General features: G+C 72.7%; 49 protein-coding genes (1 of these 49 running past the window's edge). 19 read left to right on the top strand and 30 right to left on the bottom strand.

The window, feature by feature from the left end:
• From AC0B9F_RS14065 to AC0B9F_RS14050, 4 genes are all read right to left on the bottom strand, one after another.
• On the bottom strand, positions 1–133 hold the beginning of the coding sequence (locus AC0B9F_RS14065) for a GntP family permease (RefSeq protein ID WP_472002249.1). The gene continues 1346 nt to the left of window position 1, outside the view; only the first 133 of its 1479 coding nucleotides appear in the window; the start codon lies at positions 131–133; its stop codon lies off the left edge, out of view.
• 209 nt (positions 134–342) lie between these two features.
• Positions 343–753 carry a RidA family protein gene (locus AC0B9F_RS14060; RefSeq protein WP_472002247.1) on the bottom strand — a complete coding sequence of 137 codons (411 nt, stop codon included), beginning with the start codon at positions 751–753 and terminating at the stop codon, positions 343–345.
• Positions 750–1511, bottom strand: coding sequence for an IclR family transcriptional regulator (locus AC0B9F_RS14055; RefSeq protein ID WP_472002245.1), 762 nt, complete (start codon positions 1509–1511; stop codon positions 750–752). Before AC0B9F_RS14055 ends, AC0B9F_RS14060 begins: the two co-directional genes overlap by 4 nt.
• On the bottom strand, positions 1508–2560 hold the full coding sequence (locus AC0B9F_RS14050; protein ID WP_472002243.1) for a sugar kinase: 1053 nt from the start codon (positions 2558–2560) through the stop codon (positions 1508–1510). Before AC0B9F_RS14050 ends, AC0B9F_RS14055 begins: the two co-directional genes overlap by 4 nt.
• 131 nt (positions 2561–2691) lie before the next feature.
• Between AC0B9F_RS14050 and AC0B9F_RS14045 the strand changes: the two genes are divergently transcribed.
• Complete coding sequence (locus tag AC0B9F_RS14045; RefSeq protein ID WP_472002241.1) at positions 2692–3957, top strand: amino acid deaminase; 1266 nt, start codon at positions 2692–2694, stop codon at positions 3955–3957.
• A 10-nt stretch (positions 3958–3967) separates the two neighbouring features.
• A complete protein-coding gene (locus AC0B9F_RS14040; protein WP_472002239.1) occupies positions 3968–5578 on the top strand; it encodes an N-acyl-D-amino-acid deacylase family protein in 1611 nt (536 codons plus the stop codon).
• A gap of 31 nt (positions 5579–5609) precedes the next feature.
• Here the strand turns inward: AC0B9F_RS14040 and AC0B9F_RS14035 are convergent, their stop codons facing one another.
• Both AC0B9F_RS14035 and AC0B9F_RS14030 read right to left on the bottom strand, forming a co-directional pair.
• Positions 5610–6503: a S1 family peptidase gene (locus AC0B9F_RS14035; RefSeq protein ID WP_472002237.1), complete on the bottom strand. Its 894-nt coding sequence runs from the start codon at positions 6501–6503 to the stop codon at positions 5610–5612.
• 744 nt (positions 6504–7247) lie between these two features.
• Entirely contained in the window at positions 7248–8882 is a 1635-nt protein-coding gene (locus tag AC0B9F_RS14030; RefSeq protein WP_472002235.1) for a DNA polymerase III subunit gamma/tau domain-containing protein, read from the bottom strand.
• A 126-nt stretch (positions 8883–9008) separates the two neighbouring features.
• Here AC0B9F_RS14030 and AC0B9F_RS14025 point away from each other — a divergent pair, with 126 nt between their 5' ends.
• Positions 9009–10220: a pyridoxal phosphate-dependent aminotransferase gene (locus AC0B9F_RS14025; protein WP_472002233.1), complete on the top strand. Its 1212-nt coding sequence runs from the start codon at positions 9009–9011 to the stop codon at positions 10218–10220.
• A gap of 100 nt (positions 10221–10320) precedes the next feature.
• Positions 10321–10740: an SCO4983 family protein gene (locus AC0B9F_RS14020; RefSeq protein ID WP_472002231.1), complete on the top strand. Its 420-nt coding sequence runs from the start codon at positions 10321–10323 to the stop codon at positions 10738–10740.
• Positions 10741–11395: 655 nt separating this feature from the next.
• Here the strand turns inward: AC0B9F_RS14020 and AC0B9F_RS14015 are convergent.
• Positions 11396–13216 carry a phosphoenolpyruvate carboxykinase (GTP) gene (locus tag AC0B9F_RS14015; RefSeq protein WP_472002229.1) on the bottom strand — a complete coding sequence of 607 codons (1821 nt, stop codon included), beginning with the start codon at positions 13214–13216 and terminating at the stop codon, positions 11396–11398.
• A gap of 289 nt (positions 13217–13505) precedes the next feature.
• Between AC0B9F_RS14015 and trhA the strand changes: the two genes are divergently transcribed.
• The 3 genes from trhA (at position 13506) to AC0B9F_RS14000 (ending at position 15757) form a co-directional block, all read left to right on the top strand.
• Positions 13506–14255, top strand: a complete 750-nt coding sequence (trhA, locus tag AC0B9F_RS14010) for a PAQR family membrane homeostasis protein TrhA (protein WP_472002227.1) — start codon at positions 13506–13508, stop codon at positions 14253–14255.
• A gap of 81 nt (positions 14256–14336) precedes the next feature.
• Entirely contained in the window at positions 14337–14966 is a 630-nt protein-coding gene (locus AC0B9F_RS14005; protein WP_472002225.1) for a TetR/AcrR family transcriptional regulator, read from the top strand.
• Positions 14967–15028: 62 nt separating this feature from the next.
• Positions 15029–15757, top strand: a complete 729-nt coding sequence (locus tag AC0B9F_RS14000) for a Mut7-C RNAse domain-containing protein (RefSeq protein WP_472002223.1) — start codon at positions 15029–15031, stop codon at positions 15755–15757.
• Here the strand turns inward: AC0B9F_RS14000 and AC0B9F_RS13995 are convergent.
• From AC0B9F_RS13995 to AC0B9F_RS13985, 3 genes are all read right to left on the bottom strand, one after another.
• Positions 15744–16919: a glycosyltransferase gene (locus AC0B9F_RS13995; protein ID WP_472002222.1), complete on the bottom strand. Its 1176-nt coding sequence runs from the start codon at positions 16917–16919 to the stop codon at positions 15744–15746. The genes AC0B9F_RS14000 and AC0B9F_RS13995 overlap by 14 nt on opposite strands.
• Before the next feature lie 1577 nt (positions 16920–18496).
• Positions 18497–20527 (bottom strand): thioredoxin domain-containing protein, encoded by a 2031-nt coding sequence (locus AC0B9F_RS13990; protein WP_472002220.1) that lies wholly within the window; start codon positions 20525–20527, stop codon positions 18497–18499.
• Positions 20508–21098 (bottom strand): helix-turn-helix domain-containing protein, encoded by a 591-nt coding sequence (locus AC0B9F_RS13985; protein ID WP_472002218.1) that lies wholly within the window; start codon positions 21096–21098, stop codon positions 20508–20510. Before AC0B9F_RS13985 ends, AC0B9F_RS13990 begins: the two co-directional genes overlap by 20 nt.
• A 179-nt stretch (positions 21099–21277) precedes the next feature.
• Here AC0B9F_RS13985 and AC0B9F_RS13980 point away from each other — a divergent pair, with 179 nt between their 5' ends.
• On the top strand, positions 21278–21685 hold the full coding sequence (locus AC0B9F_RS13980) for a hypothetical protein (RefSeq protein WP_472002216.1): 408 nt from the start codon (positions 21278–21280) through the stop codon (positions 21683–21685).
• Between the two features lie 32 nt (positions 21686–21717).
• Positions 21718–24924: a tetratricopeptide repeat protein gene (locus AC0B9F_RS13975; protein WP_472002214.1), complete on the top strand. Its 3207-nt coding sequence runs from the start codon at positions 21718–21720 to the stop codon at positions 24922–24924.
• Between the two features lie 158 nt (positions 24925–25082).
• Here the strand turns inward: AC0B9F_RS13975 and AC0B9F_RS13970 are convergent, their stop codons facing one another.
• Together AC0B9F_RS13970 and mca are read right to left on the bottom strand one after the other, a co-directional pair.
• Positions 25083–25340, bottom strand: coding sequence for a hypothetical protein (locus AC0B9F_RS13970; protein ID WP_472002212.1), 258 nt, complete (start codon positions 25338–25340; stop codon positions 25083–25085).
• Positions 25333–26193 (bottom strand): mycothiol conjugate amidase Mca, encoded by an 861-nt coding sequence (gene mca, locus AC0B9F_RS13965; RefSeq protein ID WP_472002951.1) that lies wholly within the window; start codon positions 26191–26193, stop codon positions 25333–25335. The genes AC0B9F_RS13970 and mca overlap by 8 nt, the downstream gene beginning before the upstream one ends.
• A 249-nt stretch (positions 26194–26442) precedes the next feature.
• Here mca and AC0B9F_RS13960 point away from each other — a divergent pair, with 249 nt between their 5' ends.
• Positions 26443–26841 (top strand): DUF4307 domain-containing protein, encoded by a 399-nt coding sequence (locus tag AC0B9F_RS13960; protein WP_472002210.1) that lies wholly within the window; start codon positions 26443–26445, stop codon positions 26839–26841.
• A gap of 239 nt (positions 26842–27080) precedes the next feature.
• Positions 27081–27578 (top strand): transcription elongation factor GreA, encoded by a 498-nt coding sequence (gene greA, locus AC0B9F_RS13955; RefSeq protein ID WP_472002208.1) that lies wholly within the window; start codon positions 27081–27083, stop codon positions 27576–27578.
• Between the two features lie 69 nt (positions 27579–27647).
• On the opposite strand, the gene AC0B9F_RS13950 is transcribed toward greA, so the two are convergent.
• From AC0B9F_RS13950 to ilvA, 3 genes are all read right to left on the bottom strand, one after another.
• Entirely contained in the window at positions 27648–28505 is an 858-nt protein-coding gene (locus AC0B9F_RS13950; protein ID WP_472002206.1) for an ABC transporter permease, read from the bottom strand.
• Positions 28502–29479, bottom strand: coding sequence for an ATP-binding cassette domain-containing protein (locus AC0B9F_RS13945; RefSeq protein WP_472002204.1), 978 nt, complete (start codon positions 29477–29479; stop codon positions 28502–28504). The genes AC0B9F_RS13950 and AC0B9F_RS13945 overlap by 4 nt, the downstream gene beginning before the upstream one ends.
• A gap of 247 nt (positions 29480–29726) precedes the next feature.
• Positions 29727–30956 (bottom strand): threonine ammonia-lyase, encoded by a 1230-nt coding sequence (gene ilvA / locus AC0B9F_RS13940; protein ID WP_472002202.1) that lies wholly within the window; start codon positions 30954–30956, stop codon positions 29727–29729.
• 162 nt (positions 30957–31118) lie between these two features.
• Here ilvA and AC0B9F_RS13935 point away from each other — a divergent pair, with 162 nt between their 5' ends.
• The 3 genes from AC0B9F_RS13935 (at position 31119) to AC0B9F_RS13925 (ending at position 32610) form a co-directional block, all read left to right on the top strand.
• Complete coding sequence (locus AC0B9F_RS13935) at positions 31119–31625, top strand: MarR family winged helix-turn-helix transcriptional regulator (RefSeq protein WP_472002201.1); 507 nt, start codon at positions 31119–31121, stop codon at positions 31623–31625.
• A 201-nt stretch (positions 31626–31826) separates the two neighbouring features.
• Positions 31827–32381: a sigma factor-like helix-turn-helix DNA-binding protein gene (locus tag AC0B9F_RS13930; RefSeq protein ID WP_472002199.1), complete on the top strand. Its 555-nt coding sequence runs from the start codon at positions 31827–31829 to the stop codon at positions 32379–32381.
• Positions 32362–32610 carry a hypothetical protein gene (locus AC0B9F_RS13925; RefSeq protein WP_472002197.1) on the top strand — a complete coding sequence of 83 codons (249 nt, stop codon included), beginning with the start codon at positions 32362–32364 and terminating at the stop codon, positions 32608–32610. Before AC0B9F_RS13930 ends, AC0B9F_RS13925 begins: the two co-directional genes overlap by 20 nt.
• Positions 32611–32711: 101 nt before the next feature.
• Here AC0B9F_RS13925 and AC0B9F_RS13920 read toward each other — a convergent pair whose 3' ends face one another.
• Complete coding sequence (locus AC0B9F_RS13920; RefSeq protein ID WP_472002196.1) at positions 32712–33866, bottom strand: cystathionine gamma-synthase; 1155 nt, start codon at positions 33864–33866, stop codon at positions 32712–32714.
• 130 nt (positions 33867–33996) lie between these two features.
• Here AC0B9F_RS13920 and AC0B9F_RS13915 point away from each other — a divergent pair, with 130 nt between their 5' ends.
• Positions 33997–35115, top strand: coding sequence for a hypothetical protein (locus tag AC0B9F_RS13915; RefSeq protein WP_472002194.1), 1119 nt, complete (start codon positions 33997–33999; stop codon positions 35113–35115).
• Positions 35116–35170: 55 nt separating this feature from the next.
• Here AC0B9F_RS13915 and msrA read toward each other — a convergent pair whose 3' ends face one another.
• A complete protein-coding gene (gene msrA, locus AC0B9F_RS13910) occupies positions 35171–35683 on the bottom strand; it encodes a peptide-methionine (S)-S-oxide reductase MsrA (protein ID WP_472002193.1) in 513 nt (170 codons plus the stop codon).
• 77 nt (positions 35684–35760) lie between these two features.
• Positions 35761–36492 carry a helix-turn-helix domain-containing protein gene (locus AC0B9F_RS13905; protein WP_472002191.1) on the bottom strand — a complete coding sequence of 244 codons (732 nt, stop codon included), beginning with the start codon at positions 36490–36492 and terminating at the stop codon, positions 35761–35763.
• Positions 36493–36632: 140 nt separating this feature from the next.
• Here AC0B9F_RS13905 and AC0B9F_RS13900 point away from each other — a divergent pair, with 140 nt between their 5' ends.
• Entirely contained in the window at positions 36633–37418 is a 786-nt protein-coding gene (locus tag AC0B9F_RS13900) for an SDR family NAD(P)-dependent oxidoreductase (RefSeq protein WP_472002189.1), read from the top strand.
• A gap of 74 nt (positions 37419–37492) precedes the next feature.
• On the opposite strand, the gene AC0B9F_RS13895 is transcribed toward AC0B9F_RS13900, so the two are convergent.
• Positions 37493–38539, bottom strand: coding sequence for an NAD(P)-dependent alcohol dehydrogenase (locus AC0B9F_RS13895; RefSeq protein WP_472002187.1), 1047 nt, complete (start codon positions 38537–38539; stop codon positions 37493–37495).
• A gap of 175 nt (positions 38540–38714) precedes the next feature.
• Here AC0B9F_RS13895 and AC0B9F_RS13890 point away from each other — a divergent pair, with 175 nt between their 5' ends.
• Positions 38715–39692, top strand: coding sequence for an MmyB family transcriptional regulator (locus AC0B9F_RS13890; RefSeq protein ID WP_472002185.1), 978 nt, complete (start codon positions 38715–38717; stop codon positions 39690–39692).
• 87 nt (positions 39693–39779) lie between these two features.
• On the opposite strand, the gene AC0B9F_RS13885 is transcribed toward AC0B9F_RS13890, so the two are convergent.
• The 6 genes from AC0B9F_RS13885 to AC0B9F_RS13860 form a co-directional block, all read right to left on the bottom strand.
• Entirely contained in the window at positions 39780–43103 is a 3324-nt protein-coding gene (locus AC0B9F_RS13885) for a S8 family peptidase (RefSeq protein WP_472002183.1), read from the bottom strand.
• Between the two features lie 131 nt (positions 43104–43234).
• A complete protein-coding gene (locus tag AC0B9F_RS13880) occupies positions 43235–43918 on the bottom strand; it encodes an ABC transporter ATP-binding protein (protein WP_472002181.1) in 684 nt (227 codons plus the stop codon).
• Between the two features lie 76 nt (positions 43919–43994).
• On the bottom strand, positions 43995–45419 hold the full coding sequence (locus AC0B9F_RS13875; protein ID WP_472002179.1) for an ABC transporter permease: 1425 nt from the start codon (positions 45417–45419) through the stop codon (positions 43995–43997).
• Between the two features lie 75 nt (positions 45420–45494).
• Positions 45495–45977, bottom strand: coding sequence for a GNAT family N-acetyltransferase (locus AC0B9F_RS13870; protein WP_472002177.1), 483 nt, complete (start codon positions 45975–45977; stop codon positions 45495–45497).
• 84 nt (positions 45978–46061) lie between these two features.
• On the bottom strand, positions 46062–47309 hold the full coding sequence (locus AC0B9F_RS13865; protein WP_472002175.1) for a L,D-transpeptidase: 1248 nt from the start codon (positions 47307–47309) through the stop codon (positions 46062–46064).
• Between the two features lie 226 nt (positions 47310–47535).
• Entirely contained in the window at positions 47536–47883 is a 348-nt protein-coding gene (locus tag AC0B9F_RS13860; protein WP_472002174.1) for a hypothetical protein, read from the bottom strand.
• A gap of 134 nt (positions 47884–48017) precedes the next feature.
• Between AC0B9F_RS13860 and AC0B9F_RS13855 the strand changes: the two genes are divergently transcribed.
• Complete coding sequence (locus tag AC0B9F_RS13855) at positions 48018–48332, top strand: LAETG motif-containing sortase-dependent surface protein (RefSeq protein ID WP_472002172.1); 315 nt, start codon at positions 48018–48020, stop codon at positions 48330–48332.
• Positions 48333–48459: 127 nt separating this feature from the next.
• Here the strand turns inward: AC0B9F_RS13855 and hutH are convergent, their stop codons facing one another.
• The 3 genes from hutH to AC0B9F_RS13840 form a co-directional block, all read right to left on the bottom strand.
• The gene (gene hutH, locus AC0B9F_RS13850) at positions 48460–49998 is read right to left on the bottom strand and encodes a histidine ammonia-lyase (RefSeq protein ID WP_472002949.1); all 1539 of its coding nucleotides are present in this window, start codon (positions 49996–49998) and stop codon (positions 48460–48462) included.
• Between the two features lie 141 nt (positions 49999–50139).
• Positions 50140–51282 carry a GGDEF domain-containing protein gene (locus AC0B9F_RS13845; protein WP_472002170.1) on the bottom strand — a complete coding sequence of 381 codons (1143 nt, stop codon included), beginning with the start codon at positions 51280–51282 and terminating at the stop codon, positions 50140–50142.
• A gap of 132 nt (positions 51283–51414) precedes the next feature.
• Positions 51415–52224 (bottom strand): enoyl-CoA hydratase/isomerase family protein, encoded by an 810-nt coding sequence (locus AC0B9F_RS13840; protein WP_472002168.1) that lies wholly within the window; start codon positions 52222–52224, stop codon positions 51415–51417.
• A 207-nt stretch (positions 52225–52431) separates the two neighbouring features.
• Here AC0B9F_RS13840 and AC0B9F_RS13835 point away from each other — a divergent pair, with 207 nt between their 5' ends.
• A complete protein-coding gene (locus AC0B9F_RS13835) occupies positions 52432–53091 on the top strand; it encodes a hypothetical protein (RefSeq protein ID WP_472002167.1) in 660 nt (219 codons plus the stop codon).
• A 90-nt stretch (positions 53092–53181) separates the two neighbouring features.
• Here the strand turns inward: AC0B9F_RS13835 and AC0B9F_RS13830 are convergent, their stop codons facing one another.
• Entirely contained in the window at positions 53182–54285 is a 1104-nt protein-coding gene (locus tag AC0B9F_RS13830) for an adenylate/guanylate cyclase domain-containing protein (RefSeq protein WP_472002165.1), read from the bottom strand.
• A gap of 279 nt (positions 54286–54564) precedes the next feature.
• The gene (locus tag AC0B9F_RS13825; RefSeq protein ID WP_472002163.1) at positions 54565–55425 is read right to left on the bottom strand and encodes a biotin--[acetyl-CoA-carboxylase] ligase; all 861 of its coding nucleotides are present in this window, start codon (positions 55423–55425) and stop codon (positions 54565–54567) included.
• Positions 55426–55661 lie beyond the last annotated feature (236 nt).

Genomic DNA, 55661 nt, shown 5'->3' with positions numbered 1-55661 from the left:
TCAGGAAGAGCAGCAGGGCGATGCCGACGGCGGCGACCGTGAGCAGGCCGGGCGTGCCGCCGATCAGCAGGAGAAGGCCGCCGGTGTGGGGTGGCGTCGCGGCGGGGGCGGAGGCGGCGAGGGCGAGGGACATGCGGGCTGGTCCTCTACGGGGAGGGGGGCGGGGGACGCGGTAAGTGCATGGTGCTTTCGGGCAGGGGGCATCGCGGCGCGGCGCCCGTGGGGGCGCCGTACCGGGTGCGGACGTACGGGTGGTGAGGGGGCGTCAGCGCCCCCGCGGACGGCGGCTCAGCCGAGGACGGCGGCTCAGCCCAGGACGGCGGCTCAGCCCAGGACGGCGGCTCAGCCGAGGACGGCGAGCGCGTCGATCTCGATGAGGAGCCCGGCGGGGAGGCCGACGTACACCGTGGTGCGCGCGGCGGGCGGCTGGGTGAGGCCCTGCTCCCCGAAGTAGGCGTTGTAGATCTCGTTCATCTCGGCGAAGTGGTCCACGTCGGTGAGGTAGACGCGGATCATCATCACGTCGTCCCAGCTCGCGCCGCCCTCTTCGAGGATCGCCTCGACGTTGGCGAGGGTCTGCAGGGTCTGCTCCCGCAGCGTGGGGCCGGCCGGCGTCGGGGCCTTGCCCTCTTCGGCGGGGAGGAAGCCGACCTGCCCGGCGACCTGGAGGATGTTGCCCTTCTTCACGCCGTGCGAGAACTTCGCCGGCGGGGTGGTGTGGGTCTTCGGCGTCAGCGCGATCTTGTCCGTCATTCGGGGTCCTTTACTGGCGTTCTTCCGGAGTACTCGCCGCTGATGGCGTCCGCGGTACGGCGCACCAGCGGGAGCAGGGTGAGGAGTTCCTCGGCGGTCACGACGACGTTCGGCGCGGACACCGACATCGCGGCGACCACCCGGCCGTCGGCGCCGCGGATGGGCGCGGCGACGCAGTTGATGGACTCCTCGTGGCCACCGAGGTCGGTGGCCCAGCCCTGTTCGCGCACCGTGGCCAGCTCCTTGAGGAAGGCGTCGGCGTTCGGGGTCGAACGGGCCGTGTACAGGGGGTAGTCGAGCTTCTCGGCGACAGCGCGGCGTTCGTGCTCGGGCAGGTCGGCGAGGAGCAGTTTCGCGACGGCGGCGACCGTGATGGCGACGGGCTTGCCGATCCGCGAGTACATGCGCACCGGGTAGCGGCTGTCCACCTTGTCGATGTAGAGGACCTCGTTCTCCTCGTACACGGCGAGGTGGACGGTGTGGCCGCAGCTCTCGTTGAGGCGCGCCAAGTGGGGGTGGGCGATCTCGCGGATGTCGAGGTTCTCCATCGCCTCCTGGGCGAGGGCGAAGAGGCGGGCACCGAGCCGGTAGCGCTGGTCGGACTGGCGGTAGACCAGGCCGTGCTCGTGCAGGGTGCGCAGCAGGCGCAGGGCGGTGGACTTGTGGACGCCGAGGCGGTCGGCGACCTGTCCGAGGTCGGCGGGGCCCTCGGCGAGCAGCGGCAGGATGCTCAGGGCGCGGTCGACGGTCTGGCTCATGGGGCGGGTACCTCCTCTTCGGCCTGCTCGGCCTGCGTCCAGCCGGGGCCGAGTCGAAGTGTCCCCCATGTCCCGTCGTCGACGGCGGCGAGCCGGTCGGCGTGTGCGCGGGCGGGGGGTGCGGTGAGGTCGCCGGGGGTGGTGAGGGCGGCGGCGGCCCAGAGGTGGGCGTGGCGGAGGCGGTCCTTGGCGGCGAGGCCGCGGAGGGTGGCGTGCAGGAAGCCCGCGGCGAAGGCGTCGCCGGCGCCGGTCGTCGCCACGACGCCCACCCGCAGAGCGGGGACGAAGGTGACCGGTGTGCGGGGGCAGAAGACCGTCGCGCCCCGCTCCCCCTGCTTCACGACCAGCGTCCGCGGCTCCGGCAGCAGCGCGCGGATCGCCTGCGGGCCGCCGGTGACGCCCCAGGCCGCTTCCGCCTCGTCCTCCCCCACGAAAACGACGTCCGCCGTGCGGGCGAGTTCCAGCAGCAGGCCGGGGCCACCGGAGGAGACCCACAACCCCGCCCGGTAATTGACGTCGAACGACACCAGGGGCCGTTCCGCGCCCGGCGCCGTCAGTTCGCGCATCAGCTCGCGGCAGCCGTCCGACAGCGCCGCCGTGATCCCCGACAGGTGCAGCACGCGGCAGGAGCGGGCCGCCGCGAGGTCGGTCCCGGACACGGACATCGCGGAGGCCGCCGAGCCCGCCCGGTAGTACGCCACCTCGTGCGCGTCGGTGCCGCGCTCCCCGGCGGTGCGGAAGTACACGCCCGTCGGGCGGGCCGGGTCGCGCTGTACGGAGCTGACGTCGACGCCGTACGCGCCGATGGCCTCGATCAGGTGGTCGCCGAAGCCGTCGGCGCCGACGCGGCTGATCCACCGCGTGCGGTGGCCGGCGGCGGCCAGCATGCAGGCGACGTTGGACTCGGCGCCGCCGATGGACCGGTGGAAGGACGGGACGTCGGCGAGGCGGCCGGGCCGGGTGGGCAGGAACGTGACCATGGACTCGCCGAGCGCGACGACATCGACGGTGTCGACGTCGGGGGCATGGCGGGGTGCGGTCCTGGTCACGATGGTCGTAGCTCCTCCGTCGGGGGGCCGGCTGTCGTTGACCCCGCGTTGGCCGAGATGTTAGACAGCGGTGAGCGACATACGCAACGAGCGTTGCAATACATGCAACGCAACTGATCAGGGAGGCTCTCATGAGCAGCGACGCTCTCGCCCGCCTGGCCGACGAACGGGTCGACCACCGTTTCAAGGGCCTCCCGCCGGACGCGGACGGTCTGAGCGTCGGCGAGCTGACCGCCCAGCGCCGCAACCTGTTCACCGGCGGCTTCGCCACGCCCGTGCTCGCGCTGTCCGCCGAGCGCCTGGAGCACAACCTGAAGCTGATGGAGACGTACGCGGCCCGGCACGGACTCGCCTTCGCGCCGCACGGCAAGACCTCCATGGCGCCGCGGCTGTTCCAGCGGCAGATCGAGCACGGCGCGTGGGGCATCACCCTCGCCGTGCCGCACCAGGTGCGGGTCGCGCGGGCCTTCGGGTTCCGGCGGGTGTTCCTCGCCAACGAGCTGGTCGACCCGGCCGCCCTGCGCTGGATCGCGGACCGGCAGGACGAGGACCCGGACTTCCGCGTGATCTGTTACGTCGACTCCGTGCGCGGGGTCGAGCTGATGGACGCGGCGCTCGCGGGCGCAACGCGCCCCCTGGACGTCGTCGTGGAGCTGGCCGCCGGGGACGGCGCCCGTACCGGCGTGCGCACGGGCGCCGAGTGCGCGGCCGTCGCGGACGCGGTGGCGGCCGTGCGCACGCTGCGGCTCGTCGGGGTCGCCGGGTACGAGGGCGAGGTGCCGCAGGCGACGCACGAGCGGGTGACCGCGTGGCTGCGGCGGCTGGTGGCGCTCGCCGCCGAGTTCGACAAGGCGGGGCGGTTCGCGGGCCTGGACGAGATCGTCGTGAGCGCGGGCGGCAGCGCCTGGTTCGACGCGGTCGCCGAGGTGTTCGCCGAGATCCCCGCCCTGTCCGCGCCGGTCCTGAAGCTGCTGCGCTCCGGCGCCTACGTCTCGCACGACGACGGCCACTACCGCCGCCTCACCCCGTTCAACCGGGTGCCCGAGGAGGGCGCGCTGGAGCCGGCGTTCCGGCTGTGGGCGCAGGTCGTCTCCCGCCCCACGCCCGAGCAGGCGTTCCTCAACGCGGGCAAGCGGGACGCGGCGTACGACCTGGACCTGCCCGTGGCCCAGGTGGTACGCCGGGACGGTGACGAACGCCCGGCGACCGGGATCGAGGTGACCGCGCTGTCCGACCAGCACGCCTGGCTGCGCACCGCCCCGGGGGCGGAGCTGGAGGTCGGGGACTGGGTGGGCCTGGGGCTCTCGCACCCGTGCACGTCGTTCGACAAGTGGCCGCTGATCCCGGTGGCCGAGGCGGACGGCACGGTGGTCGACTACCTCCGCACGTTCTTCTAGGGAGGCCGGCGTGGAAGACCTCGTCATCCGGGACGCGGACGTCGTCGACGGCTCCGGCGCCGACTCCTACCGCGCCGACGTCGTGATCGACGGCGGCCGGATCGTGTCCATCGTCAAGGAGGCGGCCGCCGCCGGCTGCCAGCGCCCGCGGGCCATGCGTGAGCTGGACGCCGAGGGACTCGTCCTGTCCCCGGGCTTCATCGACATGCACGCCCACAGTGACCTGGCGCTGCTGCGCGACCCCGGCCACAGCGCCAAGGCCGCGCAGGGCGTGACGCTGGAGGTGCTGGGCCAGGACGGCCTGTCGTACGCGCCGGTCGACGACCGCACCCTGGGCGAGGTCCGCCGCGCCGTCGCCGGCTGGAACGGCCCCGGTGACGACATCGACTTCGACTGGCGCTCGGTCGGCGAGTACCTGGACCGGCTGGACCGCGGGATCGCCGTCAACGCGGCCTATCTGATCCCGCAGGGGACGGTGCGGGCCCTGGTGGTCGGCTGGGAGGACCGGGAGGCGACGCCGCGGGAGCTGGAGCGGATGCGGCAGCTGGTCGCCGAGGGTCTGGAACAGGGCGCGGTCGGGATGTCGTCGGGGCTGACGTACACGCCGGGCATGTACGCGAAGGACGCCGAACTGACCCAACTGTGCCGGGTGGTGGCCCGTTACGGCGGCTACTACTGCCCGCACCACCGCTCCTACGGCGCGGGCGCGCTCGAGGCGTACGCGGAGATGGTGGAGCTGACCCGGGAGGCGGGCTGCGCGCTGCACCTCGCGCACGCCACCATGAACTTCGGCGTGAACGAGGGGCGCGCGCCCGAGCTGCTGGCGCTGCTGGACGACGCGCTGGCCGCGGGCGCGGACATCACGCTGGACACCTACCCGTACACCCCGGGCTGCACCACTCTCGCAGCGCTGCTGCCGGGCTGGGCGAGCGAGGGCGGCCCGGAGGCGGTCCTGGAGCGGCTCGCGGACGACGACACGGCCGAGCGGATCCGCCGCCACCTGGAGGTGGAGGGCTCGGACGGCTGCCACCGGGTGCCGGTGGAGTGGGAGACGATCGAGATCTCCGGGGTGGGCGATCCGTCGCTGGCCGCCTACGTGGGCAGCACGGTCCGCGACGCGGCCGCCCGGCGCGGCGAGGAGCCGTGGACGGTGGCCCGCCGGCTGCTGACGGCCGACCGGCTCGGTACGACGATCCTCCAGCACGTCGGCCACGAGGAGAACGTGCGGGCCATCATGCGGCACCGCGTCCACACCGGCGGCTCGGACGGCATCCTGCAGGGCACCAAGCCGCATCCGCGGGCCTACGGCACCTTCCCGCACTATCTCGGCCACTACGTCCGTGAGCTGGGCGTTCTGTCGCTGGAGGAATGCGTCGCCCACCTCACCGGCCGGCCGGCGGCCCGGCTGCGTCTGCCGGACCGGGGCCTGGTCCGCGAGGGTCACCGGGCCGACCTCGTCCTCTTCGACCCGGCGACGGTGGCGGCGGGTTCGACGTACGACGAGCCGCGCCGGCTGCCGACGGGCATCCCGTACGTGCTGGTCGACGGCCGGTTCGTGATCGAGGACGGGAGTCGCACGGATGTGCTGGCGGGGCGGGCGGTGCGCAGGACCGCGACCTGAGCGCGCACCGGCCGCCCCGTGCGGATGCGTTCTACGGCTTGGGCAGGACGCAGCCGCTGCGGCTGAGGTCCAGCTTGTTGCCGATGCCGAAGCAGGCGGGGATCTGGTAGGTCTCCTCGGCGTAGTTGATGCCCTGGCGGACGGTGACGTTGCCGTTCTGGTCGACCTCGCACGGGTTGTTCTCCGTGCAGCGCTGGCCGTCCTCGTTGCCGGTGTTGTTGACGGCGACGACCTTGCCGGTGGCGGTGTCGATCACGGGCGAGCCGGAGGTGCCGCCGATGGTGTTGCAGGTGGAGGTGTAACGGACCGAGTCCTTCCAGGTCCAGTCGCCCTCCTTCAGCCGGTACACGAACCCGTCGATGTTGCAGGAGTACGTCCGCTTCCAGTAGCCGGAGACGACCTTGATGGCGGTGCCGGCGACCGGGTGGGTGTCCTGGACGGTGAGCGCGCTGATGCCGTACGTGCTCTTGATCTGTGCGTAGGTGCGGGTCAGCTGATAGATCGTCACGTCCGTGTCGGTCATCGTGGAGTAGGCGACCTTGCTCGCGCGCAGCGTGCCGACGCCCCGGCCCGAGGAGTTCAGCAGGGTGAAGGAGCGCGAGGAAGGCTGGTCGACGATGACCTCGCCGGCCGCGGGGAAGCCGGTCTCCAGGCAATGGCCGTTGCTCAGCACGAGCGCCGGGTCGTTGTCCTGGGAGGCCGGGAAGCGGATGACGGAGCCGGAGCAGTTGCTGAGCGCGACGGTGCCGGCGAAGTCGACGGCCTTCAGCGTCGGTGTGGGTGTGGGTGCGCTCCGCTCCGGTGCGGGTGCGCTCCGCTCGGCCGCGGGTGCGGGTGCGCTCCGCTCGGGCGCGGCGACCGCGGGTGCCGCGCCGGCTGCGGTGACGGCCAGGGCGAACAGCGCGGCGACGAGAGGCTTTCTCATGTGGGGGTCCCCTCTTTGCGACGGGGGCGACCGGAGGGTTTCCGGCCGCCCACTCTCTTGTCATGCGCATTGTGATCGCCGGGGTGCGGGGGGAACAAGGTGCGGGTTTGAGCCATAGGGGTTTCCCTGCGTGGCCCTGCGGGGCTTTGGCGGGGGGGGTCGTTCGGTTGGGTGCCGGGTGCGGGTCTGGGGGTGGCTGAGCGCGCAGTTCCCCGCGCCCCCTTGGGGAGTTGCCGGGGGCGTCGGCGTGGGGGCTCGGCGGCGGGCTACGGAAGGGGGCGGGTTCGGTTGTGTGCCGGGTGCGGGTTGGTCGGTGGCTGAGCGCGCAGTTCCCCGCGCCCCTTGGGGAGTTGCCTTGGGCGTCGGCATGGGCGTCGGCGTGGGGGCTCGGCGGGGCTACGGAAGGGGGTGGGTTCGGTTGTGAGCCGGGTGCGGGTTGGTCGGGGGCTGAGCGCGCAGTTCCCCGCGCCCCTTGGGGAGTTGCTGTGGGCGTCGGCGTGGGGGCTCGGCGGGGCTACGGAGGGGGCTCGTTCGGTTGTGTGCCGGGTGCGGGTCTGGGGGTGGCTGGGCGCGCAGTTCCCCGCGCCCCTTGCCGGGTTGTTGTGGGCGTCGGCGTGGGGGCTCGGCGGGGCTACGGAAGGGGTCGCCTCGACCGCCTGCCGGGTGCGGGTTTGTGGGGGGCTGGGCGCGCAGTTCCCCGCGCCCCTTGCCGGGGTTGTTGTGGCCGGGGGTGGGAGGGCTGGGCTATCTGGGGTGCCTTGGGCCGCCTGGGCGGTGGCTGGGCTTGGCGGTGGGCGTGGGGGAAGACGAGACGGTGGGGGTCGGGGACGTCGTCGTGAGGGTGGGCGTCGGGCTCGTGGGCTCCGGGGGCGGTGAGTTGGTCCTGCTCGGCGCGGTCACCGGTGTCTTCGAGGTCGGCGACGCGGTCGTCGGGGCGCTCGTGGTGGCGGGCGCCGGGGCCTGGGAAGCCGCATCCGTCGCCTCGGCTGCCGCGGGCGGTGCGACCTCGCTCGCGCCTCCGGCGTCCTCCGTGCTGTGCGTGGCCTGCGTGTCGTGCGGAGAGTCGGTGGTCGCCGTCGTCGGGGTGGGGTCCTGGCGGCTCCCGGTCCCGTCGGACGGCGAGCCCGAGAAGGAGAACGCGGCGAGCAACACCGCGGCGCACACTGCGGTGACCGCGCCGGCGGCGACCGCGATACGGCGCCGCCCGCCCCGCCCGCGCTGCTCCCGCAGGGCGGCGGCACGGCTGCCCTCACGGGCGGACGCCGGGCCGGTGTGCGGGTGGACATCCACCCAGGGATGGGAATCCACGCCCGGGTGAGCGTCGGGTCCGGTGTGCGGGTGGGCATCGACGTGTGGGTGAGCGTCCGATCCGTCATCGGCGGGAGCCGCCCAGCCCGCGTCCCGCGCCTCGAAGCCGGGGCCCGCCGGCCATGCGCCCGGCACCGCGACGGTGGCGTCCTGCCACCCGGCCTCAGGCGCCACGACGGTGGCGTCCTGCCAGCCGGCACCTGGCACCGCGACGGAGGTTTCGGCACCCTGCCAGCCCGAATCCGACGCCGTGACGGTGGCGTCCTGCCAGCCGACCCCCGGCACCACAACGGTGGCGTGCTGCCAGCCGGCACCCGGCGCCATGACGGTGGCGTCGGGATCCTCCCACCCGGCCTCCGGCGCCGCGGCCGCGGCGTGCTGCCACCCGGCGCCCGGCAATGCGGCGGTGGCGTCGGCGCCCTGCCAGCCCGAATCCGACGCCGTGACGGTGGCGTCCTGCCACCCGGCACCCGACGCCATGACGGTGCCGTCGGGATCCTCCCACCCGGCCTCCGGCGCCGCGGCCGCGGCGTGCTGCCACCCGGCGCCCGGCACCGCGGCGGTGGCGTCGGCGCCCTGCCAGCCCGAATCCGACGCCGTGACGGTGGCGTGCTGCCACCCGGCTCCCGGCGCCATGACGGTGGCGTCGGCGTCCTCCCAGCCGGCGCCCGGCGTCGCGGCGGTGGTGTGCTGCCGGCCGGCCTGCGGCGTGGTGCCGGCCCGGTGCTGCCGGACGGCCTGCGGCGTGGTGCCGGCCCGGTGCTGCCGGACGGCCTGCGGCGTGGTGCCGGCCCGGTGCTGCCGGACGGCCTGCGGCGTGGTGCCGGTCGGTTGCTGTCGGCCGGTCTCGTCGTCGCCGTAGGGGGCGACGGGCACTCCCCCGCCGGCGGAGCCCTCCCGCAGCGGCGGCAGTGGTGCCGTCTCGTCGTAGGCGGTCTGCCAGCCGTGGGCGGCGGCCGGGTCCGCGTACGCGTCGTAGGCGGGGGTGGGTGCGGCGTTCGGGTGATACACGTTCGGCGGCCCCTGCGGCGCGTCGTGCGCCCCGCTTCCGTACTGACCCTGGCTGGACATGGGCGCGAATTGTAGGGACGCAAGTGGCTCCTGGGACAGTCGACGGCGATATCCGGTCAAATCGCCGCGTCTCACGTGGCGGAAAACACCACCCATGGCGCGTTATGCGGCCGTAAGCTCCTTGACATGCAGGTGATCCAGTCGACCAAGCTCGCCAACGTCTGTTACGAGATCCGGGGCCCGGTACTCGAGGAGGCGATGCGGCTCGAGGCGGCCGGACACCGCATTCTCAAGCTGAACACGGGCAACCCGGCGGCGTTCGGCTTCGAGTGCCCGCCCGAGATCCTCGAGGACATCCTCCGCAACGTCTCCACCGCCCACGGGTACGGCGACGCCAAGGGCCTGCTCGCCGCCCGCCGCGCGGTCGTGATGCACAACCAGACCCTCGGCATCGAGACGGACGTCGAGCACGTCTTCATCGGCAACGGCGTCTCCGAGCTGATCGTCATGGCGATGCAGGGGCTGCTCGACGACGGCGACGAGGTGCTCGTCCCCGCGCCGGACTACCCGTTGTGGACCGCCGCGGTGTCCCTGTCCGGCGGCACCGCCGTCCACTACCGCTGCGACGAGCAGTCCGACTGGATGCCCGATCTCGCCGACGTCGAGCGCAAGGTCACCGACCGCACCAAGGCGATCGTCATCATCAACCCCAACAACCCCACGGGCGCCGTCTACGACGAGTCCGTGCTCAAGGGGCTCACCGACATCGCCCGCCGGCACAACCTGCTGGTCTGCTCCGACGAGATCTACGACAAGATCCTCTACGACGGCGCCACGCACACCCCGACCGCCGCCGTCGCGCCCGACCTGCTCACCCTCACCTTCAACGGCATGTCGAAGGCGTACCGGGTGGCCGGCTACCGGGTCGGCTGGATGTCGATCTCCGGGCCGCGCGCCCACGCCGACTCCTACATCGAGGGCCTGACGATCCTGGCGAACATGCGGCTGTGCGCCAACATGCCGGGCCAGCACGGCGTGGTCGCGGCCCTCAGCGGGCGGCAGACGATCAACGACCTGGTCCTGCCGGGCGGGCGGCTGAAGGAGCAGGTCGACACCGCCTACGAGCTGCTGACGCAGATCCCGGGCGTGACATGCGTACGGCCGAAGGGCGCGCTGTATCTCTTCCCGCGGCTGGACCCCAAGGTCTTCAAGATCAAGGACGACCGGCGGATGGTCCTCGACCTGCTGCGCAGCGAGAAGATCATGGTGGTGCAGGGTACCGGGTTCAACTGGCCCGAGCCCGACCACTTCCGCGTGGTGACCCTGCCGTCGGCGACCGACCTGCGGGACGCGGTGGGCCGTATCGGGCGCTTCCTGGACGGGTACGGCCAGCACTGACGCTCACCCTCGGTGTGCATGGCGTCCGCTTTTGTGAGCGACTCAACTTTAGACAGAATCTAAGCTAGGATGGTTTCCCGAAGCACACGGGAGGCCATCCATGTACGAACCGATCCGCACCAAGTCGGTCCACAGCTCGATGGCCGGCACGCCCTCGGACTTCCCGCACCGCTCCCGCGAGGAGGAGCTGGAGTTCCAGCTCGCGGGCCATCTCGCCGCGCTGCTCGCCGTCACGGACGAGCTGCGGGCGCTGACGCCGTCGACCGATCTGGACGCCGCCGGTGAGCGGCTCGCCGAACAGGTGTCCCGGCTGCGCGGAAGCGGTTCTCCGGTGCGCGCCGTACCCCAGGGCGCGGGCGCCGCTGACGCGCGGGCCCTGCACGAGCGGGCGCACACCCTCGCCGGACGCGCGCTGGTCGTCGCCGCGTCGCGGGCCGACACGGCCGCGGCGATCCTGGCCGCCCAGCAGATGGACCTCCACGCCGCTGCGCTGGAGCCGCGGGAGCTGGCGTCCCACTGAGGCCCTCCGGGGCCTCCCTCCGAACGGCCCCGGTCCGCGTGCACCCGCAGCGACGCGCGGACCGGGAGCCACGGCACTGCGTTCGCTTTCGCCGATTCGCCTGATCGCCGCCGGCGCCTGTGCCGTCTGGCGTGTGCGGGTCCGTCGTGGCCGGTCGCGCAGTTCCCCGCGCCCCTCACCCGGCACTGCTGCCGACGGCGTCGGCCAGGCGCCGGAAATCCAGGCCCGCACCTCGCCGTACGCGCCCGTGTCGTCTCGCGGCTGCGGGTCCGTCGTGGCCGGTCGCGCCGTTCCCCGCGCCCCTCAACCGGCACTGCTGCCGACGGCGTGGGCCGGGCGCCCGGAGTTCAGGTCCGGCACCTTGCCGTACGCGCCCGTGTCGTCTCGCGGCTGCGGGTCCGTCGCGGCCGGTCGCGCCGTTCCCCGTGCCTCTTGGCGGTGTTTGCCCGACCGGCGTCGGTCTCGTCGGTCTGTCACTGATACAGCGAGGGCCTGCCGTCGTCGCCGTCGTCGGGGCGGACGGGGCGGTGACGGCAGGCCCGGGGCCTCGCACGCCGTTGTGCGCTGCCTCGCCGGTCTGCTCCGCGGCCGGCCGTGACGATGCAGCTGGTCAGGGCACTGTCGGTTCAACCGACCGCGGGGTCTTCGCAGGGCTTCAGCCCAGGCGCTCGACCAGAGCGCGGTGCTGGTCCCACAGCTCCTTCGGGGTGTGGTCGCCGAAGGTGTTCAGGTGCTCGGGGACCAGGGCGGCCTCCTCGCGCCAGACCTCCTTGTCGACGGTGAGCAGGAACTCCAGGTCCTTGTCGGCCAGGTCCAGGCCGTTCGTGTCCAGGGCGTCCTTCGTCGGCAGGATGCCGATCGGCGTCTCGACGCCCTCGGCCTTGCCCTCCAGGCGCTCCACGATCCACTTCAGGACGCGGGAGTTCTCACCGAAGCCGGGCCAGACGAACTTGCCCTCGTCGTTCTTGCGGAACCAGTTGACGTAGTAGATCTTCGGCAGCTTGGACTGGTCCTTGTCCTTGGCCACGTCGATCCAGTGGGCCATGTAGTCGCCCATGTTGTAGCCGCAGAACGGCAGCATCGCGAACGGGTCGCGGCGCAGCTCGCCGACCTTGCCCTCGGCGGCGGCGGTCTTCTCGGAGGCCACGTTGGCGCCGAGGAAGACGCCGTGGTTCCAGTCGAAGGACTCCGTCACCAGCGGTACGGCGGAGGCGCGGCGGCCGCCGAAGAGGATCGCGGAGATCGGCACACCCTTGGGGTCCTCCCACTCCGGCGCGATGATCGGGCACTGCGAGGCCGGGGTGGTGAAGCGGGCGTTGGGGTGCGCGGCGGGCTCGGCGGAGTCCGGGGTCCAGTCGCGGCCCTTCCAGTCCGTCAGATGGGCCGGGGTCTCCTCCGTCATGCCCTCCCACCACACGTCGCCGTCGTCGGTGAGGGCGACGTTGGTGAAGACCGAGTTGCCCCAGAGGGTCTTCATCGCGTTGGCGTTGGTGTGCTCACCGGTGCCGGGCGCGACGCCGAAGAAGCCGGCCTCGGGGTTGATCGCGTACAGGCGGCCGTCCTCGCCGAAGCGCATCCAGGCGATGTCGTCGCCGATGGTCTCCACGGTCCAGCCGGAGATCGTGGGCTCCAGCATGGCGAGGTTGGTCTTGCCGCAGGCGCTCGGGAAGGCGGCGGCGACGTACTTCGGCTCGCCCTGCGGCGGGGTGAGCTTGAGGATCAGCATGTGCTCGGCGAGCCAGCCCTCGTCGCGGGCCATGACGGAGGCGATGCGCAGCGCGTAGCACTTCTTGCCGAGCAGGGCGTTGCCGCCGTAGCCGGAGCCGTAGGACCAGATCTCGCGGGACTCGGGGAAGTGGGAGATGTACTTGGTGGAGTTGCAGGGCCACGGAACGTCCTCCTGGCCCTCCTCCAGCGGCGCGCCGAGCGTGTGGACGGCCTTGACGAAGAAGCCCTCGGAGCCCAGCTCCTCCAGGACCGGACGGCCCATGCGCGTCATCGTGCGCATGGACACGGCGACGTAGGCGGAGTCGGTGATCTCGACGCCGATCGCGGACAGCGGGGAGCCGAGCGGGCCCATGCAGAAGGGCACGACGTACATGGTGCGGCCGCGCATGGAGCCGCGGAACAGGCCCTTCTCGCCGCTGAAGATCTCCCGCATCTCGGCGGGGGCCTTCCAGTGGTTGGTGGGGCCGGCGTCCTCCTCCTTCTCGGAGCAGATGAAGGTGCGGTCCTCGACGCGCGCGACGTCGGTCGGGTCGGAGGCCGCGTAGTAGGAGTTGGGGCGCTTGATCGGGTCGAGTTTCCTGAACGTGCCCTTGGCGACGAGCTCCTCGCACAGGCGCTCGTACTCGGCCTCGGACCCGTCACACCAGACCACGTCGTCCGGCTGCGTCAGTTCGGCGATCTCGTTGACCCACGAGATCAGTTCCTGATGGTTGGTGGGAACGCTGGAAGCCGAGTTGTCGCGCGCCACGGTTGCTCCTAAGTGAGGGATTTCGTCCTTGTGGCCCCGTGGGGGCTGCGACCCGGACGCTTGTGTGATGCTCATCCGGTGCCGACCGCACTCATTTGATCGTATCCGACGCGAGTGCCCATATGTCCAGGGGGCCTCACAGGTGAGCGACGTGAGGAATGCCACGGTTATCCGGCGGGTTTACGTTCCCTTTGTGTGCGTCTTGACTTAACCTGAAGGTCTTTTTACGCGCCGCAAGCCAGGGCCGCGCTGACGCCTGACTTACGGCCGCGTGGGTACCATGCGGCCCATGACTCCGTCCGCCTCCGACGCGCCCACGGACGCGCAGGCCGCCGGCCGCGGTCCCGCCGAGCACTCCTCTGTGCCCTCGATGGCCCACCAGCTCGCGCACTCGCTCGCCCAGCCGCTCAAACCCAAGCTGCGCGGCTGGCTGCACCTCGGCATGTTCCCGGCCGCCCTGATCTCCGGCCTGGTCCTGACCGCCCTGGCCCACTCCACGCGCGGCCGCATCGCCTGCGGGATCTACGCCCTCACCGCCTGCCTGCTGTTCGGCGTGAGCGCGCTGTACCACCGGGGCAACTGGAGCCCGCGGATGGACGGCATCCTGCGCCGCCTCGACCACGCCAACATCTTCCTGATCATCGCGGGCACCTACACCCCGCTCACCATCCTTCTGCTGCCCGGTTCCAAGGGTCAGTGGCTGCTGTGGGGCATCTGGGCCGCGGCCGCCGCCGGCATCGTCTTCCGGGTCTTCTGGGTCGGCGCGCCGCGCTGGCTCTACACCCCCTGCTACATCGCGATGGGCTGGGCCGCCGTCTTCTTCCTGCCGGACTTCATGCGCGCGGGCGGCGTCGCGGTACTCGTCCTGGTCGTCGTCGGCGGTCTGCTCTACAGCGCCGGCGGCATCATCTACGGCATCAAGCGGCCCAACCCGTCACCGCGCTGGTTCGGCTTCCACGAGGTGTTCCACTCCTTCACCCTGGCCGCGTTCATCACCCACTACGTGGGGATCTCGCTGGTGGCGTACCAGCACGCGTGACGCCCGGACGGCGGGCCCCGACGCCGGTCCGCGGGTGCGGGGACTGCTCCCGCCCGCGGGCCGTGTCCGACAATGGCGACCATGACGGCCGCACGCATCCCCACCCCTGCCGACCGCCCGCGACCGGGCCTGCGCGAGCGCAAGAAGACCAAGACCCGCCGGGCGATCCGCACCGCCGCCTACACACTGATCCGCGAGCAGGGGTACGAGGCCACGACGGTCGAGCAGATCGCCTCGCGCGCCGAGGTCTCCCCGTCGACCGTCTTCCGCTACTTCCCGGCGAAGGAGGACATCGTCCTCACCGACGAGTACGACGCGATCCTGCTCGAGGAGCTGCGGGCCCGGCCCGCCGACGAGCCGCCGATGGAGTCCCTGCGGTCCGTGATCCACACGGCCGTCCGCGTGGGGACGGGTGAGGAACCCGAGGTCACCCGGTTGCGGACGGCACTGATGGCGGAGGTGCCGGCGGTACGCGCGCGGATGATGGAGAACGCCTCCGCCACCGGCCGGCTGCTGTGCCGGGCCCTCGCCGAGCGCACCGGGCTCGCGCCGGACGCGCTGGAGGTGCGGGTCTTCGCGAGGTCCCTGATGGGCGGCCTGATGGAGGCGTCCCTGTACTGGGCCGAGAACGGCTTCCGGGCCGACCTCACCGACCTCGTCGACCGCGCGCTGGACGTCCTGGAACACGGGCTGCCGGCCCGTACCGCCTGACCTGCGCGCCGGCCGCGGAAATCCGCGGGAGCCGCCCGCCCCCGCCGTGCCATCCTGACCAGGTGAACACAGCGGAGATCCACGTCGAGTTCGCCCCCGAGCTGCATCTGTTCGTCCCGCAGGCACGACGCCGGGGAGCCGCCGCGGCCGCCGTCGACGGCGTCTCGTCGCTCGGCCATGTCGTGGAGTCCCTCGGCGTGCCGCTCACCGAGGTAGGCGCGCTGGTCGTGAACGGCCGCGAGGTGCCCGTGTCGTACGTCCCCGCGCCGGGCGACCGGGTCACGGTAGGCGCCGTCGAACGCCCCCAGCGGGTCCCCGGCGCCCCGCTGCGTTTCCTGCTCGACGTGCACCTCGGCACCCTCGCCCGCCGGCTGCGGCTGCTCGGCGTGGACACGGCGTACGAGTCCACCGACATCGGCGACCCGGCGCTCTCCGCCCGCTCCGCCGCCGAGCAGCGGGTGATGCTCAGCCGCGACCGGGGGCTGCTGCGCCGCCGCGAGCTGTGGGCGGGCGCGTTCGTCTACAGCACGCGCCCCGACGACCAGCTCCGCGACGTACTCGACCGCTTCCGCCCCGAGCTCACGCCCTGGACCCGGTGCACCGCCTGCAACGGCCTGCTGCGCCGGGCGACCAAGGAGGAGGTCGCCGACCAGCTGGAACAGGGCACCCATCGGACGTACGACGTGTTCGCGCAGTGCCGTCAGTGCGGGCGCGCCTACTGGAAGGGCGCGCACCACGAGCAGCTGGAGGCCATCGTGGAGCGCGCCCTGGCGGAGTTCAGCCGCGGCTGACGCCCCGTCCCCCGGCACGGCGGCGGGGCAGGTACACCAGGGCCTCGGTGCCGGCGAACCGCAGGACGAACGTCGTGACCAGCGCCAGCGCGGTCGCGGTCAGCGGGCCCATGCCGAGGTGCCGCACGAACAGCGCGATGAGCGGGATGCGCAGCACCAGGTCGGCGTTGGCGAGGAGTGCGAACCGGCCGAGCCGGTCCCACCAGCGGCGGTGGGCGCGCCGCTCGCGGAACAGCAGGTGCTCGATGAGCAGGAAGTTCCAGGCCACGCCGAACTGGTTGGCGACGATCTCCGCCGGGACGTAGTGGACGCCGAGCACGGTGAGCGCCCACAGCCCGGCCAGGTTGGGCACGAAACCGCTCGCCCCGATCAGCCCGAAGCCGATCATGCGGGCCAGCGGCGCGTCGGTGCGCAGCCCGGCGAGGTGGCGCAGGAAGCGCAGGCCCTCGCGGGCGGTCGACTTGGACTCCCCGGCGAAGCGCTCCTCGAAGACGAACGGCACCTCGGCGACCCGCGCGGGACGGCTGCGTACGGCGAGTTCGAGGAGGATCTTGTAGCCGAGCGGCTTCAGGACGTCCGCGGTGACGGCGCTGCGGCGGATGGCGAAGAAGCCGCTCATGGGGTCGCTGATGCCGCGCAGCCGGCGCGGGAAGAGACCCTTGGTGAGCCAGGTCGCGCCGCGCGAGACGGCCACGCGGTAGCCGCCGGCCAGTCCGGCGCGGCTGCCCCCGGCGGTGTAGCGGGAGGCGACGACGAGGGCGGCGCCGGTGCGCTCGCCGGTGGCGACCAGCTCGGGCACCAGGTGCGGCGGGTGCTGGCAGTCGCCGTCCATGACGACGATCCAGTCCGCGCCGGCCGCCTTGATCCCCTCCACGACCGCTCCGCCGAGTCCGCCGGCCGGTTCGTCACGGTGCAGCACGGTCACCGGGAACGGGCAGTCGCGGGCCGCGTCGGCGATCACCTGCGGGGTGTCGTCGGTGGAGTCGTCCACGAAGACGACCTCGCAGGGCAGCCGCGCGGGCACGGACTCGGTGACGCGGTGCAGCAGCTGCCGGATGTTCGCCGACTCGTTGAAGGTCGGTACGACGATGGTGACGGCGCCGGGCTCGGACAGCTCGGCCGTGCCGGGATCCAGGGCCGGAGCGGTGTACTCGTGGGTCATCGGACGCCTCCCGGTCGTCGTGAGGAGGAGCGAGCCGTGGCCGCGCGAACGGCAACTCGCCCTTGGGCAGGGCGATCTCCCGAATCCCCGAACCCCCGGAACGCGACGGTGGTCACTCCCGCCCCGCCCAGCCGCCGAAGCTAACGACGCCCCCTGACGCCCGAGCGCCCTCCCGATGGGCCCCAGATGAACACCCCCCGACGACGGAGCGACACCGGCCGCCGCGCAGGCACCGCGACTGCGGCCCGACGCCGCGAAGGGGTGTGGTGGGTACGGCCTGGCTGCGGCGGGGCTGTGCCGTGGCCCGGCACAGCCCCGCGAAGGGGTGCGAGGCCCGAGCCAGCGCCGCGCAGGGACGGAGTCGGCTCGGGACCAGCACCGCGCAGGGACAGGGTCGGCTCGCCGCCAGCGCCGCGCAGGGACAGGGTCGGCTCGGGGCCGGTGCCGCGCAGGGACAGGGTCGGCTCGGGGCCAGCGCCGCGCAGGGACAGGGTCGGCTCGCCGCCAGCGCCGCGCAGGGAGGGGGTCGGCTCGGGACCGGTGCCGCGCAGGGGCGGTCGTTTGGCCCCAGCGCGTGAGCGGTCTCGGTCACCCGGCCCGACGCCGCGAAGGGGTGCGGTTGGCATGGGCCAGCGCTGCGAAGGGGTGCGGTTGTCCCGACCCAGCACGCGGAGCGGGTGAGGTTGGCGCGGTCCAGCACGGAGAGCCGGTGAGGCCAGCCCGGTCCGGCGCGGCGAACCGGGGAGGCCAGCCCGGTCCAGCACAGCGAACCGGGGAGGCCAGCCCAATCCGGCACAGCGAACCGGGGAGGCCAGCCCAATCCGGCACAGCGAACCGGGGAGGCCAGCCCAATCCGGCACAGCGAACCGGGGAGGTCGGCCCGGTCCGGCGCGGCGAGCCGGTGCGGCCACCGCTCCTCGCCGCCGTAGACAGCCCCGTCGGCGCGACGCCGCGAGCGGGTGCGGCCGTCACCGCTCACCGCCGTATGTGGGCCCGGCCGTCCCAGCGCCGCGTGCCGAGCGGCCAGCGGGTCCGGCGCCGGACCTGGGACGGCCCGGCCGCAGCGCCATGACCGGACTGGACATCATCCCGGCCCCGCGCACGTGCGGGCGTCAGAGCGGTTCCGGCCGCGCCGGCCCGACTCGTGACCGGGTGCGGCCACCGCCGCTTGCCGCCGTAGGCACAACGTCCCGACGCCGCGAACGAGCGGCGAGCGGGCCCGGCGCCGGACGCGGGTGCGGCCACCACGGTCGCGGCGCCGTGATCGGTCCGGTCGTCCCGACTCGCCGCATGCGGGCGCGCCATTCCCGACGCCGCGCTCCGAGCGGGCCCGGCGCCATCAGCGGTCCGGTCATCCCGCCCCCGCGACCGAACGGGACCGGTTATCCCGCCCCCGCGACCGAACGGGACCGGTCGTCACGAACCGGCGCCCGAACGGGGGCGGTTGTCCCGCCCAGTGCGCCGAGGGGGCGCGCCCGGCCGTCCCCGCTCGGTGCCGTCGGCACGCGTGGGCGTCCCGGTTCGGCCGCGCGGTGCCGGCCCCCACCAGTCCGGGGCGGTCGCCGGAGCCGTTTCGTTCAGCCGCGCAATGCCGTCCTGAGGTGGGCCGGGTCGGTTGTCGGGGCGTCGCAGGTGAAGTTGCGGCAGATGTAGGCCGTGGGGGTGCCGTCCCTGAGGGGGCGGTCGGCCAGGAGGGGGAACTCGTCGCTGCCGGGGGTGCCGTAGGCGACGACGGCGCCGGGGGCCGTGCCAAGCAGGGCCGTGCGGTGCAGGGTGCGGGCGGCCGCGTCGTCGGTCGAGGCGCCGACGACCGCCACCTCGCGCGGGCCGTCGAGGCGGGCCTCGGCGACGGCGAGGCCCCAGCCGATGAAGCGGGGCACGCGCGGGCCGAGCGCCTTCACCACGCCGAGGGCCTTCTCGGCGGCGGTGCGGTGCGGCTCGGAGCCGGTGTGGGCGGCGTAGCTCAGCAGCGCGCCGGTGGCGGCGGTCCAGCCGGAGGGCGTCGCGTTGTCCGTCGGGTCCTGCGGCCGGCGGATCAGCTGCTCGGCGTCGGCCGCGGTGTCGTACAGGGAACCGGTCTGCGGGTCGACGAAGCGGGCCAGCACGTGGTCGAGGAGGATGCCGGCGAAGTCGAGCCACACGCCTTCGCCGGTGACGGACGCGAGCGCGAGGAAGCCCTCGGCGACGTCGGCGTAGTCCTCCAGTACGCCGGTGTGGGCGCCGGCGCGTCCGTCCTTGCTGGTGCGGGCGAGCCGGGCGTGGTCGTCCAGGTGCAGCCGGACCAGCAGGTCGGCGGCGCCGAGCGCGGCGTCGACGAGGTCGGGGCGGTCGAAGTAGGCGCCGGTCTCGGCGAGCGCGGCGATCGCGAGGCCGTTCCAGGCGGCGACGACCTTGTCGTCCCGGCCGGGGGCGGGGCGCCGGGCGCGCGCGTCGAACAGCCGCCGCTTGACGCCGTCGATCCGGTCGGCGTCGAACACGCCTTCCGTCTGCGGGAGTTGCAGGACGGAGGAGCCCTCCTCGAAGGTGCCTTCCTCGGTGACGCCGAAGTACTGGGCGGCGAGTTCGGCGTCGTCCTCGCCGAGCACCTCGCGAAGCTGCTGCGGCGTCCACACGTAGTACGCGCCCTCGATGTGCCTGCCGGTTCCGTCGTCGCTGTCGGCGTCGAGCGCGGAGGCGAACCCGCCCTCGGCGGTGCGCAGTTCGCGGACCATGAAGTCGGCGGTCTCCAGGGCGACCCGGCGGGCGAGTTCGGACCCCGTGGCGCGCCACAGATGCGCGTACACCCGGCACAGCAGGGCGTTGTCGTACAGCATCTTCTCGAAGTGGGGCACCGCCCAGTCGCGGTCCACGGAGTAGCGCGCGAAGCCGCCGCCGAGCTGGTCGTAGATCCCCCCGCGCCCCATCCGCTCACAGGTGTCCTGCGCCATCTGCAGGGCGCCCTCGGAGCCGGTACGCGCGTGGTGGCGCAGCAGGAACTCGATCACCATGGACGGCGGGAACTTCGGCGCGCCGCCGAACCCGCCGCGCTGCGGGTCGTACTCCCGGGTGAGCCCGAGCAGCGCCTGCCCCAGTTCCTGCTCGCCGGGCGCGGCGACGGCGTCGTAGGCGATCTCCCGCGCGGACAGGTCCCGCACGATCTTCCCGGCGACCTCGGCGACCTCGTCGTGCCGGTCGGTCCACGCCTGGTGCACGCCCTCGAGCACCTGCAGGAAGGAGGGCATGCCGTGCCGGGGGGCGGGCGGGAAGTAGGTGCCGAAGTAGAACGGTTCGGCGTCGGGGGTGAGGAACACGGTCATCGGCCAGCCGCCCTGCCCGGTGGCCGCCTGCACCGCCTCCATGTAGACGGCGTCCACGTCGGGGCGTTCCTCGCGGTCGACCTTGACGCTGACGAAGTGGGCGTTGAGGTAGTCGGCGGTGGCCTGGTCCGCGAACGACTCGTGCGCCATGACGTGACACCAGTGGCAGCTGCTGTACCCGACGCTCAGCAGCACGGGGACGCCCCGTTTGCGCGCCTCCTCGAAGGCCTCGGCGGACCAGGGCCACCAGTCGACCGGATTGTCGGCGTGCTGGAGGAGATACGGGGACGTCTCATGCGCCAGTCGGTTCACCCTTCCACTCTCCCACGGGGTCCGCCACGGCGTAGAAACGCAGGGCCACCGGGCGGGCCCCGTCCGGCGCCTCGTCGCGCTCATGGCCGTACCGCTCGAGGAGCGCGTGGTACTCGCCCAGGAAGGCGAGCAGTTCGTCCCTGGTCATCCAGGTGCCGTGGCGCTGCACCTGGGCCCAGCCCTCGGGGCCCCGGTACTCCTGGTGGGCCCGGCGGTACAGCCGGGTGTCCACGTCGATCTTGAGCTCGGCGAGGTGCACGGCGGCCGCGTACTCCTCGGGGGGCATGGCCGCCGGGTCGGGGGTGGTGTGGCTGAAGGGCAGGGCGCGCCACCAGCGTTCCCGGCCGCCGGACTTCTCGGGGATCTCCTCGATGAGCCGCTGCTCGGCGAGTTTGCGCAGGTGGTAGCTGGTGGTGCCGGAGGACTCGCCCAGTTCCCTGGCCAGCACGGTGGAGTTGGCCTCGCCGTGCCGGCCGAGGTAGTCGAGGATCCGGCGGCGCAGCGGGTTGCCGAGGGACTTGTACAGGGCGGTGCGTTCGACGCTGGTCAGCTCGGGCGTGCCGTCGGTCATGCCGTCACGGTAACCCTGACCGACCCTGAGCCACCCTGATACATCCCTGATCTCTGCCGAATTTCCTTTGCAGAATTTTCTCTGCGATCTACTGTGGAGGCATGCGGTGGCGCTCGGTGTGGCATCCGAGGGGGATGCGGGGCCGGTGCATGTCACCGGGGGCGCAGGGGAACAAAGGGGTGGCAGACGTGCGGAAGAAGTGGACGCTGATCGTGCTCGGCACGGCCGCGGTGATGCTCGTGCCGTGGATGGCGGTGCTCGCCCTGACCCTGCCCGCCCGCGCCGAGGTCCGGAACTGGTCGCTGGCCTGGATCGGCCTCGACGTGCTGATGGCGGCCGGCTGCGCCGCCACCGCGCTGCTCGGCCTGCGCGGCGACGCGCGGATGCGGCTGACCGCCTCGGCGACCGCGTCCGTGGCCGTGCTCGACGCCTGGTTCGACATAACGACGGCACAGCCCGGCAGCGCCCTCGCCCAGGCCCTGGCCTGCGCGGTGGCCGAGGCGGGACTCGCCTGCGCCTGCACCCTCCTCGCGGTGACGGAACGTCACCCCTCTCGCTTCGGAGCGCGTCCCGAAGGACACTCATAGAAAAGGGAGTTGCCGTCGGAGGGGGACGAGGCATGCGGGACGCTCATCGGGCGGAGGCCGAACGGCTGCTGGCCCGGGCCGTGGAGGAGGAGGTGCGTCGGTCCGGCGGACGGAGTGACGCACAGGTACTGCTGGGACGGGCGCGCGCCGCGCTGGACGCCATGGCGCAGACGGCCGGCGAGGAGTACGCGGCCTACACCCGGGCGCTCGACGAGTCCGAGGCCGGGCGGCTGCGCTTCAAGCAGCGCTACGCCCAGCAGGGCGGCACAACTCCCCTGCTGGTCGCGGCCGTCGCCGCCGTCGCCGCGGCCGTGGCCGACCTGGCTCTGGGCACCGGCGCCGGCACCGCCGTCGGCGCCGGCGTCACGGCGGGGGTGGCCGGAGCCGCGGCGACCGTGGTCAAGGCGGCCGGTACGCACCTGCCCGCCGCCCACCACCGCGCCGGCGCCGTGAGCCAGCCCGGCGGCCCCGAGCAGCTGCGGCTGCAGTGGCTGACGGCGCTGGAAGTGCGCGGCATCCGTCCGTTCCTTGATCAGCAGCGGGTGCTGGCCGCCTCCACCGGCCCGGTCGGCAAACCGGCGGGACCGCAGCTGCGCGGCGCCGACAAGAGCGCGGCGGCCCGCGGGCGTACGGCGCTGGAGCAGTCCTTCGGCCACCTCCCGGACGCGGACGGCCCGTTCGCCGGGCGCCGGGCGGAGCTGGCGCGGATCCGGCAGTGGGTGCAGGCGGCCCGCGCCGACACCCGGACCAAGCCGACCGTCGTCGTCCTGCACGGCGTGCCGGGCAGCGGCCGCACCACCCTCGCCGTGCGCGCCGCCCACGACCTGCGCGACCAGTTCCGCGGGGCCTGCGTCGTCGACCTGCGCGGGGACGGCGCGGCAGAGGCGCCGCTGCCCACCCGGGACGCGCTGCTGCACCTGCTCAACCGGCTCGGCGCGCCCCGCGAGCAACTGCTCTTCCGCGAGCGCTCCTCCCCCGACCAGCAGATCAAGCGGCTCGGCGAGCTCTACCACCGGCATCTGACCGGAGTGCCGGTCACCGTGATCCTGGACGACGCCGGCGACCCCGAACAGGTGCGCGCCCTCATCCCGGAGCACTCCGACAGCCTCGTCCTGGTCACCGCACGCGAACCCCTTCAGCTGCCCGCCGGCCTCGACGCCCGGGTGCACCACCTGCCCGTCGAGGCGCTGGACGCGGCAGCCGCGGAGGAGCTGCTCGGCGCCACCGCCGAGGACAGCTCCGGGCCCTACGACGCCGAGTCCACCGACCGGATCCGGCAGCTGTGCGGCGCGCTGCCGCTGGCGCTGCGCGTGGCCGGCTCGGCCCTCGGCCCGCGCTCACCGCGGCAGCTCGCCGGCGACCTCGGCGCGTACGGCCCGGTCGAACCCGTCGAGCGGGCCCTGTGGCTGCGCTACACCGACCAGGACGAGCAGCCGCGGCGGCTGCTGCGGCGCCTGGCGCTGGCCGGCCGGGCCTCCCTCGGCGCGGCCGCGGCCGCCGCCCTGCTGTCCACCGACCGCGCGGAGGCCACCCGCCATCTGACCACACTCGCCCGCGCCGGCCTGATCGACCATGTGCGCGGCAACCGCTACCGGCTGCACGACCTGGTGCGCTCCTTCGCGCAGGCCCGCCTCCTGGACGAGGAGGACCCCGCCGAGCGCACGGCCGCACAGGAGCGGCTGATCCTCAGCTACGCCGACCTCGCCGACTCGGTGCTGCGGCTGGTCGACGGCAACGTCTCCACCCGCTCGGACCGCTTCAGCCCGCACGGCTTCACCTCGCTGGACGAGGCGCTGCGCTGGCTGGACGACGAGTCCAGCTTCATCACCGCCACGCTCCGGCACGCCGAGGGCGTCGACCAGCGGGCGGTGCTGAACCTGCTGGGCGCGCTGTGCGACTACTGCCTGCTGCGCGGCGACCTGTACCGGCTGGGCGAGATCAGCGAACTGGCGCAGAGCGTCGACCAGGGTCTGCTGATCCGCTCCGTGCAGTGGCGCACCGGCATCGCGGCCCGCCAGCTCGGCGAGCTGGACAAGGCGCGCACCACGCTGACGTCCGTGGTCGACCTGTATCTGGAGGCGCACCACGACGCGGGAGCCGCGCGCGCCCTGTGCTCGCTCGGCATCACCCTGCACCACCAGGGCAACCTCACCGAGGCCGCCGCCAAGCTGCGCGAGGCGCTCGACCTGCAGGCGGCGCCGGAGCTGGCCACGGACCGGGCCTGGACGATGCACGCCCTCGCCGCCGTCGAGCGCGACCGCGGCCGGCTCGCCGAGGCGCTGCCCCTGCTGGAGGACTCCCTGGTGCTGCACCGCGAGGGCAGCTCCGTGCACGGGGAGGCGTGGGCGCATTTCCAGCTCGGCCAGCTGCGGCTGCGCATGGGCGAGGTACCGCGCGCGGAGGGCGACCTGCGCCGGGCACTGGAGCTGTACGGCCGCACCCGCGACGCGCGCGGCGAGGCGTGGGCGATGACCCAGCTGGCCCGGGCCCGGCTCGTCGACGGGGACGCCGCCGAGGCGGTGGACGCGCTGCGCCGTGCGGCCTCACGCCACCGGGAGAACGAGGACGCGCGCGGCGAGGCGTGGACGCTGTACTACCTGGGCCAGGCACTGGAGGAGACCGGTGACCTGGACCCCGCGGTGCGCGAGCTGGAGCGGGCCCGGACGATGTTCTCCCGGATGCGGGACGTGTACGGCCTGGCGTGCGCCCGGCACCACTCGGCGCGGGTCACGCGCGACCAGCGGGCGGCGCAGACCGGCAGCCTGCGCAACTCCGGGTTCGCCCGGCAGCTGCTGGTGGACGCCCGCGCCGACTTCCAGCGCATCGGCGTCGCGCACGGCGAGGCCTGGACGTGCCTGGAGCTGGCGGTGGTGGACGCGGGCAACGCACGCACCCCGCAGGCGCTGGCGCTGTGCGACGAGGCCGCCGCCCTGTTCGCCTCCTACGGCGACCGGCGCGGCGAGGACTGGGCCCGCTTCCTGCGCTGCACCCTGCTGCCGTACGCGGCGCCCGGCGGCGTGGAGGTCGGCACGGCGGTCGCGCAGGAGGAAGCGTCCCAGCTCGCCCGCGCCTCCCATCCCGCCCGGGACGGGAAACTGGACGACTGCCTGGAGGCCTACCAGCTGCTGCTGGAACGCGGCATCACCCTGGAGGCGGGCTGGCAGGCCTGGCGCCTGGGCATGACTCCGGACCGCCACGCCCGGGAGGTGATGGGGGTGCGGGTGGCGACCAGGAGCTGAGCGGAGATGCCGGGTGCGGCCCCGACGGGTTCGGCCGCATCGGGGCCGCCGCGCCCGCGCCGTACTCGGGACCGGCCGGCCCGGCGACTCGGCCGTACCGACCCCGGCGACTCGGCCGACCCCGGCGACTCGGCCGTACCGGCCCCGGCAGGGCCGGCTCAGCCCTGCTGCGGCTCGGTCTTCCCGGCAGGCTCGCCCTTCGTCCCCGAGGGCGCGGCGTCCGGGGACTCCTGGAAGTCGACCTTGCGCATGTGCTTGCTCATGGACTTCATCAGGCCCCACACCGCCAGCGCCATCGCCGCGAAGACGATGAAGCCGAGGATGCCGGGAGTCACCTTGTCCTTGTCGAAGCTGTCGGCGGCGACGGGCAGAAGGTGCGTCACGGCCAGGCTCATGCTTGCGCTCATGTCAGGCATTGTCGCGGATGCCCGCAAAGAGGTCGTCCTCGGGGAGGGAGGTATCGACGAGCGACTTCGCCAGCTCGTACTCCTCCGTCGGCCAGACCTCCTTCTGCAGGTCCAGCGGCACCCGGAACCACCCGCCGTCCGGATCGATCTGCGTACGGTGCGCGATCAGCGCCTTGTCGCGGATCTCGAAGAACTCGGCGCACGGAACGTGCGTGGTCAGCGTGCGCTCGGGCCGGTCGGAGTCGTCCCACCGCTTCAGCCACTCGCCGTAGGGGGACTCCAGCCCCCGGTCGAGCAGCGCCTTGTGCAGCGCCTCGGTCCGCTGACGGTTGAAGCCCTGGTTGTAGTACAGCTTCAGCGGCTGGTAGGCCGGGCCGTACACGTCCTCCGGGTACTTCTCCGTGTCCGCCGCACCCTCGAACGCCACCATCGAGATCTTGTGGGTCATGATGTGGTCGGGGTGCGGGTAGCCGCCGTTCTCGTCGTAGGTGGTGATCACCTGCGGACGGAAGGAGCGGATCTGCTTCACCAGTTCCCCGGCCGCGTGGTCGACGTCCTCCAGCGCGAAGCAGCCCTCCGGCAGCGGAGGCAGCGGGTCGCCCTCCGGCAGACCGGAGTCGACGAAGCCCAGCCACTCCTGCTCGACCCCGAGGATCTCGCGGGCCTCGTCCATCTCCTTGCGGCGGACCTCGTGGATGTTCTCTTCAATGTACGCATCGCCCTGGAGCTTGGGGTTGAGGATGGAGCCGCGCTCCCCGCCCGTGCAGGTCACCACCAGCACGTCCACCCCCTCCGACACGTACTTGGCCATGGTGGCCGCGCCCTTGCTCGACTCGTCGTCGGGATGGGCGTGCACGGCCATCAGTCGCAGCTGGTCAGTCAAGACTCAATCCTCGGGTCGGTTGGCGCCCCGGCGGGTCCGCGGGCGCGATGAAGCTGGAGTCGCCCCGCTGGGACGCCGTTGCGGGGCGGTGGTCGGGTGCCGGGCGGGCGGCTTCTATAGTGACCGAATCGGGCGGCGAATAATTCCGGCTCCCCCCAGGGCGTTCGTTTCCGGGCCTTCGTCCGTCCCGCCCGCCCGTCCCGCCGAGGGCCTGCCGAGAGGACGATCATGAGTACGGCGAGCACACAGCTGCCGCAGGAGCGCTACGGCCGCTCCTCGGACGTGCGCACCGACCGCACCCTGAAGATCGTCGGAGCGGTCCTGGGCGCCGTGCTGCTCGCGGTGATCGGCTGGTTCGGCTACCACTACGTGGCCGGCAGCGGCATCAGCGCCCAGGTGATCACCTTCGACGCCTCCGCCGACGCGGTCAAGGTGCATCTGGAGGTCCACAAGGACGCCGGCACCGACGGCTACTGCACCCTGCGCTCGCAGGCGGCGGACGGCACCGAGGTCGGCCGCGCCGACTTCCGCTTCACCGGTCCGGACACCCGCATCGACCGGGTCGTCACGCTGCGTACGACCGCGCGCGGATCGACGGCCGAACTGCTCGGCTGCCACAAAAGCTGACACTGCCGACACAGCTGACACGGTTGGTGCATAAGCGGCCGATGACACCTCTGATGCGCTGACAGGTCACGCCGTCACCCGGAATGCGTACGGCCTGACCTGCGTTGACGTAAATTAGAGGGCTTATGTCCTCCCCCTGCGCCCGCTGAATTGTTAGGCTCGTGGTTTCGCCCATCCATGAGGGAACATTCTTCTGGGTAGGGCGATGCTTTGTATCCCAGTACCTACGAGGAGCACCTGTGACCCAGACCAGCGAGAACGTCACCTGGCTGACCCAGGAGGCGTACAACAAGCTCACGGCTGAGCTTGAGTACCTTACTGGTCCCGCACGTGCGGAGATCTCTGCGAAGATCGCTGCCGCGCGCGAGGAGGGCGACCTGCGGGAGAACGGCGGGTACCACGCGGCCAAGGAAGAGCAGGGCAAGCAGGAGCTCCGCGTGCGGCAGCTGACCCAGCTCCTCGAGAACGCCAAGGTCGGCGAGGCGCCGGCCTCCGACGGCGTGGTCGCGCCGGGCATGGTCGTGACGATCGCCTTCGACGGCGACGAGGACGACACCCTGACCTTCCTGCTCGCCTCCCGCGAGTACGCCAGCTCCGACATCGAGACCTACTCGCCGCAGTCGCCGCTCGGCTCGGGCGTGATCGGCCACAAGGTCGGCGACGACGCGCAGTACGAGCTGCCCAACGGCAAGAAGGCCTCGGTCCGCATCCTGAAGGCCGAGCCCTACGAGGGCTGACCGCCCCGACCAGCCGCACAGCGAGCCCCCGGCGTCCTGAAGACGCCGGGGGCTTCGCCGTACGGAGGGTCAGGAGGCGGCCGAGCGGTACTTGCGCACCGCGAGGGTGCGGAAGACGACGATGATCAGTACCGAGTAGATCAGCGACGCCCACACCGGATGCTGCATGGGCCAGGCGTCGGAGTGCGACTGGCCGGGATTGGCGAACAGCACACGGCAGGCCTGCACCGTGGCGCTGAAGGGGTTCCACTCGGCTATGTGCCGCAGCCACGGCGTCATATGGCTGGTGTCGACGAACGCGTTCGAGATGAACGTCACCGGGAAGAGCCAGATCAGTCCGCCGGAGGTGGCCGCCTCGGGGGTGCGCACGGACAGGCCGATCAGCGCGCCGATCCAGGTGAAGGCGTACCCGAGCAGGAGCAGCAGCAGGAACGCGGCGAGCACCTTGGCGGCGTTGGTGCCACCGTCCGACCCGACACGCCAGCCGACCAGCAGCGCCACCACGGCGAGCACGACCAGGGTGAGGGCCGTCTGCACGAGGTCGGCGAGCGTGCGGCCGGTGAGCACCGCACCGCGCGCCATGGGCAGGGAACGGAAGCGGTCGATGAGGCCCTTGTGCATGTCGTCGGCGATACCGGCGCCGGAGCTGGCGGTGGCGAAGGTGACGGTCTGCGCGAAGATGCCGGCCATCAGGAAGTTCTTGTAGTCGGTGGCGCTGGTGCTGCCGCCGATCTGCATGGAACCACCGAAGACGTAGGTGAACAGCACCACGAACATGATGGGCTGGATCAGGCCGTAGATCACCATTTCGGGGATCCGGGACATCCGGATCAGGTTCCTCTTGGCGATGACCAGCGAGTCGTGGACGGACTGGCTGACCGGATTGCCCGGCGGGGTCGCCCGGGCGGTGTCGGTGACGGCACTCACTTCACGGCCTCCTTGTCCGTCTCCTGGTCCTTCTTCTCGGCGACGTGGCCCGTCAGGGACAGGAAGACGTCGTCGAGCGTGGGCCGGCGCAGCCCGATGTCGTCGATCTCGATGCCGTGGGCGTCGAGCTCGCGGATCACCTCGGCGAGCAGCTTGGCGCCGCCGGTGACGGGGACGGTCAGCTTGCGGGTGTGCTCCTCGACCGTGGTGTCGCCCTTGCCGAAGCCGCGCAGCACCTCGGTGGCCACGGAGATGTGCTCCCGCTCGTGCACCACGACCTCCACGCGCTCTCCGCCGGTGCGCGCCTTGAGCTGGTCGGAGGTGCCGCGGGCGATGACCCGGCCGTGGTCGACGACGGCGATGTCGTGCGCGAGGTGGTCGGCCTCCTCCAGGTACTGCGTGGTCAGCAGCAGCGTCGTACCGCCGGAGACGAGCTGTTTGATGACCTCCCACAGCAGCTGGCGGTTGCGCGGGTCGAGTCCGGTGGTCGGCTCGTCCATGAACATCACCGGCGGGGAGACGACGAGCGCGGCGGCCAGGTCGAGGCGGCGGCGCATACCGCCGGAGTACGTCTTGGTGGGGCGGTCGGCGGCGTCCGCCAGGTCGAACCGCTCCAGCAGCTCGGCGGCCCGGGCCTTCGCCGCCCTGGCCTTCAGCTGGTAGAGCCGGCCGACCATCTGCAGGTTCTCACGGCCGGTCAGATACTCGTCGACCGCGGCGAACTGGCCGGACAGGCCTATGGAGCGCCGCACTTCGTCGGGGTGCTTGAGCACGTCGAAGCCGGCGACGACGGCCCGGCCGCGGTCGGGGCGGAGCAGGGTGGTCAGGCAGCGGACGGCGGTGGTCTTGCCCGCGCCGTTCGGCCCGAGCAGGCCGAGGACGGTGCCCTCGGGGACGTCGAGGTCGACGCCGTCCAGAGCCTTTACGTCGCCGAAGGTCTTGACCAGCCCTTCGGCGTAGATGGCGCCTGGCATATGGGTCTCCACGTCATCGGGGATTCTTTGGAAAGCCTAGATTCGGGTGGTTTGTTCCGCCCGGCAGGCCGCTGGAGGTAAGGCCGGCGGCAGCCTGCGAACAACGTCACCATAACGCGATGTATCGCGTCTCTCAATGGATTTCCCCGAACGAGTGACGCAGCGCGTTCGGGGAGGGGGCCTGGGCCTCCGGGGTGTCCGGTCCGGGGTGTCAGGGGTGTCCGGGGCGTCCGGGGCGTCCGGGGCGTCAGCCGATGACCGTGTAGCCCGCCCCGCTCAGGGCCCGGCCGACCTCGGCGCAGTGGGCGGGGCCCTTCGTCTCCAGGTGCAGCTCGACCTCCGCCTCCGTCAGCCCGAGCCGGGGATCGGTGCGTACATGGCTCACGTCGAGGACGTTGGCGTCGACCGCCGACAACACCCCGAGCAGTGCCGCGAGGGCGCCCGGCCGGTCCGTCAGACGGACGCGAACGGCCAGGTAGCGGCCCTGCGCGGACAGGCCGTGGCGCAGAATGCGCTGCATCAGCAGCGGGTCGACGTTGCCGCCGGACAGCACCGCCACCACCGGGCCCTCGAAGGCGCCCGGCTCGCTCAGCAGCGCCGCGACCGGGCTGGCGCCGGCCGGCTCCACCACCAGCTTGGCCCGCTCCAGGCACAGCAGCAGGGCCGTGGACAGCTCGTCCTCGCTGACCGTGCGGACCTCGTCGACCAGCTCCTCGACGATCCCGAACGGCAGGTCGCCGGGGCGCCCGACCCGGATGCCGTCGGCCATCGTCGCCGGGTGCTCGACCGCCACCGGCCGGCCGGCCGCCAGCGACGGCACATACGCGGCGGCGCCCTCCGCCTGCACGCCGACGACCCGCACGTCCGGCCGCAGCGCCTTCACCGCGACGGCGATCCCGGCCGCCAGCCCGCCGCCGCCGACCCCGACGACGATCGTGCGGACCTCCGGGCACTGCTCCAGGATCTCCAGGCCGACCGTGCCCTGACCGGCGATGATGTCGGGGTGGTCGAAGGGGTGGATGAACACCGCGCCGGTCTTCGCCGCGTACTCCTGCGCGGCGGCCAGCGTCTCGTCGACCACCTGGCCGTGCAGGCGCACCTCGGCGCCGTAGTGCTCAGTGGCGCTGATCTTGGGCAGCGGGGCGCCCTTCGGCATGAACACGGTCGAGCGCACCCCCAGCAGCGACGACGCGAGCGCCACGCCCTGCGCGTGGTTGCCCGCGCTCGCGGCGACCACGCCGGCGGCCCGCTCCTCCGGCAGCAGCCCGGCGATCCGCACATAGGCTCCGCGCAGCTTGAACGAACCGGTCCGCTGGAGGTTCTCGCACTTGAAGTGGACCGGCGCTCCGACCAGCTGCGACAGGTGGCGGTTGCCCTCCACCGCGGTCACCCGCGCGACCCCGGTGAGCATCTTCCGGGCCCCGCGTACGTCGTCCAGGGTGACCGGCAAAAGGGTGGTGGCCGTGCGGTGGTTCATCCCTCAAGTCTCGCAGTTCGCGGGGGCGGGGCGCGGCCGTGACCAACCACCGAGACCCGGATCGCGCAGCGTCGGTACGCCCCGGGGCCGGGCCGCGTACCCTGTCCCCCAACCCAGCAGCCTTCATGAAGCGAGCCCCCGGCCATGCCCACAACACCAGAAATGTCGATGGACATGACGACCGTCGGTGACACCGGTCTTCTCGACACCCTCCAGCACGAGGTGGCGGTGTTCGCCCGCCGCGCGGAACAGACCCGGCTCGGCGGGGTCGGGCAGGTGCGCAACTCCATGGACCGCGCCGCGTATCTGCTGCTCAACCGGCTCGACAAGGAAGGCCCGATGGGCGTCAAGGCGCTCGCGGCGAGCATGGGGATCGACTCCTCCACGGTCACCCGTCAGGTCGCTCCGCTCGTCGACACCGGGCTGGTCAAGCGGACCTCGCACCCGGAGGACGGCCGGGCGGTCGTCCTCCAGCTCTCCCCGCGCGGGCAGACGCGGCTGGAGGAGGTGCGCTCCTCCCGGCGTCAGCTGATGGCCGAGCTGACCGAGGACTGGGCGCCGGAGGAGCGGGAGGCGTTCTGCGCACTCCTGACGCGCTTCAACGGCGCCCTCTCCGCGCGCACCGCGGCCCAGGGCATGCCCCAGGCCGAGAGCACGCCGGCGTCCTGACGGCGGGGACCACTCCTGCGTCGGCCGGGCCTCACGGCGTCCTGACGGCCGGGCTTCACAAGGACGCGCGCGTGCGCCGTGACGAACACGTGCGTGGCTCTTGACCGAAAGGGCGCGCCTGGCCTCATATGAGACCGGGTCCCCGCGCCGGTACGGCCCCGGGGCCCGGTTTCTCTTCGGACGCCCTCAGGGGGAGGCGCGGTGCGGGAACGGCATGCGTCGCAGGGTGCCCGGCGGGCCCAGGAGTTCGAGGCGTTCGTGGCGGGGGCGGCCGGGCGGCTGCTGCACGCCGCCACCCTGCTGACCGCCGAATCGCCCGACGACAACCCGCGCGCCCGGCGCCTGCTCACCCTGGCGCTCGCGCACACGTACGCGTGCTGGGACCGGCTGCGCGGCGAGGACCCCTACGACCTCGCCCGCCGGCACCTGGCCATGCGTTTCGCCCACGGCGCCTGGCACCAGTACGGGGGCCTCCTCGACCGTACCGCGCACCGCCCCGGCGCCGCACTGGGCCGTCTCTCCCCGCAGGAGCGGCTGGTCCTGGTGCTGCGGCTGTCCGAAGGCGTCGGCGAGGAGCAGATCGCGGCGCTGCTCGGCTTCCCCGTGGACCGGGTGCGCGCCCTGTGCCACCGCGCCCTGACGACCCTGCTGCACCCGCCGCAGAGTCCGGCCCCGGCGTCCGCCGGGGCGACCGCGGGAGGTGGCCCCTCCACCGGGGCGACCGCGGGAGGTGGTCGTGAACCGGCCGGAGCGTGAGGCGCAGGCCCGGCGGATCATGGAGCAGACGTCGGTGGGGGTGCCGCCGGAGCTGTACGGCGAGGCGGTGCGCCGGGGCACCCGCAAGCTGCACCGGCGTACGGCAGCCCGCCGGACGATGTGGCTGCTGCTGGCCCTGGCCGCCGTGGCCTTCGCCGTCTGGGCGGTGACGGCGCAGCCGTGGGCCGAGCCGCCGTCCGACACGACCCCGCCCGTGACCGGCTGGTGAATGACCCGGCGGACGCGCCGGGCGCCCAGCCTCCCGACGGACCGGGCGGCCGCCCCGACGGACCGGCCGCCCGCCCACAGCTTCCCGGCGATCCAGGCGGTCTAGCCGAGTGCCTGCTGCAGGTCCTCCAGCAGGTCGTCGACGTTCTCGATGCCGACGGACAGGCGCACCAGGTCGCCCGGCACCTCCAGGGCGGAGCCGGCCGCGGAGGCGTGCGTCATCCGGCCCGGGTGCTCGATGAGCGACTCGACGCCACCGAGGGACTCGCCGAGCGTGAACACCTTCGCGCGGTCGCAGACCGCGACGGCCGCCTCCTCGCCGCCCTCGACGCGGAAGGAGATCATGCCGCCGAACGCCTTCATCTGCTTGGCGGCGACCTCGTGCCCGGGGTGGTCCTCCAGACCCGGGTAGAGGACCTTCGTCACGCGCGCGTGCCGGGTGAGCATCTCGGCGACCTTGCACGCGTTGGAGCTGTGCCGGTCCATGCGCACGGCCAGGGTCTTGGTGCCGCGCAGCACCAGCCAGGAGTCGAACGGCCCGGCGACCGCGCCCATCGCGTTCTGGTGGTAGGCCAGTTCCTCGCCGAGCCCCTGGTCGCTCACGATGAGCGCGCCGCCGACGACGTCCGAGTGCCCGCCCATGTACTTGGTGAGCGAGTGGACGACGACGTCCGCGCCGAGCGACAGCGGCTGCTGCAGGTAGGGGGTGGCGAAGGTGTTGTCGACGACGAGCTTCGCGCCCGCGTCCCGGGCGACCTGGGCGACGGCGGCGATGTCGGTGATGCCGAGCAGCGGGTTGGACGGCGTCTCCACCCACACGACCTTGGTCTTCGGGGTGATCGCGGCCCGCACCGCGGCCGGGTCGCTGGTGTCGGCGACCGACCACTCGACGCCCCAGCGGGAGACGACCTTGGCGAAGAGGCGGAAGGTGCCGCCGTAGGCGTCGTTGGGGATGACGACGTGGTCGCCGGGGCTGAGCAGCGTACGCAGCAGGCAGTCCTCGGCCGCCAGTCCGGACGCGAACGCGAGGCCGCGGCGGCCGCCCTCCAGGGCGGCGAGGTTCTCCTCGAGGGCGGTACGGGTCGGGTTGGCGCTGCGGCTGTACTCGTAGCCGCCGCGCAGCCCGCCCACGCCGTCCTGCTTGTAGGTCGAGACCTGGTAGATCGGCGGGACGACCGCGCCGGTGAGGGGATCCGCGGTGTTGCCCGCGTGGATCGCGAGGGTCTCGAAGTGCTGACTGATGTGCCTGTCGCTCATGGGCACCGAGCGTAGTGCGCGCGCCGGCCCAATGACGCCCCGGCGGCGGCCGCGCTGACCGTCCCGGAGTTTTCCACAGGCCCGTCGAACGGGTTGGCCAATTGTCGGCGCGGTCTGGTTCGCTGGAGCCATGCAGATTCTCTGGGCCCTGATGGCCGCGGCCATGCTGACCGTCGTGCTGCTGCCGGTGCTGAGGCGCCGGCGGAGCATGATCGAGCAGGTCCCGCCCGGCCACCCGGACGCGGCGGACCCCGCGGACTACGGCTTCGTGCGCGAGGAGGAGCTGGACATCCGCATGCCCGGCGCCGATGAGGACCTGCTGGACGTGCTGGAGGTCGTGCAGCACACGCAGGAGTACAAGGCGGCGGCGCAGCTGCTGGCGGGCACGGAGGCGCAGGGCGAGCTGCGCTGGCAGCGGGTGCAGGCGTTCGCGGGCGCGGCCTCGCTGGAGCTGCAGCGGCGGCCGGGCGGGGTCGGGGAGGTCCCGGGCGGCCAGTGGCTGCGGGTGTGGCGGGCCGAGCGGCCCAAGGACGCGGGCGGCGCGGCGGTGCATGCCGAGTTCCTGGTGCAGCAGGCGTGGCGGACGTCCACGCCGGGCACGGACGACTTCCGGATCATCATGGAGGAGGCGAAGGCGGCGTGCGGGGAGGCGGCGCTGCTCGCGCCGGGCGACCCGGTCCCGTACGTCGTCGAGCTGTCGGTGGCGCGCGGCCTGGCGTATCCGCGCGAGGAGTTCGAGCAGCTCTGGCTGAAGATCCTGGACCGCGCGCCGAACCACATGGGCGCGCACCTGGCCGCCCTGCACTACTGGTGCGAGAAGTGGCACGGCTCGCGTGAGCTGGCCTACCAGTTCGCGGAGGCGGCGGCCGCGCGGGCCCCGCAGGGCTCGCTGCTGGCGGCGATGCCGCTGTTCGCGGTGTTCGAGCACCTGCCGGAGGTGAACCTGGTCCGCAGCTTCTACCAGAGCGAGGTCGTCACCAAGGCGATCCACGGCGCGCTGCACGCGGTGCACGCGGCCCGTCACGACGATCCGATGCTGGCGCACGTGCGGCACCTGCTGGTGTTCTTCCTGGTGCGGGCCGAGCGCTGGGCGGAGGCCATGAACCAGCTGGTGCACGTCGACGGCCATGTCGGCGCCCTGCCGTGGACGCTGTCGCCCGACCCGGCCGCCGAGTTCGCCGTCTACCGGGCGCTCGCGGTGGCCGGCTACGAGGCGAACGGAGGCAGCCCGGCGACGCTGCCGCACTGAACGGCGGCAGCCCCGCTCCGCCGGGCCCTCTCCCGGCCGCCGGGCTCCCTCCCGGTCAGCTCTCCGCGCGGGTGGGCAGCCGCCATCCCGGGCGCGGGAAGTGGCAGGTGTAACCCTCCGGGTAACGCTGCAGGTAGTCCTGGTGCTCCGGCTCGGCCTCCCAGAACGGGCCGGCCGGCTCCACCTCGGTGACGACCTTGCCGGGCCACAGACCGGAGGCGTCCACGTCCGCGATCGTGTCCTCGGCGATCCGCTTCTGCTCGTCGTCCACGTAGTAGATCGCCGAGCGGTAGCTGAGACCGATGTCGTTGCCCTGGCGGTTCTTGGTGCTCGGGTCGTGGATCTGGAAGAAGAACTCCAGGATGGCCCGGTAGTCGGTCTTCGCCGGGTCGAAGAGGATCTCGATGGCCTCCGCGTGCGTGCCGTGGTCACGGTACGTCGCGTTCGGCACGTCACCCCCGGTGTATCCGACCCGGGTCCCCGTCACGCCGGGGAGCCGGCGGATCAGTTCCTGCATGCCCCAGAAACATCCGCCCGCCAGCACGGCCCTCTGCGTCTGCGCAGCCATTGCGACCCTCCAAAACTCGTCAGCTTGCCCACCGTGCTCAACGCATGAGGGCTCCGGGCGATTCCGTGCCCGGGTCCTCACGCCAGAAGCCGTAGCCCTGCGGCCACTTCCCGCAGGCAGCGCACCGCCAGTTCCGCCGGGGAGCCCTCGCCGGTGGTGCCGGCGTCCGTCGTCGCCCAGGTTTCCAGGGACACACGGATCGCGTCGGTCGCCGCGGCGGCGAGGAGGCGCAGGTGCAGCGGGTCGGCATCCGGGCCGGCCAGCTCCGCGAGGACCGGAAGGAGTTTCTCCTCCGACTCACGGTTGACGTCGTACCAGACCGACCGCAGGGCCGGGTCCGACTCCGCGACCCTGAGCAGGCCGCGGGTCCAGCGCAGGGCCTCCCTCGCCGTGTCGTCCGGCGGTGTGAGGGAGGCGACGACGGCAGCCTCCAGAGCCTGAGCGAGCCCGCCCCCGCCACCGGCCCCCACCGACCCACCACCGTCCCCGGCCTCCCCCGCCGCCCCATTCCCGTCCCCGGCCCCGGCCCCCTTCCCGTCCCCGACCCCGTCCCCGGCCCTGTGGCCGGCCTCCGCGAGCAGCGTGCGCCAGCGGTCGCCGCCGGAGGCGAGCAGGGGGGCGACCGCGTCCTGCTTGCTGCGGAAGTACCGGTAGAAGGTCCGCAGCGCGACCCCGGCGCGGGCCGCGATCTCCTCGGCGGTCGTGCCGTCGGGCCCCTTCTCCGCGAACAGCTCCGCCGCCGCGCGGGCGATGTCGAGCTGCGTGGCGGCTTTGCGGCGCTCGGTGAGCGAGGTCCTCGGCTGGTTCATGGCAGGAAGCGTACGGCGTGAGCGGGGGACCAACCGAGGGACGTAAGACACAAAGTGACTTGATGGCAAAACGTGCCACTCAGGCGTACGGTGCACTGTGGTCGGTCACGCCGAACCGGCCCGCACCCCAGGGAGAGAACATGAACCGCTACGAAGGCCGCCGCGCGCTGATCACCGGCGCCGGCTCCGGCATCGGCCAGGCCACCGCCCTGCGCCTGCTCGCGGAGGGCGGCCGCGTGGTCGCCGCCGACGTCAGCGAGGCGGGCCTGAAGGACACCGCCGCCAAGGCCGGCGCCGCAGCCGACCGGCTCACCACCCTCGCCGTCGACATCTCCGACGAGAACTCCGTACGGCAGGGGGTCGCCGCCGCCCTCGACGCGCTCGGCGGTCTCGACGTACTGGTCAACGCGGCCGGCATCCTGCGCTCCTCGCACACCCACGTAACGTCCCTCGCCGACTTCACCAAGGTGATCACGGTCAACCTGACCGGCACCTTCCTGATGATCCGCGAGGCGATACCGGCACTGCTCGAGGGCGACGCGCCGGCCGTGGTCAACTTCAGCTCGACGTCCGCGGCGTTCGCGCACCCGTACATGGCGGCGTACGCGGCGAGCAAGGGCGGCATCCAGTCCATGACGCACGCGCTGGCCGCCGAGTACGGCAAGCAGGGCATCCGGTTCACCGCGGTGCAGCCCGGGTCCATCTCGTCCGGCATGACCGACGGCTCCGGCCAGAGCAAGCAGAGCCAGGGTCCCGGCCTGCCGCAGGACACCGACTGGAGCCTGTTCACCAAGCTCGCCCCCGCGCTCGGGGAGGGGTTCGCCGGGACCGAGGCGGTCGCCGGGGTCGTCGCGATGCTGGCCTGTGAGGACGGGAAGTTCATCACCGGCACCGAGATCCGCATCGACGGCGGCACCCACTACTGACGGACGACCGCGCACAAGGGCCCCGGGGCGCACAGCACCCCGGGGCCCTCACGACTGACGTCAGACGGCAGACGTCAGATCGTCGCCGTGTCGATCACGAACCGGTACCGCACATCGCTGTTCAGCACCCGCTCGTACGCCTCGTTGATCTGGTCGGCGCGGATCAGCTCGATCTCGGCGCCGAAGCCGTGCTCGGCGCAGAAGTCCAGCATCTCCTGGGTCTCCGCGATACCGCCGATCATGGAACCGGCGAGCGTCTTGCGGCCGCCGATCACCGAGAAGAGGTTGAGCGAGACCGGCTCCTCCGGCGCGCCCACGTTCACCAGGGCGCCGCCGGTCTTCAGCAGGGACAGGTAGGCGTTGAAGTCCAGCGGCGCCGACACCGTCGACACGATCAGGTCGAAGGTGCCCGCCAGCTCCTCGAACGTCTTCGGGTCGCTGGTGGCGTAGTAGTGGTCGGCGCCCAGCCGCAGCCCGTCGTCCTTCTTGCGCAGGGACTGCGACAGCACGGTCACCTCGGCGCCCAGCGCGTGCGCGATCTTCACGCCCATGTGGCCGAGGCCGCCCATGCCGAGGATCGCGACCTTCTTGCCGGGGCCGGCGCCCCAGTGCTTGAGCGGGGAGTACAGGGTGATGCCCGCGCACAGCAGCGGGGCGGCGACGTCGAGGGACAGGCCGTCGGGGATGCGGACGGCGAAGTCCTGGTCGACGACGATCTTCTGCGCGTAGCCGCCGTAGGTGGGCTCGCCGTCCTTGCCGATCGCGTTGTACGTGCCGACCATGCCGCCGCCGGTGCAGTACTGCTCCTGGCCGGCCTTGCAGTTCTCGCACGCGCGGCACGAGTCGACCATGCAGCCGACGCCCACGCGGTCGCCGACTTTGTACTTCGTGACACCGGAGCCGACCTCGGCGACGACGCCGGCGATCTCGTGGCCGGGGACCATCGGGAAGATGGCCTCGCCCCAGCCCTCGCGGGCCTGGTGGATGTCGGAGTGGCAGATACCGGAGTACTTGATGTCGATCAGGACGTCGTGCTCACCGACCGGGCGGCGCTCGATGGTGGTGCGCTCCAGCGGCGCCTTGGGGGCGGATGCGGCGTACGCGGCGACAGGGGTGGTCATGCCGGGGTTCTCCTAGCCAAGAAACGTCCGCGCCCGGCCTGCCTTCCGGCCGGGCACGTCACCCAGACTGCCGCAGCCGCGCGCGTTCACCCAGGCCACGGCTTTGCGTACGCACGCCGTGCGTACCACTGGCGGGGTCAGGCTCCTGTGCGTACGACCCGGAATACTGGACGACATGGACGTACACCCCGAATCCGCGCCCGGACCCGCGCCCGAGACCGGGCCCGAACCCGCGCCCGAGGCCGTCGGTGAGCCGGAGGCCGCCGGCGGCGCCGCGCTCGACCGCCGCGCCGAGCTGAGCGAGTTCCTGCGCACCCGCCGGGCCCGGCTGCAGCCGTCCGACGTGGGCCTGCCGGACTACGGCCGGCACCGCAGGGTGCCGGGGCTGCGGCGCGAGGAGCTGGCGCAGCTGGCCGGGGTGTCGGTGGCGTACTACACGCGCCTGGAACAGGGCAACGGGCGGAACGTGTCGGCGGAGGTGCTGGACTCCATCGCCCGCGCGCTGCGGCTCACGGACGCCGAGCACGCGCACCTCACGCATCTGGCCAAGCCCAAGCGGCACAAGAAGAAGCCGGCGGCGCGTCCGCAGCAGGTGCGGGCGGCGCTGCGGCAACTGCTGGACGTGATGGACGGCGTCCCGGCGTACGTCGTGGGGCGGCGCGCGGAGATCCTGGCCTGGAACTCCATGGCCGCGGCCCTCTTCGGGGACTGGGCGGAGCTGCCGGCGGCGGAGCGGAACTGGGCGCGGCTGACGTTCCTGCGCCCGCAGTACCGTGAGCTGTTCGTGGACTGGGAGCAGAAGGCGATCGACATCGTGTGCGCGCTGCGCATGGACGCCGGCTGCTATCCGGACGATCCGCGGCTGTCGGCGCTGGTCGGGGAGCTGTCCGTGAAGAGCGAGGACTTCCGCCGACTGTGGGCGACGCACGACGTGAAGGACAAGACCCACGGCGTCAAGCATCTGCACCACCCGCTGGTGGGCGATCTGGCCCTGCAGTTCGAGTCGTTCCGGCTGACCGACGGCAGTGAGCAGTCGCTGATCACCTACCACGCCGAGCCGGGCTCGGCGTCGGCGGAATCACTGCGCCTGCTGGCCAGCTGGGGCACGGACGCGACCCGCGCGGGCACGGAGTCGACGCCCCACCACGGCTGATCCGCCGCTGCGGACACACCACCGCCCGCCGCGGGAACTCGCTGCGGCGGGCGGGGTGTTCAGTGGCCGTCGGTCAGTGCGACCGGGTCACTTGCCGTAGTACGCGTTGAAGACCGTGATCGTCGCCGTGTCGCCCTTCTTGTCGCTGACGGCGGCGCGGAAGGAGACGGACCTGCCGGCCGCCGGGTTCCTCAGGGTGACCGTGCCCTTCTTCACCTGGACCTTCTTCCAGGTCTTGCCGCCGTCGTAGGACGCCCACACCGTCAGGGACTTCAGGTCGCGGCCGGCGGCCGCGCCCTCGACGACGACGGGGAAGGTGGCCGTGCGTCCCGCGGCGACCTTGCCGTCCAGCGTGGTCGCGGCGTTGAAGCGGACCGTGGAGACGGGCAGCCTGGCCTGCCGGCCGGACGCGGGCTTCGCGGAGCGGAAGGTCCAGCTCGCGTCGATCCGGGTGGACACGCCCGCGACCTTGGCGCTGCGGCTCGCCGACGCGGACAGCCGGTAGGCCGCGTCGCCGGCCGGGACCGTGAACTGGCCGTCGCCGGTGAGCGGGTCATGGTTGGAGCCGGCCTTCTTGCCGTTGCGGTACAGCGTCGTGGTCGCCCCGGTGAGGGCCGACGCCCCGGCGTGCGCGCTGCCGTCGGCGAACAGCGGCAGCATGCCGTAGAGGGTGTTGCCCTCGCGGAAGACGCCGTAGTCGGCGTCGACGTGCGGGGCGAAGACCGCGGTGTTGAAGGTCTTCGTGTACGTCCTGCCCGCGGCGAGGGTCTGCGGGTCGCCGGGACCGTAGGCGGCGTCCACGACCGGGAAGCCGTCGGCGTCCTTGCCCGCGTACTGCTCGAAGCCGAACGTCCACTGGATCTTGTCGGCCGTCGACAGGTACAGCGTGCGCGTGCCCGGCAGCTTCTGCGCCACCGCCGTCCCGACGGCGACGTCGCCCGGCAGGAAGCCGAGCGCGGTCAGGCCGCCGGTCTTGCCAGGGGCGGACGCACCGAGGTTCGCCCGCACGGTGGTGAGTTCGCGGGCCGTGAAGTGGCGGACCTTGCCGCCTTGGACGCGCTTGACCTCGGCGCTGGTGGCCACGTCGTACTCGGCCCTGGCGCCCTTGGTCCACTGGCCGTTCCAGGTCTGGGTCAGGCCGGTGACGTCCGGGCCGAGCGCGGCCATCCGCACGTCCGCGAAGGACGTCTGGCTGAACCCGGCGAGGACGCCGGCGGCGTCGTAGGCGTAGTCGACGGTCGCGGACAGCGGCTTGGCGGCGCGGTCCGGGACGGTGATGTCGGCCTTCTTGGCGGTGCGTGCGTCGAGGGTGACCGTCAGGTTCCTGGTGACGTCCAGCTTGGGCTGCACGAGCCAGTCGATGCCGCCCTTGAACTGGCTGAAGTCCTTCGCGATCCACGCGTCCAGCAGGTAGGTGCCCCTGGGCACGCGCAGCGTGGTGGTGCCGGAGGCGACGACCGGCGGCTGGTAGTGCCGGTCCTGGGCCAGGCCGGCGTAGCCGAACAGGTCGGTGAGGTAGCCGTCGGTCGCCTTGCCGTCGCGGCCGATGTGCCTGACGGTGACGTCGTACGACTCGATCTCGCGCTGGACGGCCGCGGCGGTCCGCACGCTCTGCCCGCCGCCGCTCGCCGTCACGTAGGCCGAGTAGGCGCCGTCGAGGGTGCCGCCCAGCTTGGTGTCGACGGTGAGGTCCACCGAGGCCCTGCCGCCGGCGGGGACCGTCACGCTGCTCGCGCCGAGCGTGAAGAAGCCGGCCGGGGCCACCTTGCCCCTGGGGTCGGTGGCCGACGCGGACAGCTTCAGCGTGATGTCGCTCTTGCCGAGGTTGCGGTACGTCAGTTGCTTGGTGACGGGCTTGTCGTCGGTGTGCGGCCAGGCCTGCGTGCCGAAGCCCACCGACACCGGGTCGGCGACGACGGCCTGCTTGATGGCCCGGTCCACGGCGATACGGCCGCTGCCCTGCTGGAACGGCGTGTACGCGCCGCCCTTCGCGGAACCGGTCAGCGCGCCCTTCAGCTCGGCGTACCCCCAGTCGGGGTGCTCCTGCTTCAGCAGCGCGGCGGCGCCCGCGACGTGCGGGGTCGCCATCGACGTACCCGAGATGGTCAGGTAGCCGGCCGGGTTCTCGCCGACCTCCTGGTCGATGACGCTGCCCTTGGCCGCGGCGGCGGTGATGTCGACGCCCGGCGCGGTCACGTCCGGCTTGATGGCGCCGTCGCCGGCGCGCGGACCGGTGGAGGAGAAGTCGGCGAGCTTGTCCTTGCCGTCGACGGCGCCGACGGTGAGCGCGGCGTCCGCGCTGCCCGGCGAACCGATCGACTCCGGGCCCTCGTTGCCCGCGGCGATCGCGAACAGGATGCCCTTGTCGGCGGACAGCTTGTTCACCTCGGCCTCGAGCGGGTCGATGTCGGGCGTGTCGGGGCCGCCGAGGCTGAGGTTGACGACGTCGGCGCCCTGCTGGGCCGCCCACTCCATGCCGGCGAGGATGCCGGAGTCGTCACCGGAGCCGCTGTCGTCGAGGACCTTGCCGTTGAGGATGCGCGCGCCGGGCGCGACGCCCTTGTACTTGCCGCCCGACTTGGCGCCGGTGCCGGCCGCGATGGACGCGACGTGCGTGCCGTGGCCGAAGTGGTCGGTGGCGTCCTTGGCGGCGGAGAAGTTCTTCGCCGCGACGACCTGGCTCTTCAGGTCGGGGTGGGAGGCGTCGACGCCCGTGTCCAGGACGGCGATCTTCACGCCCTTGCCGGTGTACCCGGCGGCCCACGCGGCCGGTGCGCCGATCTGCGGCACCGACGTGTCGAGGCTGGCCCTGCGGACGCCGTCGAGCCAGACGTGCGCGATGCCGGAGGCGGTGCGGCCGCCGTTCGTGACGGCGTCCCACAGTGCGGGCGTCTCGGCTTGCGGTGTCTGCACGGCGTCGGCGTTCAAGGTCGTCAGCGTCCGGCGCAGGGTGCCGGCCTCGCGTACCTCCGCGCGGGCGGTGGCGGCGGCGCCCCGGTAGGCGACGATGACCTTCAGGCCGTTCTTCTGGGCCTTGAGGGTCGCCGACCGGGTCAGCTCGGTGATGTCGAACAGCCGCTGGTCGACCACGCCGGTGGCGACCATGCGGGCCGCGTCGGCGGGCAGGACCACGGTGTGCCCGCGGACGGTGCGGATCTGAACGGGTATGTTCTCGCGGCCCTTGGCCCGCTCCAGGCCGGCGACGCGTCCCTCGGCGTCGACGGCGACCCGGTCACCGGTGATGAGGGTGATGCGGTGCGTGGTCTTCAGCGATGGCCGGGCCTGGGCGGCGCCGGTCGCGCGCTGCGTGTGCGGGGCGGCCGCCGCCGGGCTGGTCATGCCCGCGGCGAGCGCTGTCGCGGCCGCGGCGGCAACAGCGACCGCGCCCGCGTTCTTCACTTGTCTGCGCAAAACTCCCCCTTGCTGGGTACCGGGTGATTTCCCCTGTCACCCGGCCGGGGGCAGTCTCGTACGTCCGCACGTCAACCCCCCGGAGCCCGCAGTATGCCGGGGGGTGATCAGTGCCTCAATACGGCCCTACGTCATGAGTTGGCGTTTTCCGTCACCGCGATCCGACCCTTGCGCAGGATCGCGAGCCGGGGTGCTTTCCGTGCCAGCGCGGAGTCGTGAGTGACCATTACGAAGGTCAGCCCGTGCTCCTTCCACATGCGCTCCAGCACCTCCATCACCTCGTCGCGCATGCCCTCGTCGAGGTTGCCGGTGGGCTCGTCCGCGAGCAGCACCTTCGGCCGCTTGACCAGCGCGCGGGCTATCGCGACACGCTGCTGCTGGCCGCCGGACATCTCGCCCGGCAGATGCCCGAGCCGCTCCCCGAGCCCCACGGAGGCGAGCGCCTCGGCGGCCCGCTCCCGCCGTTCCCTCGTCTTCACCCCGAGGGGTACGAGGGCGGTCTCGACGTTCTCCTGCGCGGTCAGCGTGGGGATGAGGTTGAAGGACTGGAAGACAAAACCGATGGTCTCGCTGCGCACCCGGGTGAGCCGGGCCTCCGGCAACTTGGCCAGATCGACACCGTCGAGGACGACGTCGCCGGAGGTCGGCCGGTCCAGCCCGCCGAGCATCTGCAGCAGCGTGGACTTGCCGCCGCCGGTCGGGCCCTGGATGACGAGCCGGTCGCCGTCGTGGATGGTGAGGTCGACGCCGTCGAGGGCGTGGACGGTGTCCTTGCCGCGGGTGTAGCGCTTGGTGACGCCGTTGAGTTCGTACATGGGGTGTCCCTGGGTCGGGTGGGCGGGTGGAGGCGAGCGTCCGCTCGGCGGGGCGGCGTCCGGGCCGGACGGGCTGCTATGCGACGCGGCGCAGCGCGTCCGCCGGGCGCAGCCGCGAAGCCCGCCAGCCGCCGAACGCCCCGGCGATCAGCCCGCCGGCCACGGCGAGGCCGACGGCGAGCACGACGGTGGTGAGGGACACGGGCGCGGTGAGCGCGACGTCCAGCGTGCGCTCGGCGACGTGCCGGCCGGGCCCGCCGAAGCCGCCGCCGTTGCCGCTCCCGCCGCCCAACTGGGCCTGCAGCGTGGGGCTGACGGCGGAGACGGCGTACGCCCCCGCCAGTCCCAGCGCGATGCCGAGCACCCCGCCGAGCAGCCCGTTGACGACGGCCTCCCCGACGACCTGCCCGGTGACCCGCCTCGACTTCCAGCCGAGCGCCTTCAGCGTGCCGAACTCCCGCACCCGCCGCGACACGGCGGAGGAGGTGAGCAGCCCGGCGACGAGGAACGCGGCGATGAGCACCACGATGGACAGCCACGTGCCGACGCTGGTGGCGAGGGAGGAGGCGGTGGACAAGGACCCGGAGACGGTGTCGGCGAGATCGGCGGAGGTGGTGACGGTGGTCCCGGAGACGTTCTTCTGAATCGCCGCCTTGACGCTGTCGATCCGCTGGGAGTCGGTTGCCTTGACGTAGACGGTGGTGACCTTGTCCGCGGCCCCGGCGAGGGTCTGCGCCCGCTTCAGCGGAATGTAGAGATTGGCGGCAGGGTCCCCGCTGTCGGCGGTGGCGACGCCGACGACGGAGAACGTGACGCCCTTGACGGTCACGCCGGACCCGACGGCGAGCTTCTTCTCCTTGGCGTACGCGGAGTCGACGACGGCGACGGCGGCGTTGCTCTCCGAGGCCCGGAAGGTCCGCCCACTGCTGATCTTCGAGGAGGTCAGCGGCCCGAGGGCGGGCTTGGTGACGTCGGTGCCGTAGACGGAGTAGGAGTTGACGTCGAAGTCGGCGCCGCCGCCCTTGACTTCCCCGCCGGACTGCCCGTACCCGCGCGGGCCGCCGCCGCTGCGGTGCTGCTGGAACTCCCCCCGGCTGAACTGGCCGCTGACCTTGAGCACTTGCAGACTCAGGCCGCCGACGGCATCGGCGACCCCGCTCTGCTTCCCGACCTGGGTGACGGTGGAGGAGGCCAGCGTCTGGAAGCCCTGGACCATCACCCGGTCACTGCTCTGCTCGGTGCTGTCCCCGCTGTCCCGCGCCCCGAACCGGAACCGCGGCCGCTGCGCCCCGTCGGCCGCGGGCGCGGCGGCCTTGGTGACGGTCATGTCGGTGCCCAGCCCGTACAGCGACTGCAACACCGTGTCCTGCGCCTTCCCCATGCCGGCCGACACGGAGTTGACGACGATGACGAGCGCGATCCCCAGCGCAAGCCCGGAGGCGACGACGAGGGCCGCCTTTCTACGGCGCCGCAACTCGCGCCTGAGGTAGGTGAAGAACATGCGGGGCAAGCTAGGCGGGGCGCGTGACGGTGGGATAAGGGCGCTGTGAGAGAAGGATGAGAACGCAGGCCGGGGTCAGGGCAGCCGGCGTTCGAAGCGTCTGCCGGGCCGTCCGCCGACGATCGTGTCCCCCACCGCCGTGAAGCCCGAGCCCGTCAGTACGGCCATGGAGGCCGCGTTGTCCAGGGTGGTCCGTGCCGTCAGGGATGACAGGCCGTATGTGCCGGCCGCGAGGCGGCAGACCTCTGCCACCGCCGCTTTCGCCACCCCCCGCCCCGTGAAGCGTTCGCCGACGCGGTAGCCGAGTTCGGCGGTGCCCGCGGCCGCGTCCATCAGGTTGACGCGGCCGGCGAGGCGGCCCTCGGCGTCGAGGATGACGTGGAAGTGGCAGACGCCCGCGTTCTGTTCGGCGAGGAGCGCCGCGTGGCGGGCCGGGAAGTCGGTGAAGTAGGCGTCGCCGCGGTCGGGGATCGTGCGGGCGAAGTACGCGCGGTTGTCGCGTTCGAAGGACAGCAGCGCGTCCGCGTGGTCGGGGCGGAGGCGTTCCAGGCGGATCATGCGCGGCAGCGTACGGGAGCGGAAAGGCGGCCGTCCCCCGGGTTTCCGGGGGACGGCCGCCTCAGTGGAGCGTCAGAGCCTCGCTCAGAGCGCCGAGCCGGCCTTCCAGGCGGACCAGCTCAGGTTCCAGCCGTTGAGGCCGTTGTCCGGGGCGACCGTCTTGTCGCCGGTGTTCTGCACGACGACGACGTCACCGACCAGGGAGTGGGTGTAGAACCACGCGGCCGGGGTCGAGGGGTCGTTGGCGCCCTTCGTGTCGGACAGGCCCACGCAGCCGTGGCTGGTGTTGACCGAGCCGAAGATGGACTTCGCGCCCCAGTAGTTGCCGTGGATGAAGGTGCCGGAGTTCGACAGGCGCATGGCGTGCGGCACGTCCTTGATGTCGTACTCGCCCTTGCCGTCGTCGTCGGTGAAGCCGACCGTCGCGCCGTTCATCCGGGTCTCCTTGAACTTCTCGGAGATCACCATCTGGCCCTGGTACGTCTTGTGGTCGGGCGCGCCGGCGGAGATCGGGATGGTCTTGATGACCTTGCCGTCCTGCGTGACCTTCATCTGCTTGGTCTTCGCGTCGACGTAGGAGACCTGGTTGCGGCCGATGTGGAAGGAGACCGTCTTCTGCTGCACGCCCGTGACACCGGGCGCGCCCTCGACGCCGTCCAGGGCGAGCTTGAGGGTGACGGTGGAGCCGCCCTGCCAGTACTGCTCGGGGCGGCAGTCCATGCGGTTGGCGTTGAACCAGTGGCAGGCGACCTCCTGGCCGCTGCTGGAGGTGACGGTGACGCCCTTCTGGACGGCCGCCTTGTTGGTGATCGCCTTGTTGAAGTTGATCGACACCGGCATGCCGACGCCGACAGTGGCGCCGTCCTCCGGCGTGAAGTTCGCTATGAAGCTGTTGGCCGGGGAGACGGTGGTGAAGGAGGCGTTCTCGTGGGCGACCCGGCCGTCCTTGTCGGTGGCCTCCGCCGCGACCTTGTAGGTGGTCGACCGCTGCAGCTGGACGCTCGGCTTCCAGCTGGTCCTGTCCGCGGACAGCTGGCCGGCGACCTGCTTGCCGTCGGTGGACGTCATCGTCACGTTCGTGAGCGTGCCCTTGCTCACCGTGACGGTCGCGGAGTTGTTGATGGAGGCGTTGTCGGAGCCGTCCTTCGGTGTGATCGTGATCTGCGCCTCGGACGACTTCTGGGCTGCCGCCTCGTCGACCTTGGCCGAGGTGTCGGTGCCGCCGCCACCGGCGGACGCCTTCTCGCCGCCGGAACAGCCGGTGAGCACCAGCACCCCGCCGAGCAGTGCGGACGCGGCCATCAGACCCTTGCGCCGCTTACCCTCCGTCATCACACGCTTCTCCATCGTTGCCGAAATCCCGAAAACCCCGAGTGCCCCGTAAGAACGTTCAACGCTACGACCGGTTCGTCCCGTTCCGCATTCCTCTGAGGTGTGGGACACACCACGTCCGCCGGGCGGACTGTTGGTGCGGGTGTCGGTCCGTGCGCGCCCCCTGAGACGACGAAACCCCGGACGGCGGTTGCCGCCCGGGGTCGTGGAAACCCCCTGCGCGGCGTCAGCCGGTGTGCGCCTCGTCGTCCTCGTCCTCGTCGCCATCATCCTCGTCCAGGTCCCAGTCCGGCGAGTCCGGGTCGTAGTCGATCCGCTCACTCGACCAGGACGCCTGCTGCAACTCCACCCCCGGCACCTCGCTGACCAGGTCGAACGGGTCGACGAGATAGGCGAGCGCCTCGGCGGTGTCTTCCGTCACAGCCCCCTCGGCCTGCGTGCGCTCCTCCTCCGGCATCTCCGGGTCCTGGGCCAGGCGCCGCAGCGCCGCCGCCGTCACGGCCTGTTCGTCGTCGACCTCCAGCACGAGTTCCACGCGAAGCCGCACAAAACGTGATGTCTCTTCAGTGGTCATGCCGGGAGCGTAAGGCTCCCCGCTCCCACAACTTTCCCGCGACCCGCGCCTTTCATTAGCATCGCCCCCAAGCATTGGCCCGCGCGGCCAATTCGCCGGCCAATTCGCCAGCGCCACAAGGGGATCGATAGTCCGTGTCATCCGCCCGCCGCTCGTTGCTGACCGCCACCGCCGCGGCGACCCTTCTGGGCGCCCTGTGGTTCGTTCCGTCCGCCAACGCGTCGTCCGAGACTCCGGCGAGAGCACAGGACGCCACGACGACACAGGCCCGGGCGGCGAACAACGCGGCGGACACCTCCGCCGTGGACGGCCCGGGGCTCTCCGGCGCCCAACTCGCCGACACCGGAAGCCCCGACACCACGCCGTACGTCGTCGGCGGGAGCGTCTTCCTCTCCCTCGGCGCCGGCTTCGTCGTGTACTCGGTACGCCGGGAACGGCTCGGCTTCTGACCCGCCGCTTCTGATCCACATCGTCCGACCCGCCGCTTCCCACCCGCCGCGGACCTCCGGCCGCCGCCGAACGCAACGGGGCCCCGCCGCACCAGGAGTGCGACAGGGCCCCGCGAGCGAAGGCCCGCTACCGCAGCGGGCCGGTGACGGTCTCCACCGCCGCGACCAGCCGCCCGTCACGCACGAACGCGTCCGCCGCGGCCAGGTCGGGCGCCAGGAACCGGTCCGCGCCCGGCCCCTGGACCCCGGCGGCCCGTACGGCCTCGATGACGGCCTGCGAGGCGGGCGCGGGCGTCAGACCCTCCCGCAGCTCGATCGCCCGCGTCGCCGCGTACAGCTCCACGGCGATCACGCGCGCGAGGTTGCCGACGGCGGTGCGCAGCTTGCGCGCGGCCGACCAGCCCATGGACACGTGGTCCTCCTGCATGGCGGAGGACGGGATGGAGTCGGCGGAGGCCGGTACGGCGAGCCGCTTCATCTCGCTGACCAGCGCGGCCTGTGTGTACTGGGCGATCATCAGCCCGGAGTCCACGCCGGCGTCGTCGGCGAGGAACGGCGGCAGTCCGTGGCTGCGGTTCTTGTCCAGCAGCCGGTCGGTGCGCCGCTCGGCGATGGAGGCGAGGTCGGCGGCGGCGATCGCGAGGAAGTCCAGTACGTAGGCGACCGGGGCGCCGTGGAAGTTGCCGTTGGACTCGACGCGCCCGTCGGGCAGGACGACGGGGTTGTCGACGGCGGAGGCCAGCTCCCGTTCGGCGACCAGGCGGGCGTGCGCGAGGGTGTCCCGTCCGGCGCCCGCGACCTGCGGGGCGCAGCGCACCGAGTAGGCGTCCTGGACGCGGGGCGCGTCGTCCTGGTGGTGCCCGGTCAGGCCGGAGCCCTTGAGCACGGCGAGCATGTTGGCGGCGCTGGCGCCCTGGCCCGGGTGCGGCCGGATGGCGTGCAGCTCGGGCGCGAGCACCTTCTCCGTACCGAGCAGCGCCTCCAGCGACAGGGCCGCGGTGACGTCGGCGGACTTGTACAGCCGGTCCAGGTCGGCGAGCGCCATCACCAGCATGCCGAGCATGCCGTCGGTGCCGTTGAGGAGCGCCAGGCCCTCCTTCTCGCGCAGCTCGACGGGCGCGATGCCGTGCGCCGCGAGCAGCTCGCCGGCGGGCCCGACGGCCCCGTCCGGGCCCTCGGCCTCTCCCTCGCCCATCAGGGTCAGGGCGCAGTGGGACAGCGGGGCGAGGTCGCCGGAGCAGCCGAGGGAGCCGTACTCGTGGACGACGGGCGTGATACCGGCGTTGAGGATGTCCGCCATGGTCTGCGCGACCTCGGGCCGGACACCGGTGTGACCCGAGCAGACGGTCTTCAGCCGCAGGAACATCAGCGCGCGGACGACCTCGCGCTCGACCCGCGGTCCCATGCCGGCGGCGTGGGAGCGGACGATGTTGCGCTGGAGCTGGGTGCGCAGCTCGTGGCTGATGTGGCGGCTGGCCAGGGCGCCGAAACCGGTGGAGACGCCGTAGACGGGTTCCGGCTTGGCCGCCAGCGCGTCCACGATCCCGCGGGCCGCGGCGAGGGCGGCCACGGCCTCCTCGGAGAGCTCGACACGTGCGCCGTCGCGCGCGACCGCGAGAACGTCGGACGCGGTCACCCCGGACGTCCCCACCACCACAGTGTGCATATCCATATTCAGGAGCGTACGCATTGAAGACGAAGATGTCACCAGCGGGTCGCGGGTCCGCCCCTTACCAGGCCGCACGGCGCTTTTCGCAGACCGCGGGGCGCCTGCCGCAGGCGACGGAGACTTCCTGACGGAGACTTCCTACAGCCGGCCCCGGAAGGCACGGCGTTCCGGGGCCGCCTCCGCCGTGGCCTGGTCCGCCAGGCGGATCACCGGGTCGTCCGGGCCCTCCTGGCCGGCCACCACCGGGCGGGCGGAGCGTTCGGCCTTGGCACGGTACTGGGCGGCGTCCGCCAGACGGAAGAGGCGACGGGCCGAGTGCAGCGGGCCGATCGGCTCCTCGGTGGAGGCGACCCCGCAGGCCACGCCCTCCCCCAGCTCCAGCTCGGCGGCTCTGCGGCACAGCTCGTCGGCCACCTTCACCACGTCCTCGGCGGGCGGTCCGACGACCAGCAGGCAGAACTCGTCGCCGCCGAGCCGGGCCGCCAGCGCCCCCGGCAGCATGGCCCCGCACAGCGACAGCACCGAGCCGAACCGTTCCAGCAGGCGGTCGCCCACCGCGTGACCGAGGGTGTCGTTGACGTTCTTGAGCCCGTTCACGTCGCACACCACCAGGCTGACCACCGCCCCCTCCCTGCGGTGCCGCTCGATCGCCTCGTCCAGGCGGGCGTCCACGGCACGGCGGTTCGCCAGCCCGGTCAGCGCGTCGGTGAAGGCCAGCCGCCGCGCCTCCTGCAACCGCTCCGTCTGCGCCAGGCCGGCGGCGGCCACCGCGGCCAGCACGGTCGCGAAGTCCGCGTCACCGCGGTCGAAGGCGGGAGAGCCGGCCCGGCGCGCGACGTACAGCTCACCCCAGGCGCGGCCGTGCATGACGATCGGCGCGACCACGCAGAACCCGCGGCCCCGGCGGCGCAGCGCGGCGACCCGCTGGTGGCAGTAGCCGGCATGGCCCGCCGTCGGCCCCTCGGCGGTCTCCACCCAGGCGTTGGGCTCACCGCCCGCCGCCCAGCGCTCGTGCAGGAACTCGGTGATCTCCGGGAACTGGTGGACGGGGTACGTCTCGTCCACCGGGAACTCCTCTTCCTCCGCAGCCCGGTCCCCCACGTTCACCAGGACCCGCAGCCGCCCGAGGTCCCGCTCCCACACCGACAGCGCTGCGAAGCTCCCGGCCAGCGCGCGGCACCCGCCGAGTGCTGCCGCGCGCCACGACTCCCGCGGGCTGTGCGCCGCGGCCATCCCCTGCGCCAGAGCCACCACAGCGGCCAGCCGCCTGTCCTCACCCATTGCTCCAGGCTAGGGAGGTTTCGGGCGAATAGGTGCGTTAATGGGGCGAACAGGTGTGTGTGGGTGCGGGTCGGGGTCCCCTGGGCAGGGGTGGAGCGGTCTCGTCGGGCGCCCCCAGCACGCGAACCGTCCTCACTCCCCCGGCCACTGCGGCCTGCGCTTCTCGTTGAAGGCCGCCACGCCCTCCGCCCGGTCGCCGGAGAACGCCACGGAACGCCACGCCGCGTCCTCGACCTCCAGGCCGGCCCGCAGGTCCAGCCCGTGCCCCAGGCGCAGTGCCCGCTTCGCCGCGCGCAGCCCCACCGGGGAGTTCCCGGCGATGCGCGCGGCCAGCGACAGCGCCTCCTCGCGGTCCTGGCCGGCGTCGACCAGGTGGTCCACCAGGCCCAGCCCGGCCGCCTCCGCGGCCTCCAGCCGACGCGCCGTGAAGATCAGCTCGGCGGCCTTCGCCGCGCCCACCCGCCGCGGCAGCAGCTGTGTGCCGCCGCCGCCCGGGGTGACGCCCACCGACACCTCCGGCAGCCCCACCACGGCCGTACGGTCGGCCACGATCAGGTCGCAGGACAGCGCCAGCTCGAAGCCGCCGCCGAGCGCGAAGCCGTGCACCGCCGCGATCGTCGGCACCGGCAGTTCCAGCACGCCGGTGTACGCACCGCGCGCCACCGGCCGCTGCCGTACCAGATCGGCGTCGGAGAAGGAGTTGCGCTCCTTCAGGTCGGCGCCCACGCAGAACGCCCGCTCGTGCGTCGACGTCAGCACCACCACGCGTACGTCCCGGTCGGAGCCGAGCGCCTCGCACGCGGCGGCGATCGAGCGGGCCATCCCGGTGGAGACCGCGTTCATGGCCTTGGGCCGGTCGAGGGCCAGCTCCGCGACATGCCGGGCACCCTCGTCCCCGTGCCGCCGCACCAGCACGAACTCCCCGAACCGCTCCTCGCTCATGACACCCTCCAAGTTAACGCGGGTTAACAGAAGACAACGGCCCGATCATCGCAGGCCGGGCGCGTCCGGAAAAGGGCCGGACCGGGGGCGCAGGGACCACCGGGCACCCGTTCGAGTGACATCCCGCCCAAAGCCGGGTCATCCGTGCGGGGGAGCGCATAGCGTGCGTGCGCCACGGCGCATGGGGGCGCAGGACCGGGAGGCGTGATGACGGACATAGCGGCGCGCGAAGAGCAGACCACGGCGGAAGGGCAGACCACCGCGGACGAGCGCACCACCACGCAAGAGCAGACCACCGCGGGCGGCAGGCACCGCAGGCCCCGCCACCGGCGCGTGCTGCTCGCCGCCGGCGGCCTCGCCCTGGCCGCCGGCGTGCTCGGTCTCGTCCGGCTGGCCCCCGAGGCCGATGTCCCCGGGCTCGGCACCGCGCAGGCCGGCCCCCGCACCGGCGACGACCCCGGCCGCCGTACCGTCGCCGAGCGGTCGGCCGGCGCCGCCGCCACCGTCTCCGCCGCCCCGCGGCCCCGTCCCTCCGCCGCGGACGTCATGGGCGGCGTGAGCGCCGGCCCGGTCCCGGCGACGACGGCCGTCGGCCCCGGCCCGTCGGCCGCCGTCACCGCGTCGCCGATTCCGGTTCCGCCCGCGCCCGCCGCCGGGGCCCCCGCCTCCGGGCGGACCACCACGCCTCCCACCGCCCCGCCGCCGTCCACCGCGGCACCGGTCCCGGCTCCCCCGGCGCCCGCGCCGGCCCCGTCCCACTCCACCGCGCCGCCGACTCCACCGCCGTCCGGGCAGCCCGACGATCCCGACCCGGGACTGTGCCTGCCGGTCATCCACCTGTGCCTGGGGCGGGGACTCCTGGGGTGAGCCGTTACGTCCGGGGGCTCCTCGGGTGAGCCGCTACATCCGGGGGCTCCTCGGGTGAGCCGCCGCCTCCGGGGCTCCTGAGGTGATCCGTTACGCGCGGCCGTCGTCGCGCCGGCCGAGCAGCCAGGGCGACACCACGCCGAGTCCACGCACCGGCCGCTGGTACATCGGCTGCAGCGCGAAGCGGTACGTCGGCGGCTCCTCGCCCTCCTTCTCGGCGGCCGCGGCCCGCTCGGCCGCCTCCGCCTCCGAGGCGGGCGCCTCCCCGGTGCGGATCAGCTCCTCCGCGAAGGCGCTGTCCACGAGGACGGCGTCCGGCGGCGCTATCGAGGTCAGCCGGGACGCCAGGTTGACGGTCGTACCGAAGACATCGCCCATACGGGTGGTCACCGTGCCGAACGCCATGCCGACCCGCAGTTCCGGCATCGTCTCGTCGTTGGCCATCGTCTCGATCAGCCGCTGCCCGATCTCGGCCGCCGTGCCCGCGTCGTCCGCCGCGAACAGCACCTCGTCGCCGAGGGTCTTGATCAGCCGCCCGCCGCGCGCGGCCACCAGGTCGGCGGCCGTCGTCTCGAACGCCTCGACCAGCTCGCCGAGCTCCTCCTCCTCCATACGGCGGGTGAGCCGCGTGAACCCGACCAGGTCCGCGAAGCCCACCGCGAGGCGGCGGTCCACCATCTCCTCGTCGTCCGCCGCCTGCACGACGCGGCCGGTCGCGGCGGCGAGCTGGCGGCGCCAGACGTAGACGAGGAACTCCTCCAGCTCCGGCAGCAACAGCTCGACCAGCGGATACGTGACCTCGGTGCGGGTCATGCCGGGCTCCGGCGGCTCGGTCAGGCCCTCCAGGAAGGAGTCGATCTGCCATTCCGCCAACCGGGCGGTGGTCTGGCCCGTCGACCGGGCCACCTGCACGGCCATCGCCTCGCTGAGCAGGCCCGCCTCGACCAGACCGGCCAGCCGGCGCAGGGCGAGCACGTCCGCCTCGGTGAGGGCCTTGGCCTGGCCGATGTCGGCGAAGCCCATGGCACGCCAGAAACGGGACGCCAGCTCCATGGAGACACCGGCACTGCGGGCCGCCTGAAACGGGGTGTAGCGCCGCTCGGCGCCGAGGATCAGCTGTTCCAGGCGCAGGGCGAGGGGGTCCTCGCCGGAGTCGGTGGCATCGGGCCCGGAGCCCGAGTCGTCGACGGTCACGCCTGCTGCCCTTCCGATCTGCCGAGGTCAGGTATCGACCGGCCTCCAACTTTACGGCAGGTGTGCGCCAGCTCACTCACTCCGTGGGGGCCGGGGGTGAGGCGCGTTGCGTTGTCGCCGTTCGTCGGTGTGGCCGACCGCAGGGGGCTCGCGTGGTCATTCTCGTGCGGGTTGTGGGTGGCTGGTCGCGCCCACGCGGCGGAGCCGCACATCGGATGCAGCCCCGCGCCCTCTTGGGGCGTTGCAGTCATGTGTGCTTCGACCTACCCCAACCCACGCTCACGCCGGGCGCAAGTGGACGATGTCGCCCGCGCCGACCGGTTCCTGTACGCCGTCCTTCGTCGCGAGGACCAGCCGGCCGTCGCCGTCGACCGCCACCGCCTCCCCCACAAGGGACCGATCCCCCGGCAGCTCCGCGCGGACCGTCCGCCCCAGCGTCGCGCAGCCCGCCGCGTACGTTTCCTGCAGACCGCACGCCGCAGGGTCGCCCTCCGCCTCGCGCCACCGGCCGTACCAGTCCTCGAGCGCCCGCAGGACCCCCCGCAGCAGCGGATCGCGGTCCGTGCTGACCGCTCCGGCCAGCGCCAGCGAGCCCGCCTGCGGTACCGGCAGTTCCTCCGCCTTCAGCGAGACGTTGATGCCGACGCCGACGACCACACCGCCCGGCCCGGCCCGCTCGGCGAGGATGCCGCCGGCCTTGCGTTCCTCGCCGTCCACGGTGACGAGGAGGTCGTTCGGCCACTTCAGGGCCGTGTCGACGCCCGCCGCCCGGGACAGGCCGGTGGCCACCGCGACCCCGGTCAGCAGCGGGATCCAGCCCCAGCGGGACACCGGGACCTCCTCCGGCCGCAGCAGGACCGAGAAGAACAGGCCGGAGCGCGGCGGTGCCGTCCACCGCCGGTCCAGGCGGCCGCGGGCGGCCGTCTGCTCCTCGGCGATCAGGACCGCGCCCTCGGCCGCCTTGCCCGTCTCCGCGCGGGCGACCAGGTCGGAGTTGGTGGAGCCGGTGCGCTGCACCACCTCCACGTCGGACCACAGACTCCCCTCGCGCACCAGGGCGCGCCGCAGTGCCGCGGCGCTGAGGGGCGGACGGTCGAGGTCGGACCAGCGGTTGTCGTCTGAGGCATCTCGCGGCGTCATGCAAGCCACCCTAGGTGTGGGAAACGCCGCACTGCTGTCGGCGGGGGGCCGCACTACGCTACGGATGAGTAACCGTCCCCCCTTTTGAGCAGGCAGGGAGCCGCGATCCCGATGTCCGAGCCGGAAGAGATCGACCTTCACACGACCGCGGGCAAGCTCGCGGATCTGCAGCGCCGTATCGAGGAAGCGACGCACGCCGGCTCCGAACGCGCCGTCGAAAAGCAGCACGCCAAAGG

The organism is Streptomyces sp. NPDC097129 (assembly GCF_055668065.1).
The sequence above is the reverse complement of the archived record's forward strand: the minus strand, read 5'-3'. Positions and strand labels throughout refer to the sequence as shown.

What these genes read in the sequence shown, in the direction of transcription:
- AC0B9F_RS14060 (WP_472002247.1), bottom strand. Translation starts at nt 753, where the DNA reads ATGACGGACAAGATCGCGCTGACGCCGAAGACCCACACCACCCCGCCG.
- AC0B9F_RS14055 (WP_472002245.1), bottom strand. Translation starts at nt 1,511, where the DNA reads ATGAGCCAGACCGTCGACCGCGCCCTGAGCATCCTGCCGCTGCTCGCC.
- AC0B9F_RS14045 (WP_472002241.1), top strand. Translation starts at nt 2,692, where the DNA reads ATGAGCAGCGACGCTCTCGCCCGCCTGGCCGACGAACGGGTCGACCAC.
- AC0B9F_RS14035 (WP_472002237.1), bottom strand. Translation starts at nt 6,503, where the DNA reads ATGAGAAAGCCTCTCGTCGCCGCGCTGTTCGCCCTGGCCGTCACCGCA.
- AC0B9F_RS14030 (WP_472002235.1), bottom strand. Translation starts at nt 8,882, where the DNA reads ATGTCCAGCCAGGGTCAGTACGGAAGCGGGGCGCACGACGCGCCGCAG.
- AC0B9F_RS14025 (WP_472002233.1), top strand. Translation starts at nt 9,009, where the DNA reads ATGCAGGTGATCCAGTCGACCAAGCTCGCCAACGTCTGTTACGAGATC.
- AC0B9F_RS14020 (WP_472002231.1), top strand. Translation starts at nt 10,321, where the DNA reads ATGTACGAACCGATCCGCACCAAGTCGGTCCACAGCTCGATGGCCGGC.
- trhA (WP_472002227.1), top strand. Translation starts at nt 13,506, where the DNA reads ATGACTCCGTCCGCCTCCGACGCGCCCACGGACGCGCAGGCCGCCGGC.
- AC0B9F_RS14005 (WP_472002225.1), top strand. Translation starts at nt 14,337, where the DNA reads ATGACGGCCGCACGCATCCCCACCCCTGCCGACCGCCCGCGACCGGGC.
- AC0B9F_RS13995 (WP_472002222.1), bottom strand. Translation starts at nt 16,919, where the DNA reads ATGACCCACGAGTACACCGCTCCGGCCCTGGATCCCGGCACGGCCGAG.
- AC0B9F_RS13985 (WP_472002218.1), bottom strand. Translation starts at nt 21,098, where the DNA reads ATGACCGACGGCACGCCCGAGCTGACCAGCGTCGAACGCACCGCCCTG.
- AC0B9F_RS13975 (WP_472002214.1), top strand. Translation starts at nt 21,718, where the DNA reads ATGCGGGACGCTCATCGGGCGGAGGCCGAACGGCTGCTGGCCCGGGCC.
- AC0B9F_RS13970 (WP_472002212.1), bottom strand. Translation starts at nt 25,340, where the DNA reads ATGCCTGACATGAGCGCAAGCATGAGCCTGGCCGTGACGCACCTTCTG.
- mca (WP_472002951.1), bottom strand. Translation starts at nt 26,193, where the DNA reads ATGGCCGTGCACGCCCATCCCGACGACGAGTCGAGCAAGGGCGCGGCC.
- AC0B9F_RS13960 (WP_472002210.1), top strand. Translation starts at nt 26,443, where the DNA reads ATGAGTACGGCGAGCACACAGCTGCCGCAGGAGCGCTACGGCCGCTCC.
- AC0B9F_RS13945 (WP_472002204.1), bottom strand. Translation starts at nt 29,479, where the DNA reads ATGCCAGGCGCCATCTACGCCGAAGGGCTGGTCAAGACCTTCGGCGAC.
- ilvA (WP_472002202.1), bottom strand. Translation starts at nt 30,956, where the DNA reads ATGAACCACCGCACGGCCACCACCCTTTTGCCGGTCACCCTGGACGAC.
- AC0B9F_RS13935 (WP_472002201.1), top strand. Translation starts at nt 31,119, where the DNA reads ATGTCGATGGACATGACGACCGTCGGTGACACCGGTCTTCTCGACACC.
- AC0B9F_RS13920 (WP_472002196.1), bottom strand. Translation starts at nt 33,866, where the DNA reads ATGAGCGACAGGCACATCAGTCAGCACTTCGAGACCCTCGCGATCCAC.
- AC0B9F_RS13915 (WP_472002194.1), top strand. Translation starts at nt 33,997, where the DNA reads ATGCAGATTCTCTGGGCCCTGATGGCCGCGGCCATGCTGACCGTCGTG.
- msrA (WP_472002193.1), bottom strand. Translation starts at nt 35,683, where the DNA reads ATGGCTGCGCAGACGCAGAGGGCCGTGCTGGCGGGCGGATGTTTCTGG.
- AC0B9F_RS13905 (WP_472002191.1), bottom strand. Translation starts at nt 36,492, where the DNA reads ATGAACCAGCCGAGGACCTCGCTCACCGAGCGCCGCAAAGCCGCCACG.
- AC0B9F_RS13900 (WP_472002189.1), top strand. Translation starts at nt 36,633, where the DNA reads ATGAACCGCTACGAAGGCCGCCGCGCGCTGATCACCGGCGCCGGCTCC.
- AC0B9F_RS13895 (WP_472002187.1), bottom strand. Translation starts at nt 38,539, where the DNA reads ATGACCACCCCTGTCGCCGCGTACGCCGCATCCGCCCCCAAGGCGCCG.
- AC0B9F_RS13890 (WP_472002185.1), top strand. Translation starts at nt 38,715, where the DNA reads ATGGACGTACACCCCGAATCCGCGCCCGGACCCGCGCCCGAGACCGGG.
- AC0B9F_RS13880 (WP_472002181.1), bottom strand. Translation starts at nt 43,918, where the DNA reads ATGTACGAACTCAACGGCGTCACCAAGCGCTACACCCGCGGCAAGGAC.
- AC0B9F_RS13875 (WP_472002179.1), bottom strand. Translation starts at nt 45,419, where the DNA reads ATGTTCTTCACCTACCTCAGGCGCGAGTTGCGGCGCCGTAGAAAGGCG.
- AC0B9F_RS13870 (WP_472002177.1), bottom strand. Translation starts at nt 45,977, where the DNA reads ATGATCCGCCTGGAACGCCTCCGCCCCGACCACGCGGACGCGCTGCTG.
- AC0B9F_RS13865 (WP_472002175.1), bottom strand. Translation starts at nt 47,309, where the DNA reads ATGACGGAGGGTAAGCGGCGCAAGGGTCTGATGGCCGCGTCCGCACTG.
- AC0B9F_RS13860 (WP_472002174.1), bottom strand. Translation starts at nt 47,883, where the DNA reads ATGACCACTGAAGAGACATCACGTTTTGTGCGGCTTCGCGTGGAACTC.
- hutH (WP_472002949.1), bottom strand. Translation starts at nt 49,998, where the DNA reads ATGCACACTGTGGTGGTGGGGACGTCCGGGGTGACCGCGTCCGACGTT.
- AC0B9F_RS13845 (WP_472002170.1), bottom strand. Translation starts at nt 51,282, where the DNA reads ATGGGTGAGGACAGGCGGCTGGCCGCTGTGGTGGCTCTGGCGCAGGGG.
- AC0B9F_RS13840 (WP_472002168.1), bottom strand. Translation starts at nt 52,224, where the DNA reads ATGAGCGAGGAGCGGTTCGGGGAGTTCGTGCTGGTGCGGCGGCACGGG.
- AC0B9F_RS13835 (WP_472002167.1), top strand. Translation starts at nt 52,432, where the DNA reads ATGACGGACATAGCGGCGCGCGAAGAGCAGACCACGGCGGAAGGGCAG.
- AC0B9F_RS13825 (WP_472002163.1), bottom strand. Translation starts at nt 55,425, where the DNA reads ATGACGCCGCGAGATGCCTCAGACGACAACCGCTGGTCCGACCTCGAC.